The organism is Streptomyces speibonae (assembly GCF_984686075.1).
Genome location: NZ_OZ480260.1, coordinates 7,260,098 through 7,315,027 on the forward strand (window position 1 = coordinate 7,260,098; position 54,930 = coordinate 7,315,027).

The following is a 54,930-nucleotide window of genomic DNA, read 5'->3' on the forward strand; positions in this document are numbered from 1 at the left end:
CTCGCCCGGCGGTTCCCCAAGGGGGCGCATCAGCCGGTGGTCCTGGGGGTGACGGCGCGGGCGGCCGGTCTCGGGCCCGAGGACGCGGCATACTGCGCGGCGTACGAGAGCGTCGGCGGCCCGGCCTCGGCGACGGTACGGCTGCTGGGGCTCGACCCCTTCGACGCGACGGGCGTGCTGGCGCGGCTGGCGCCCGAGGTGGACGCGGTGGCGGCGCGGGCGGCCGGGGCGGCACGGAGGGTGGCCCGTGAGGGGGCCGACGCGCTGCCCGCGGCGTCCGCGCCGTTGCTGGAGACCGGCGCGGAGGCCCACGCCGGCTGGGCGGTGCGGTTGTTCGCCACGTGAGGGCACACCGCTGTTCCGCGTCCCGCCCGGAGGACTCGCACCGGACGGGCCGACTACTGGAGGCGTTCATGCATCTCGGTCACTCCCTCACCCACGGCGGGCCGGACGCCGTCGGCGCCGACGCCCGCCGGCATGACGGGACGCGGCGGGCCCTGCGGATCGGACTCGGCGGGCCCGTGGGCTCCGGGAAGACCGCCACCGTCGCCGCCCTCTGCCGGATCCTGCGCGACGAGGTGTCGCTGGCCGTCGTCACCAACGACATCTACACCCGGGAGGACGCCGAGTTCCTGCTCCGCGAGGCGGTGCTGCCGCCCGAGCGGATCACCGCGGTCGAGACCGGGGCCTGCCCGCACACCGCGATCCGGGACGACATCTCCGCCAACCTGGAAGCGGTGGAGGAACTCGAGGACGAGGCCGGCCCGCTGGACGTGATCCTCGTCGAGTCCGGTGGCGACAATCTCACCGCCACCTTCTCCCGGGGGCTCGTCGACGCCCAGGTCTTCGTGATCGACGTGGCAGGCGGGGACGACATCCCGCGCAAGGGCGGGCCCGGCGTGACCACCGCGGACCTCCTGGTCGTCAACAAGACCGATCTGGCTCCGCACGTCGGTGCCGACCTCGCCCGCATGGCGGCCGACGCCGGGGCCCGGCGGGCCGGCCTTCCCGTGGTGTTCCAGTCGCTGCGGAGCGAGGACGGGGCGCGGGACGTCGCCGCCTGGGTGCGCGAGCGGCTCGCCGCGTGGACGGCGTGACCGCCGCGGGCGTACGGGGCGTCGCCCGCGTCCGCGCCTGCGCCGACGGCCGGGGCGGGACCTGCCTGCCCGAGCTCGAGGGCGCGGGGCCGCTGGCGCTGCGGCGGACACGGGGGAGCGGCACCGAGGCGCACGTCCTGCTCGTCGGCGCCATGAGCGGTCCCCTCGGCGGAGACCGGCTCACGGTGCGGGCCGACGTCCGGCCGGGGGCCCGGCTCCGGGTCGGGTCGGCCGCGGCCACCCTGGCCCTGCCCGGCCCGCCCGGGGCCGAGGCGCGCTACGACGTACGGCTCACCGTCGCCGGGGACGGCGAACTCCGCTGGCTCCCGCAGCTGTTGATCTCCGTCAAGGGAAGCGGACTGCTGGCCGCCACGCGGGCCGAACTCGACCACGGGGCCCGGCTCGTGCTGCGCGAGGAGCAGGTGCTGGGGCGGGCCCGGGAGGAACCCGGACGGCTCACCTCCCGGCTGACCGTACGGATCGCGGGGCGCACCGTCCTCGACCAGGAACTGGCCTGCGGACCGGGGGCGCCCGGCGGCTGGGACGGTCCCGCGGTACTGGGCGGTCACCGGGCGGTCGGTCAACTGGTCGTCGTACGCCCGGAGTTCGAAAAGGCGCCGGTCACCGCGAGGGCCCTGGACGCGGGTGCCGCCGTCCTGCCCCTGCCGGGTCCGGCCGCGCTGGTGACCGCCGTGGCACCGGATCCGCTGCGGCTGCGCCAACTCCTCGACAGGGCAACGGCCCTCCTCGCACCGTCGTCCCCCGCCCGATCCGAGCGCGCCGCGCCGCAGCCGTAGCACCTGCCCCCGTGCGCGAGGGGCGGCCGGAACACTCCGGCCGCCCCTCGTCCCGTTCCCGTCCCGCGGCTCAGCTCAACGGCATGCGCGGGAACCGGCGCTTCTCCTCCGCCGCGCGCTCGGCCTCCTCGGCCTTGACGACGGCGGCGTACTGGTCGACGTACTCCTGCTCGGACAGCTTGAGGATGGCGTACATGATCTCGTCGGTGATGGCGCGCAGCACCGCCTTCTCGTTCTCCATCCCCGCGTAGCGCGAGAAGTCCAGCGGTTCGCCGAAGCGGATCACCACCGGATGGATGCGGGGGATCACCTTGCCGGGCGGCTGCGCCTCGAACGTGCCGATCATCGCGCAGGGGATCACCGGCACCCCCGCCTTGAGCGCCATCACCGCGACGCCCACCTTGCCCTTGTACAGGCGGCCGTCGTGCGAGCGCGTGCCCTCCGGGTAGATGCCGAGCAGTTCCCCCTTGCTCAGCACTCCCAGGCCCTCCCGGATGGCGGCCTGCCCGGCCTCCTTGCCGGAGCGGTCGACGGGGATCTGCCCCGCGCTGTGGAAGAAGAACGCCGTCAGCCAGCCCTTGAGGCCGGGGCCGGTGAAGTATTCGGCCTTGGCGAGGAAGGTGATACGCCGTCTGAGGACGGCCGGCATCAGAAAGTGGTCCGAGAAGGACAGATGATTCCCCGCGACGATGGCGGCGCCGGAGGACGGAACATGCTCCAGACCCTGTATTCGCGGCCGGAAGACCAGTCTCAGCAGCGGACCCAAGAGCACATATTTGAGCACATAATAAAACAAAGGCACGCTCCTCGACTCCGGCGAACGGGCAGGGCCGCCGCGTTCCAGCAGGTCATCCGGCACGTCGTGAGATGTCAGTCTAGGACCGGACGGTGCGGCCCGGCACCACGTTCGACGCGTCCGGAACGAGCCATTCCCGGACGGTCGCGCCCGGCGGGTCGCGTGCCGCGGGGAGTAGGCTCCGCAGCATGCGGATCTCCGTCTCCTCCGACATGGACGAACCCGTGGCCCGCGCCCTCCTCGCCGAACTGCGCGACCGCGGCCACGAGGTGCGCGCGCACGGGGCGCTGCGCCCCGGCGACGACCCCCAGTGGGCGGTCTGCTCCGAGGCGGCCGCCCGCGAGGTCGCCGACGGATCGGCCGACCAGGCGGTGGTGTGCTGCTGGACCGGCACGGGCGCCTCGATCGCCGCGAACAAGGTGCCCGGCGTGCGGGCCGCCCTGTGCACCGACGCCTATACGGCCGACGGCGCACGCCGCTGGAACGACGCCAACGTCCTCGCGCTCAGCCTGCGCCTGACGTCGACTCCGCTGCTCAAGGAGATCCTCGACGCCTGGTTCGAGGCGTCGCCCAGCGACGACCCCGAGGACCGGCGCAACGTGGAACGGACGCGGCGGCTCGACGGCACCCGCCCGGACGACACGTCCGGCGACTGAGCGCGCGTCTCACTCCGCCGGCGCGGTCAGGGGCTGCTCCGCCCAGATGATCTTCCCCTCGGGGACGAACCGGGTACCCCACCGCTGGGCCAGCTGGGAGACCAGCAGCAGTCCGCGCCCGCCCTCGTCCATCGCGCGGGGATGCCGCAGATGGGGCGCGGTGGCGCCGCCGTCGAACACCTCGCACACCAGCGCACGCTCACGGATCAGCCGCAGCGTGACCGGCCCCGAGGCGTGCCGGAGGGCGTTGGTGACCAGTTCGCTGACGATCAGCTCCGTGGTGAAGACCAGCTCGTCCAGCTCCCAGCGGGCCAGTTGCCGGCTGGTGGTCCTGCGGGCCTCGGCCACCACGGCCGGATCCGCCGGCAGGTCCCATACCGCGACCTGCTCCGGGGCGAGACGCCGGGTCCGGGCCATCAGCAGGGCCACGTCGTCGTACGGGCGGGCCGGCACCAGGGTGTCGACGACGGCCCGGCAGCTCGCCTCCAGCGAGGACGGGGCCTCGGACAGGGCCCGTCGCAGCGGCTCCCGGTCCGTTTCGTCGGGCCGGTGCCCCTCCCGGGCCAGCAGCCCGTCCGTGTGCAGGGCGAGCGTGCTGCCCTCGGCCAGCGTCAGCTCCACCGCCTCGAACGGCGGCCCGCCGACACCGAGCGCCGGGCCCTGGGGGAGGTCCACGAAGTCGACCGTGCCGTCCGGCGCCACCAAGGCCGGCGCGGGGTGGCCGGCGGCCGCCATCGTGCACACCCCCTCCACCGGGTCGTAGACGACGTACAGGCATCCGGAGCCGAGGGCCGTGCCGGGGGTCTCGCCGGGCTCTCCCTCGTCCTCGTCCCGCGCCGCCCGCGCGGCGAGGTCGTCCAGATGGGCCAGTACCTCCTCGGGCGGCAGATCGATCGCGGCCAGGGTCCGTACGGCGGTGCGCAGCCGCCCCATGGCCGCGGCGGCGTCGATGCCGTGCCCCGGGACCTCGCCCACGACCAGGGCGACACGGGCGCCCGACAGCGGGACGAGGTCGTACCAGTCGCCGCCCAGGCCGGTCAGCTCGTCCGCCGGGCGGTAGCAGGCGGCCACCTCGACGGCGTCCTGCTCCGGCAGCCGGCGCGGGAGCAGACTGCGCTGAAGGACGAGCGCCGCGTCCCGCTCCCGGGTGTAGCGGCGCGCGTTGTCCACGCAGACGGCGGCGCGCGAGACGAGGTCCTCGGCCAGATGGAGGTCATCGGTGTCGAACGGGTCCTCGCGGCGGCGACGGAAGAACGTGGTGACACCCAGGGTGACCCCCCGGGCCCGGATCGGGACGATCATCACGCTCTGCAGCCCCAGCTCCAGGAAGGTGGACTCCCGGGCACCCGGAGTGCCCACGGCCCAGTCCAGGGCGAGCGGGTCGAGCCGCTCCTGACGCCATGACCGGCCGGTGGTCAGACAGCGCACGGGCGGGGAGTCCGCCAGGTAGGTCACGACCGCACCGGTGTCCACGGCCGTCCGCGGCAGGTCCTCGTACCGCGAGCGGTGTCCCGCGCGGCGCAGCGGCACCCTGGCCGAGTCGCCGAGCGGTCCCGGGGCCGGTTCGGCGCCCCGCAGCACCGTCTCCAGCAGGTCCACGGTGACGAAGTCCGCGAGGCCCGGGACGGCGACGTCGGCGAGTTCCTGGGCAGTGGTCATGATGTCGAGGGTCCGGCCGATGTGCTCGCCGGCCCGGTCGAGCAGGGCGAGGCGCTGCCGGGCGCGATGCCGTTCGGTGATGTCGACGACCGTGTAGTACACGCCCATCGGGCGGCCCTGCTCGTCGTCGAGGCGGGTGAACGACACCATGTGCGCGGTCTCGCGCAGCGGTGCCGCCCGTGCGCGGCCGACGTGCTCGTAGCCGACCACCTGTTCGCCGGTCTCCAGCACGTGCCGCATCTGTGCCTCGACGGCCGCGGCGTCCAGGCCCGGCTGCACATCGGCGAACCGCAGCCCCAGCCGCCGCTCGCCCGGTCCGCCGCCGAACTGCTCCAGCGCGGGGTTGGACCACACGAAGCGCAGCTCCGTGTCGACGATCGCCATGCCGATGGAGGTCCTGGTGACCATCTGCTCCAGCACGGACCGGCTCATGCTCCAGCCCGCGGAGCCGGCCAGCTCGGACAGCAGAATCAGCAGCGACGCACGGCCCCGGGGCTCCACGGTCGGCATGGCCCGCACCTCCACGGAGACGGGGTGCCCGTCCCGGTGCACGGCCGTCATCAGCCTCACCCAGTCACCGTCGGACCGGCACCGCTCCACCAGATCCGGCACCCGTTCGGCGTCGTCGGGGTGCAGCAGCTCGGCGAACTTCCGGCCCACCACGGCCTGGGCGCCGTACCCCAGCAGCCGCTCGGCGCGAGCGGTCCAGCTCGCGACCATGCCGTGCTCGTCGAGCAACAGGGGAGCGGCGTCGGCCACGTCGAACCCCTGCCGGGCCACGTTCTGCTCCTTGTGTCCGCCCACGGCCGACCTCTCTGTCGCTGAGAGTGGTCTACCACCTCTTGTCCCAATCTTCACCCTTGACGGCGGACGGGGGCTCCCTGGACGAAGAGGGAGGAGTACCCCCACGGGACGTGCCGGACCCGCCCTCGTCACGGGGCCCTCCCCCGACACCCCCGCGGCGAACCGGCATGGCGGTCCCCCGACCGGGGGAGGAACACGACGGCACGGGACGGACGCCGCAAGGGCGTCCCGCCACCCGGCCGCACGCCGGCCAGCACGGGACACGGCCGGAACACCGCGCGCGGGCGACGAGCGCCGGCGCGGTTCACGTCCGGTGGTGAGGGCGGTGGTTTCGCCGGAGGTCCCTGGGGATGGGGTGTCCGCCGGGTGGTCCCGGGGCCCGGGCGAGGTGCGGCTGGGGTGCGGCGTGGGAGCCTGCGCCGTCTGCGTCCGGTGGTGCGGACGGTGTTCCCGTCGGTGGTCCTCGCGGAGGGGGCGCCGACCGGGCAGGCCTGCCCCCGGTGCCGCGCACGCTTGGGATGCCGCGCGCGGGGGCGGGTGCCGGCGCGGTTCGCGTCCCGTGGTGGGGGCGGTGATTTCGCCGGGAGACCTGGGGACCGGCGGGGGCCGCCGGGTGGTCCTGGACCGTGCGGGGTGCGGCTGGAATGCCGCGTGGTCGGCGTCCGCGTCGGGTCGTGCGGGGTTCCCCCGAAGGCGGTGGCCCGGGCCCGCGTCCCGGACTCCGCGCACGGTCGGGATGCCGTGCGCGGAGTCCGGGTGACGGTGCCCTGTCGCGCCGGAGCGCCTGCGGGGAGGTGTGCTGCCCGGTAGGGGCCGTGAGGTGCGGGTCAGGCCGGGGAGGTGAGAATCTTTTCCAGGGTGTGCAGGGCGCCCTGGAGTTCCTCCGAGGTGATGGTCAGGGGCGGGGCCAGCCGGATGGTCGAGCCGTGGGTGTCCTTGACCAGGATCCCCTCCCGCATCAGACGCTCGCTGACCTCACGGCCCGTGCCGATCGCCGGGTCGACGTCCACGCCCGCCCACAGACCGCGGGAGCGGAACCCGACGACGCCCTTGCCGGTCAGCGACTCCAGGCCCGCGCGCAGCACCTCGCCCAGCTCCGCCGCCCGCCGCTGGAACTCACCGGTCTCCAGCAGCTCCACCACCGCCGTGCCGACCGCCGCGGCCAGCGGGTTGCCGCCGAACGTCGACCCGTGCTCCCCGGGGTGCAGCACCTGGAGCACCTCACGCCGGGCCACCACCGCCGACACCGGGACGATGCCGCCGCCCAGCGCCTTGCCCAGCAGGACCACGTCCGGCACGACCGACTCGTGCTCCACGGCGAGCGTACGGCCGGTGCGGCCCAGACCCGACTGGATCTCGTCGGCGACGAACAGGCACCCCTTGCGGCGGGTCAGCTCGCGCACCCCGGCGAGGTAGCCGTCGTCCGGGACGATCACCCCCGCCTCGCCCTGGATCGGCTCGATCAGCACCGCCGCCGTCGTCTCGTCGACCGCCTCCTCCAGCGCCGCGAGATCGTTGTACGGCACCACGCGGAAGCCCGGAGTGAAGGGGCCGAAACCGGCGCGGGCCACCTCGTCCGTGGAGAAGCTCACGATCGTCGTCGTACGGCCGTGGAAGTTGTCCGCGGCCACCACGATCGTCGCCCGGTCCGCCGGGACGCCCTTGACGTCGTAGGCCCACTTGCGGGCCACCTTCACACCGCTCTCGACGGCCTCGGCACCGGTGTTCATCGGCAGCACCATGTCGAGCCCGGTCAGCGCCGCCAGCCGCTCGGCGAACTCCGCGAGCCGGTCGTTGTGGAACGCCCGCGAGGTGAGGGTGAGCCGGTCCAGCTGGCGGTGCGCCGCCTCGACCAGCGCGGGATGCCGGTGGCCGAAGTTGAGCGCCGAGTAGCCGGCCAGCATGTCGAGATACCGCCGGCCCTCCACGTCCTCCACCCAGGCCCCCTCCGCGCGGGAGACGACCACGGGCAGCGGGTGGTAGTTGTGCGCGAGGACGGACTCCTCCGCGCCGATGAGCTCGGCGGACGTACGCGCGGGGACGACAGAGGTCATGAGCGGATCTCCTGAGTGCAGCACTTGATGCCCCCGCCGGCCTTGCGGAACTCGGACAGATCGACGGGGACGGGAACGTAACCGCGGCCGGCCAGCCGGTCGGCGAGGGCCGTCGCCTCCGGCGAGATGAACACATGGCGCCCGTCGGAGACGGAGTTCAGACCGAACGCCATCGCGTCCTCACGGGTGGCGATCACCGCGTCCGGATACAGCCGGGCCAGCACCTCGCGGCTGCCCGGCGAGAACGCCTCCGGGTAGTAGGCGACGTTCTCGTCGTCGAGGTCGAACAGCGCCGTGTCCAAATGGTAGAAGTACGGGTCCACCAGCGTCAGCCCGATCACGGGTACACCGAAGAACTCCTGTGCCTCGCGGTGCGCCTCCGGGGTGGTGCGGAACCCGGTGCCGGCGAGGATCCAGCGCCCGGCGGGCACCAGATCGCCCTCGCCCTCGCACACCGACTCGGGGTGCTGGACGTCGAAGCCCTCGGACTTGAACCAGGCCTCGTAGGCCGCGGACTCCGCACGCCGCTCGGGCGCGGAGAAGAGGGAGCCGAACACACGGCCCTCCACGACGACCGCCGCGTTCGCGGCGAACACCATGTCGGGCAGTCCGGGCTCCGGCCTCACGGTCTCCACGGTATGTCCGTGGTCGCGGTAGGCGCCGACCAGCGTCCGCCACTGGTGCTGGGCGAGGGCGACGTCGACGGGACGGTCGGGATGCATCCAGGGATTGATCGCGTACCGGACGGCGAAGTGTCTGGGTTCGCAGACGAGGTAACGCCGTCGGCGCGCCACACGGGATTCGGGCACAGAGGGGTTCCTCCGCTTCCATGCGGTGCCTACTGGGGGTGCCTCCACGGTAGGAACGGACCCTGACGGCCGACAAGGAACAACAGCTGCGTGTTCACGCAGGATCGTTGCGTATTCGGACCGCTCAGCGCACGTCCGGTGCGTCTCTCGGCGCGGGCTGGCTCACTCCCGCCTCAGGGCTGTCCGGCAGCAGATGGGACAGCACCATCACACTGATCGTCTTGCGGATGAACGGCTCCTGGCGGATCCGTTCCAGCACCTCCTCGAAGTGCTCCACGTCCCGCGCCCGCACATGCAGCAGCGCGTCCGCGCCCCCGGTGACCGTCATCGCCGCGGCGATCTCCGGATGGTTGCGCACCACCTCCGCCAGCCGGCGGGGCGGCGCCGCCCCCTCGCAGTACACCTCGACATACGCCTCCGTGCGCCAGCCCAGCGCACTCGGCCGCACCGTCGCCGTGAACCCCGTGATCACCCCCGTCTCGCGCAGCCGGTCCACCCGGCGCTTGACCGCCGTCGACGACAGCCCGATCGCCGCGCCGATCTCCGCGAAGGACGTCCTGGCGTTCGCCATGAGAGCCGTGACGATCTTCCGGTCGAGCTCGTCGAACGGCGCGGGCCTGCTGTTCATGCGGGCACTGTATCCAGCGGCGCCCGGCCGCTCCCCGTACCGGCGTCCACGGCGAAGGCGGCGGCGACCTGCCATGTCCACCCGCGTCCGGCACATGTCCAGACGCGGAAATCACCCCTACACTCCACCTTCATGCTGCGTGCCCTCGCCGTCGACGACGAACGCCCCTCGCTGGAGGAACTGCTGTACCTGCTGCACGCGGACCCGCGCATCGGCAGCGCCGAGGGCGCCGGGGACGCCACCGAGGCGTTGCGCCGCATCAACCGCGCCCTGGAGTCGGGCCCCGACGGGCCCGAGGCGATCGACGTCGTCTTCCTCGACATCCAGATGCCCGGACTCGACGGCCTGGACCTCGCCCGGTTGCTCAGCGGGTTCGCCCGGCCGCCGCTGATCGTGTTCGTCACCGCCCACGAGGACTTCGCCGTCCAGGCCTTCGACCTCAAGGCCGTCGACTACGTGCTCAAACCGGTCCGCAAGGAACGGCTGGCCGAGGCCGTGCGCCGGGCCGCCGCCCAGCGCGGCAGCACCCCGCGCGAGGCCGCCCCGCGCATCCCCGTGCACGAGCCCGACCCCGACCACATAGCCGTCGAGCTCGGCGGCGTCACCCGCTTCGTCGCCGTCGACGACATCACCCACGTCGAGGCCCAGGGCGACTACGCCCGGCTGCACACCGACCGGGGCAGCCACCTCGTCCGGATCCCGCTGTCCACGCTGGAGGAGCGCTGGCGCTCCCGCGGCTTCGTCCGCATCCACCGCCGCCATCTGGCCGCCCTGCGCCACATCGGCGAGCTCCGGCTCGACGCGGGTACCGTGAGCGTCCTGATCGGCTCCGAGGAACTCCAGGTCAGCAGGCGGCACGCCCGTGAACTGCGGGACCTGCTGATGCGCCGGACCACGAGCTAGACGGGGGGAGCACCACATGCCCCAGGATCCGACCGAACGCCGGGTGGTCGTCACCGGCCCGCCCCGCCGCACCCGCCGGACCTCCGGCTACTACCGTCCGCGCACCGAGATCGACGAGCAGACCACCCTCGGCCACACCTACGTCCGGTCCCTGATGCGCATCCAGCTGCGCACCGGGCTCGTCGTCTTCGCCGTCCTCGCCCTGCTCATCGGCCCGCTCCCGCTGGTCTTCGCCGCCGCCCCGGACACCCACCGGCTGGAGTGGGCGGTGCTGGGCTTCGGCCTCTACCCCCCGCTGGTGCTGCTCGCCCGCTGGTACGTACGCCGCGCCGAACGCAACGAACGCGACTTCGTGCGGCTCGTCGAGGACCGCTGAGACCGGAGCCCGCGCACCGTGAACTCCGCCTACGCCGTCACCGCCGTCGCGCTCGTCGCCCTCGCGACCGTCCTCGTCGGCGCCTTCGGCCTGCGCATATCCCGCACCACCTCCGACTTCTACGTCGCCTCCCGCACCGTCGGGCCCCGCCTCAACGCCGCCGCCATCAGCGGGGAGTACCTCTCCGCCGCGTCCTTCCTCGGCATCGCGGGGCTCGTCCTCGTCCAGGGCCCGGACATGCTCTGGTACCCGGTCGGCTACACCGCCGGCTATCTGGTGCTGCTGCTGTTCGTCGCCGCCCCGCTGCGCCGCTCCGGCGCGTACACGCTGCCCGACTTCGCCGAGGCACGGCTCGCCTCCCACCTGGTGCGGCGGCTCGCCGGCGCCCTGGTCGTCGGCGTCGGCTGGCTGTATCTGCTGCCCCAGCTCCAGGGGGCCGGGCTCACCCTGACCGTGCTCACCGGCACACCCGACTGGCTCGGCGCGGTGATCGTCGCCGTCGTGGTGACCGTCATCGTCGCCGCCGGCGGCATGCGCAGTATCACCTTCGTCCAGGCCTTCCAGTACTGGCTGAAACTGACCGCCCTGCTGGTCCCCGCCCTCTTCCTCGTCCTCGCCTGGCAGAGCGACGGCGCACCCAGCCACCCCTTCGACGAACCGGCCGCCTTCCGCGAACAGCGGGTGGTCACCATCGACGACTCCCTGCACCTGCGGCTCGAGCGGCCCCTCACCGTCACGGTGGACGGCACCGTCGACGGCCGCGCACACGACGGCGCCGAGGTCTCCCTGGCCGCGGGCCCCCACCGCATCGACGGCGGCACCCGGCTCACCTTCGCCGAGGGCGCGGAGGTCCCCGCCGCCGGACGCGGCGGCGACGACGCCCTGTCGCCCTCCCGGGCCGAGTCCCGCGCGGAACGCCCGCTGTACGCCACCTACGGGCTGATCCTCGCGACCTTCTTCGGCACCATGGGCCTGCCCCACGTGGTCGTCCGCTTCTACACCAGCCCGCACGGCGTGGCCGCCCGCCGCACCACCGTCGCCGTCCTGGGCCTGATCGGCGCCTTCTACCTCCTCCCGCCCGTCTACGGCGCCCTGGGCCGGCTCTACGCCCCCGAGCTGACCCTCACCGGCGACGCCGACGCCGCCGTCCTGCTGCTGCCCGGCCGGATGATCGGGGGAGTGGGCGGCGACCTTCTCGGCGCCCTGGTCGCCGGGGGCGCCTTCGCCGCGTTCCTGTCGACGGCCTCCGGACTCACCATGGCCGTCGCCGGGGTACTCACCCAGGACGTGCTCCCCTCCCGCGGCGTACGCCACTTCCGCCTGGGCACCGTGCTCGCGATGGCCGTCCCGCTCGGGGCGAGCGTCCTGGTCGGCGGGCTGCCGGTGGCCGACGCCGTGGGCCTGGCCTTCGCCGTGTCGGCGTCCTCGTTCTGCCCGCTGCTCGTCCTCGGCATCTGGTGGCGCCGGCTGACCCCGCCGGGCGCGGCGGCCGGAATGCTGGTCGGCGGCGGCTCCGCGTTCCTCGCGGTCACCGCGACCATGGCCGGCTACCCGGGCGAGGGGCCCTGGCACGCCCTGCTCGCCTGGCCCGCGCTGTGGTCGGTGCCGCTGGGCTTCCTCACCATGATCCTGGTGTCCCTGGCCACCCCCGGCCGGGTCCCGCCCGGGACGGCGGCCGTACTGGCCCGCTTCCACCTTCCCGAGGAACTGCGTACGGAGGTGTCCGCATGAGCGGCTTCATCGCCGGCCTCCTCGTCGCCGTACTGCCCCTGCTGGCGGCCGGATTCTGGATCGGCCGGCGCACCGCGCGGCCCCCCAGCCTCGCCGGACTCGGCACCCCCGTCGAGCACGCCACCTTCGAGGCCCTGCACACCGCCTCCCTGGCCACCCCGCCGCTGCGCGCGGGCCTGACCGAGGAGACCGCCGGGAAGTCCGCCCGCAAGCTGCGCTCCCTGCTGGGCACGGACGCCCTGTGCCTCACCGACCGCGAACAGGTCCTCGCCTGGGACGGCGTCGGCGCCCACCACCGCGGCGAGATCATGGAGCGGCTCACCGGCCCCCTCGACACCGGCCGGGGCGAGGCCTTCCCGCTGACCTGCGACGCCCCCGACTGCGCCGTGCGCTGGGCCGTGGTGGCCCCGCTCACCGTCGACGACCGGGTGCACGGGGCGCTCGTCGCCTGCGCGCCCCGCGAATCCGCCGTCCTGGTCCGCGCCGCCGGGGAGGTCGCCCGCTGGGTCTCCGTCCAGCTCGAACTGGCCGACCTCGACCGCTCCCGCACCCGTCTCATCGAGGCGGAGATCAAGGCGCTGCGGGCACAGATCTCCCCGCACTTCATCTTCAACTCGCTCGCCGTGATCGCCTCGTTCGTCCGCACCGATCCGGAGCGGGCCCGGGAGCTGCTGCTGGAGTTCGCCGACTTCACCCGCTACTCGTTCCGCCGGCACGGCGACTTCACCACCCTCGCCGACGAGCTGCACGCCATCGACCACTACCTGGCGCTGGTGCGGGCCCGCTTCGGCGACCGGCTGGCCGTCACCCTGCAGATCGCTCCCGAGGTGCTGCCGGTCGCGCTGCCCTTCCTCTGCCTCCAGCCGCTGGTGGAGAACGCCGTCAAGCACGGCCTGGAGGGCAAGGCCGACGCCTGCCACATCCAGATCACCGCGCAGGACGCCGGGGCGGAGGCCCTCGTCGTCATCGAGGACGACGGCGCCGGCATGGACCCCGGTCTGCTGCGCCGCATCCTCGCCCACGAGGCCAGTCCCTCCGGCGGCATCGGACTGTCCAACGTCGACGACCGGCTCCGCCAGGTCTACGGCGACGACCACGGCCTCGTCATCGAGACGGCGGCCGGCGCGGGCATGAAGATCACTATCCGGCTGCCGAAGTACCAGCCGGGTGTGCACCTGGCGGGGCGGCTCACCCCGAGGTGAGGACCGCCCCGCCCGCTCCTCAGGTGCTGCGGGTGGCGACCATCCCGAGGGTGATCAGGCCCAGGACCACCCAGCCGAACCACAGCCAGCCATTGCTGCCGAGCGCCACCGTGTAGGCCGTCACGGCGACGAGGGCGCCCACGGTGAGTACTCCCATGGTCTTCGTCGAGGTTGAACCGTTCGTGGTACCGGGCATCGCAACACCCTCCTCATGGTTCGATTCCCTCCATGGTGCCCCGTTTTTGCTCCTTACGGCGCACACGCCCCCATGGGTGACCGATTTGCCCGGTCTTCTGTGATCAGTTCCGCTGCGCGTGCAGGGAGGCCAGGTAGGCGTTGTACGCCTCGAGCTCCTTGTCCCCGTCCCGGTCGGCCGCGCGGTCCTTGCGCCTGGCCTGCCGCTGGTCGGAGGCGTACCACTGGAACAGCAGCGCGATCAGCACCAGGACGGAGGGCACCTCGCTGAACGCCCAGGCGATGCCGCCGGCCGCGTTCTGGTCGGACAGCGCGTCGACGGCGAGCGAGGCGGGCGGATTCTCGAACGTCGAGACCATCGGCGTCGAGGCCATCATCAGCGCGATACCGAAGAACGCGTGGAACGGCATGCCCGCGAACAGTTCCAGCATGCGCATCAAGTAGCCCGGCCGGTGCGGTCCCGGGTCCACGCCCATGATCGGCCAGAAGAAGACCAGTCCCACGGCGAGGAAGTGCACCATCATCGCGACGTGCCCCGCACCGGAGGACATCAGGGAGTCGAACAGCGGGGTGAAGTACAGGCCGTACAGGCTCGCGATGAACAGTGGAATGGTGAACGCCGGGTGGGTGACGATCCGCATGTACCGGCTGTGCAGGAACATCAGCAGCAGCTCGCGCGGCCCCTTGCGGCCCCGCGCGGCCGGCGGCAGGGCGCGCAGCGCCAGGGTGACCGGGGCGCCGAGCAGGATCAGGATCGGCGACACCATGCTGATCATCATGTGCTGCACCATGTGCACGCTGAACATGACCATGCCGTAGTCGTTCAGCCCGGTGCACATCATGAGCCCGACGCTCAGCACGCCGACGACGAACGCCACGGTCCGGCCCACCGGCCACTTGTCACCGCGCCGCACCAGCCGGACCACGCCCCAGCCGTACAGCGCCAGTCCCAGCAGGCAGGCGACGAGGAAGAAGGGATCCGCCGACCAGGCGAGCCCTCGCCCCAGCGTGAACGGCGGCAGATCCATGGTCATGCCGTGCCCGCTGTGATCCATCCGCCGGCTCCTGATTCGTGGGGGTTGTACGCGTCTGTCCGCCCCACAGAGTACGGCGAACCCCGGCCGCCTCCGCGACCGGGGTCGGCTGCGGGCGCCCCGTCGGAGCGCTACCCGCGCCTCACAGCACGCACTGCGCCTCCGCGTACCGTTCCTCGGGCACCGTCTTCAGCGTCTCCACCGCCTCCGCCAGGGACACCATCACGATGTCGGTCCCCCGCAGCGCGGTCATCCGTCCGAACTCGCCCCGGTGCACCGCCTCCACGGCGTGCCAGCCGAACCGGGTGGCCAGCACGCGGTCGTACGCCGTGGGCGTCCCGCCGCGCTGCACATGGCCGAGGATCACCGGTCGCGCCTCCTTGCCGAGCCGCGACTCCAGCTCCAGCGAGAGCTGCCGGGCGATCCCGGCGAACCGCTCGTGGCCGTACATGTCCTTGCCGCCCTCGTCGAAGTCCATGGTGCCGGGCTTCGGCTTGGCGCCCTCCGCCGCGACCACGATCGCGAAGCGCTTCCCGGCGGAGAACCGCTCGCCCACCTTCGCGGTCAGCTCGTCGATGTCGAAGGGCCGTTCGGGGACGACCACGGCGTGCGCGCCGGCCGCCATCCCGGAGTGCAGCGCGATCCAGCCGGTGTGACGGCCCATGACCTCGACGATCAGCACCCGCTGATGGGACTCGGCGGTGGTCTTCAGCCGGTCCAGGGCCTCGGTCGCCACCCCGACCGCGGTGTCGAAGCCGAAGGTGACGTCGGTGACGGCGATGTCGTTGTCGATGGTCTTCGGCACACCGACTATCGGCAGGCCGTTGTCGGAGAGCAGCCGGGCAGCCTTGAGCGTGCCCTCACCGCCGATCGGGATGATCGCGTCGAGGCCGAGCTCGCGGACATGCCCCTTGGCCCGCTCCACCCCGTCCCGCAGATGCTCGGGACGGACCCGGGAGGAGCCGAGGACGGTGCCGCCGCGGGCGAGGATGCCGCTCACCGCGTCGAGGTCGAGCTTGAGGTAGTCGCACTCCAGGAGGCCCTTCCACCCGTCCCGGAAGCCGATGACCTCGTCGCCGTGGTCGACGACGGCGCGGTGCACGACGGACCGGATGACGGCGTTCAGGCCGGGGCAGTCGCCGCCGGACGTGAGGACACCAATGCGCATAGCCCGAAACAACCTTCTCGATGTGGGCCGGGACCGGACCGCGCTGTCCGGCTCGATCCCCGCCACCCTAGCCGCTCCGGGGGGCCCGGCCGTACACGGCGTCCGCCTGCTGGACGACCCCGCTCACCTGTGCGGAGCAGCCGTCAGACGCGCCCGCCCCGACCCGTCCGACGGGTCGGGGCGCACAGTGTTCCGGACGCCTCAGGCGGGCTGCTGCGCCGCCGCGATGCGCTCGTTGCGCAGCGCCTCGTACCAGCGGTCGTCGGTCGGCGGCAGCGCGTTGACATCGAGCGCCAGCTTCAGCAGCAGGTCCGCGATCTGCGGGTTGCGGGCCAGCACCGGACCGTGCATGTACGTGCCGAAGACGGTGTCGTTGAACGCGCCCTCCGTGCCGTCCCCCGTGCCGTTGCCGTTGCCGAAACGCACCTGGGCGAACGGGCGGGCCGTGGGGCCCAGGTGGGTGACGCCCTGATGGTTCTCGAACCCGGTCAGCGGGGGCAGACCGAGCTGCGGGCTGATGTCGGCCAGCACGTCGCCCACGCACCGGGCGCCCTCACCGCGCACCGAGACCACGTCGAGCAGCCCGAGACCCGGCTCGCGCTGGCCGAGGTCGTTGATGAACTCGTGGCCGAGGATCTGGTAGCCGGCGCACACCGAGAACACGATCGCGCCGTTCTCCACGGCGCGGTGCAGACCGCCGTCGCGGCGCAGCCGCTCGGCGGCCAGCCGCTGCGGGCGGTCCTCGCCGCCGCCGATCAGATAGATGTCGCCGGAGGTCGGGATCGGCTGGTCGCTGCGCACGTCGAGCCGTGCCACGTCCAGGCCGCGCTGCCGCGCCCGGCGCTCCACGACGAGCACGTTGCCCTGGTCGCCGTACGTGCTGAGCAGGTCCGGGTAGATCCAGACGACCCGCAGCTGGTTGTCGCTCACTTCAAGTCCCCTGAGGTGTCGTGGTCAGTTGCCGACGCGGCGGCGCAGGTCCTGGAACGCGGTGTAGTTGGCGATGACCTCGATCCGGCCCGGCGGGCACATCTGGACCGCCTGGTCGAGGTCCTCGCAGACCTGGAACTGCTGGTTGGCGACCTCCAGCCGCACCGCCAGGTCCAGCTTCCGGTCGCCGATGACGCAGATCGGGTGGCCGGTGAGCTGCGTGTAGTCCACGTCCCACAGCCAGGAGGTGTCGGTGCCGTCGGCGGAGCGGGCGTTCACCGAGAGGATCACCGGGGTCGGCGGCGGGTCGATCAGGGAGAACGTCTCGAGCCAGCCCGCGGGGTTCTTGGCGAGCAGCAGACGCAGGTCACGGCCCTCGAACTGGACCACGTCGTAGCGGCCGGCCACGGCCTGCACCTGGTACATGCGCTCCAGGGCGACCTGCGGCGGCACCCCGAAGACGGCGGCCACGGCGGCGGAGCTCGCGGCGTTGGCCTTGTTGGCGCGGCCCGGCAGCTGGAGGTGGATCGGCCAGGCCGAGCCGTGCGGGTCGAGTACGTGGTCGCCGGAGAGCGCCCAGCTGGGGGTCGGCCGGCGGAAGCCGCACTCGCCGCAGAACCAGTCGTCGCCCGGGCGCTGCATCACACCGCCGCACGACGGGCAGGACCAGGCGTCGTCCATCCACATCTGGCCGGCGGCGACCCAGATCACGTTGGGGGAGGAGGAGGCGGCCCAGACCACCAGCGGGTCGTCGGCGTTGGCGACGATGACGGCCTTGGAGCCGGCCAGGCCCTCGCGCCAGTTCTCCGCCAGCATCCGCGTCTCGGCGGCGCGGTCGAGCTGGTCGCGGGAGAGGTTGAGCAGGGCGATGCACTTGGGGTCGGTGTCCCGGGCCACACCGGCCAGGTACTTCTCGTCGACCTCGATGACGCCGAACTTCGCGTCCGAGCGGCCGGCCAGCGCCGAGGTGATACCGGCCGGCATGTTGGCGCCGAGCGCGTTGGAGACGACCGGTCCCGCGGCCCGCAGTGCCTCCGCGATGAGCCGGGTGGTGGTGGTCTTGCCGTTGGTGGCGGAGACCAGGACGCAGTCCAGGTTCTGCGCGAGCCGGGCGAGGAGATCGGGTTCGAGTTTGAGTGCCACCCGGCCGCCGATCACCGAACCGCTGCCGCGCCCGGCGGCGCGGGATGCCGCTGCGACCGCCTTGCCCGCGGTCACGGCCAGCTTGGCCCGCGGCGAGAGCGGGTCCGAGTTGCCTGCCATCAGTTCTCGATCCTCCTTGCGTACGCGCCGCGTCTGTGCCTGACGGCCACGTGGTGAGCCCTCAGCCTATCGAGATCCGTTCGCGCTCCAGAACCGCGGCACCATCGTGAGACGGGCGTTGCTGGAAGGACCGTACTCTTGCGGCCATGCGACACGGCTCCATCCCCGGCGTCCACGGACGCGTGCGGCCCCTCACCCTGCTCGGCGACCCGGTGCTGCACGCGCCCTGCCGGGAGGTCACCGACTTCGGGCCGGAACTCGGCCGTCTCGTGGAGGACTTGTTCGCGACGATGTACGCGGCGCGGGGCGTGGGCCTGGCCGCCAACCAGATCGGCGAGCCGCTGCGGGTCTTCGTCTACGACTGCCCGGACGACGAGGACGTCCGGCACCGGGGCCATGTGGTGAACCCGCGGCTGGCCGGGACGGACGGGGTGGTGCTGCGCGGCCCGGAGGGCTGTCTGTCGCTCCCCGGCCTGGAGGCGGGGACGGAGCGGTACGACCACGCCGTCGTCGAGGGCGTCACGGTGACCGGGGAGCCGGTCACGATCGACGGCACCGGGTTCTTCGCCCGGTGCCTGCAACATGAGTGCGACCACCTGGAGGGCGCCATCTACGCCGACCGGCTGACGGGCCGGCGGCGCCGCCGGCTCTTGCGCCGGGCGAGCCGGGCCTCCTGGAACCGGCACGCCCGGTGACCCGAGGGGCTCAGAACCCCGGGCCGCCGACCTTGTCGCCCGCGGCCGCGAGCCGCCCCCACAGCAGATCCGCCAGGCTGCGTACCAACTCCGCCCGGGAGCAGGGCCGTTCGCCGAGCCACCAGTCCCCGGCCGCGTGCATCATGCCGACGATGCCGTGCCCCCACACCCGCGCCAGCTGGTGACTGCCCGGCCCGAGGTCCAGCCGCTCCTCGATCACCTGCGCCAGCTCCTCACCCATCCGCCGCAGCAGCGGCGCCGAGTGCTTGCCGACGTCGAAGCCCTGGTCGCCGCTCGGCGAGCCCTCCGCCGGATGCATCAGGAACCGGTACACCTGCGGGCGCGCCTCGATCGCCGACAGATAGGTGTCCAGCGTGGCCTCGACCCGCTCCCGGCGGTCCGCCGGGGCGTCCAGCGCGGCCCGCAGGGAATCCAGCAGCGCGTCGGTGTGCCGCTTGGCCAGGGCCGCGTACAGTCCTCCCTTGTCACCGAAGTGCCGGTAGAGAATCGGCTTGGTGATGCCGGCCTCGGCGGCGATCGCGTTCATCGAGGCCCCGGGGCCGTCGCGCAGCACCACTCGGTCGGCGGCCTCGAGCAGCTCGCGCCGGCGTCGGTCGGCCGAACGCTGCTGATCGGTCCGCTGTGTGGTGTCCATGAGCTCTCCCCACCCGTGCTGATTCGGTGACGCCTGCGCAAACTAACACTGAAGGATCCGCGGTCACCGAAGGGGATACGGACGGTCCTGAGGAGTTGACTTTTCCTACCCGCCAGTAACAGACTCTGGTTACCGCAAGTAACATGCATGTGCGCCGCCTGGAGGAGTCATGGCCGAGTTCACCATGGAGCTCAACGACGAACAGAAGGAGGTCCGCGACTGGCTGCACGGCTTCGCCGCCGATGTCATCCGCCCCGCGGCCGCCGAATGGGACGAGCGTGAGGAGACTCCCTGGCCGGTCATCCAGGAGGCCGCCAAGGTCGGAATCTACTCCCTCGACTTCTACGCCCAGCAGTACTTCGACCCGACCGGTCTCGGCATCCCCATGGCGATGGAGGAGCTGTTCTGGGGCGACGCGGGCATCGCCCTGTCGATCGTCGGCACCGGCCTCGCCGCCGTGGGCGTCCTCGCCAACGGCACCGAGGAGCAGATCGGCACCTGGATCCCCCAGATGTACGGCGACGCCAACGACGTCAAGGTCGCCGCCTTCTGCTCCTCCGAGCCCGACGCCGGCTCCGACGTGGCCTCCATGCGCACCCGCGCGGTGTACGACGAGGCCAAGGACGAGTGGGTCATCAACGGCACCAAGACCTGGGCGACCAACGGCGGCATCGCCAACGTCCACGTGGTGGTCGCGGTCGTCGACCCGGAGCTCGGCTCCAAGGGGCACGCGTCCTTCATCATCCCGCCGGGCACCCCCGGCTGCTCGCAGGGCCAGAAGTTCAAGAAGCACGGCATCCGCGCCTCGCACACCGCCGAGGTCATCCTGGACAACGTGCGCGTGCCCGGCTCCTGCCTCCTCGGCGGCAAGGAGAAGCTCGACGAGCGCCTCGCCCGCGCCCGGGAGAAGGCCAAGCAGGGTGAGCGCGTGAAGAACGCCGCCATGGCCACCTTCGAGGCGTCCCGCCCCGCCGTCGGCGCCATGGCCGTGGGCACCGCCCGCGCGGCGTACGAGGTCGCCCTGGAGTACGCCACCACCCGTGAGCAGTTCGGCCGCCCCATCATCGACAACCAGGGCGTCGCCTTCCAGCTCGCGGACATGCGCACCCGGATCGACGCCGCCCGTCTCCTCGTGTGGCGCGCCTCCTGGATGGCGGTCAACGGAAAGCCGTTCACGGCGGCCGAGGGCTCCATGTCCAAGCTGTTCGCCAGCGAGACCGCCAAGGAGGTCACGGCCCAGGCGATCCAGATCCTCGGCGGCAACGGCTACACGCGCGAGTACCCGGTCGAGCGGATGCACCGCGATGCGGCCATCTACACGATCTTCGAAGGGACGAGCGAGATCCAGCGCCTGGTGATCGCCCGCACCCTGTCGGGCATGCCGATCCGCTGAGGCGGCCCCCACATCGACCCGGCGGTGCGCGGCGCCGCCGGGTTGTCCGCGTCCCGGTTCCGGGGAACGCTCGGGTGTGACCGAGTGAGGGAGGACGCGATGACCGACACGGCCCGGGAACTGCTGGAATCGACCACCAGGGAATTCGCCCCGGCCCCGGGGTCCAACCCGCTGGTCCCGCTGATCGCCCGGGGCGAGGCGGACCGTACCGTCCTGGCCGCCCTGGCCCTGGAACAGCGCTGGGTGATCCCCGCTGACCGCCGCGCCTTCCTCCACCTGGCGGAGCGGTCCGGCCCGCACGCGGCCGCGTACTTCACCGCCCTGGCCGAGGGCGAGGCTCTGGCGGCGGAACACCTCAGGACGTTCACGGCCGCGTGCGGCGTGGACGAGGCGCGGGCGGAGGCGTACACCCCGCTGCCGGGCTGCCAGTCGTACCCCGCGTACGTCGCCTGGCTGGCCCTGAACGCTGAACCGCCGGACGTGGTGCTGGCCCTGACGGCGAACTTCTCGGCCTGGGGCGGCTACTGCGCCACGATCGCCGAGGCGCTGCGCGCGCACTACGGCTTCACGGAAGAAGCCCGCGCCTTCTTCACCTTCTTCGCCGAACCGGCCCCTGACCTGGAGCATGAGGCCACCGAGGCGGTCCGGACAGCACTGCAGGAGGGACGCTTGAACAAGCACCGGGCACGCCTGTACGCCCGCTTGCTCCAGACTTACGAAGCTGCATTCTGGACGGCGCTGGGGGAACCCACCCAGGGGCGCGGGGAACTGCGCGACAAGCCCCCCACTGCCCGCACCCGGCACTGAACCCGCGGAGCTACGGCGCACCCCCACTGCTGTGGGCGATACACGCGACGTCGATCCGATCGGCAAGCTTGGCGAGCTCGATCGTCAGCGCAGCGACCGTGTCCTCGTCGAGTCCGTCCTCCCCCGCCTCGACAAGCCGGACCCACCGCCCGCCCACCGTACGCAGCAGCCTGCTGACGTCGGCGGCGGCGACCTGGAGGGTGCCGCGGTCGTCGACGATCAGCGGAAGAGTCACTTCGCGGTTCACAGTCGGGATCGTAACCGCGCGGCCTTCACGCGCCCTGCCAAACCGTGGTGATGTTGCAGAACTCGCGGATTCCGTGCCCGGACAGCTCACGTCCGTACCCCGACCGCTTGATCCCGCCGAAGGGGAAGGCGGGATGGGACGCCGTCATCCCGTTCACGAACACGCTGCCCGCCTCCAGGTCCCGGACGAACCGGTCGACCTCGGCCTCGTCGCGCGTCCAGACGTTGGAACTCAGCCCGAAGGACGTGTCATTGGCGATGAGGACCGCCTCGTCGACGTCCGCCGCGCGGTACAGCGTGGCGACCGGTCCGAAGGCCTCCTCCCGGTGGATGCGCATCTCCCTGCCGATGCCGGCCAGCACGGTCGGCGGATAGAACCAGCCGGGCCCCTCGGGGCGCTCGCCGCCGCACAGCACGGTGGCACCGGCCCGTACGGCGTCGTCGACGAGCTCCTCCAGGTCGTCGCGGCCCCGTTCGCTGGAGAGCGGACCGACGTCGGTGTCCTCGTCCATCGGGTCGCCGACCTTCAGGGACTTCATGCCGGCCGTGAAACGTTCGGCGAAGGCGTCGTAGACGTCCGTGTGCACGATGAACCGCTTCGCGGCGATGCAGGACTGCCCCGTGTTCTGCGTCCGCGCGGTCACCGCCACCTCGGCGGCCCGGTCCAGGTCGGCGGAGGGCATGACCACGTACGGGTCGCTGCCGCCCAGCTCCAGCACCGTCTTCTTGATCATCTCCCCGGCGGTGGAGGCGACCGCGCGGCCCGCGGGCTCGCTCCCGGTCAGGGTGGCCGCCTTCACCCGCTCGTCGCGCAGGATGTCGTCGACCGCGGCGGAGCCGATGAGCAGCGTCTGGAAGCAGCCCTCGGTGAAGCCCGCGCGGTGGAACAGGTCCTCCAGGTACAGAGCGGTCTGCGGCACGTTCGAGGCGTGCTTGAGCAGGCCCACGTTGCCCGCCATCAGCGCGGGCGCGGCGAACCGCACCACCTGCCACAGCGGGAAGTTCCACGGCATCACGGCGAGCACCGGGCCCAGCGGCCGGTAGCGCACCACGACCCGGGAGGCGCCGGAGTCCTTCACATCGGCGGCGTCGGGTTCCTCGTCGGCGAGCAGCTCCGCCGCGTGATCGGCGTACCAGTGCATCGCCTTGGCGCACTTCGCGGCCTCCGCGCGGGCCTGCGCGACCGGCTTGCCCATCTCCGTGGTGATCATCCGCCCGACGGTCTCCCGGTCCTCGTCGAGGATCTCGGCGGCCCGGTGCATCAGACGGGCACGCTCCTCGAAGGTGGTCGTCCGGTACGTACGGAACGTGGCCTCCGCGAGCTGGATCCGGTGCGCGACCTCCTCCTCGTCCATGGGGTGGTACGTCTTGACGGTCTCGCCGGTCGCCGGATTCACCGTGGCGATGTGCATCGCTGACCTCCCTGGGGACGGGCTGTGCCTTTGACCTTCCCGCGCGGCGGTGGGCGGCGCAACGCGGGAGCCTCCTCAGGGCGAGTGCTCCGCCAGGCGGTCGAGAAACGCGGTCTGCGCGGAGACGATTACCTCGCGGGCCCGGTCCAGGGGGAACCAGGCGACCCGGTCCAGCTCCGGGAACTCCTGGATCCGCCCCGACCTCGGCGGCCACTCCAGCTCGAACGTGCCGGGGACCACCGTCGCCGGGTCCAGGTCGGCCTCGACCGCCCAGGCCGTCACGGTCTTCCCGCCGGCCTGCCGCACCTCGCCGAGCGGTATGGCCTCTCCCTCCGGCGGCGGGAGCCCCAGCTCCTCCTGGAACTCGCGGCGCGCCGCCTCCCAGGCCGGCTCCCCGGGGTCGTACTCGCCCTTCGGCACGGTCCACGCCCCGGCGTCCCGCTTGCGGAAGAACGGACCGCCCATATGACCGAGCAATACCTCAAGCCCCTGAGGGGTGTGCCGGTACAACAGCAGGCCGGCGCTCCGGGAGCCCTTCACGGCCGCACCCCCGGGTGCGCGGCGAGCAGGGCCTCCACCGTGTCCGCCTCCTCGGGGCGCTTGTCCTCGCGGTAGCGGATCACGCGGGCGAAGCGAAGGGTGACCCCGGCCGGGTACCGCGTGGAGCGCTGGAGGCCGTCGTAGGCGATCTCCACGACGAGTTCGGGGCGCACCGTCACGACGTATCCGCTCTCGTCGACGGCCAGCTCCCGCAGTCGCTCGGTCTGCCACTGAAGCATCGCGTCGGTCATGCCCTTGAAGGTCTTGCCGAGCATGACGAAGCCGCCGTCGGCGCTCCGCGCGCCCAGGTGCAGGTTGGACAGCTTGCCGGTGCGCCGGCCGTGGCCCCACTCGGCGGCGAGCACCACCAGGTCGAGCGTGTGCACCGGCTTGACCTTCAGCCAGGACGCGCCCCGCCGGCCCGCGCTGTAGGCGGCGTCCAGGCCCTTGGCGACGATGCCCTCGTGGCCGCGCTCGAGGGTCTCTGTCAGGAACCGCTCCGCCGCGTCCAGGTCACCGGGGCCGGACACCACGGTGCGCCGCACCCGCATGGGTTCCGGGACCAGCCGGGCCAGTTCCGCGTGCCGCTCGGCGAGCGGCAGGTCCAGCAGGTCGCGGCCGTCGACGGACAGCGCGTCGAAGAAGACGGGGGAGACCGGTACCTCCCGGGCGGCGGTGGTCACGTCCACCCGGGAGCCGACCCGTCCGGCCGTCTCCTGGAACGAGCGCGGGCGGCCGTCGTCGCCGAAGGAAATGACCTCCCCGTCCAGGATGAACCGCTCGCCGGGCAGATCCCGGGCCGCCGCCGTCACTTCCGGCAGCCGGCCGGTGATGTCGTCGAGCGTGCGGGTGTGCACGCGCACGGTGTCGCCGTCGCGGTGCACCTGGACGCGGATGCCGTCGAGTTTCTCCTCGACCGCGCAGGCCCCCAGCTTCCCGACCGCCTCGGCGACCGAGGAGGCGCTGTGCGCCAGCATCGGCAGCACCGGCCGCCCGACGGTGAGCCGGAACCGCTCCAGCGCCCCGGGGCCGTCCGCGAGCAGCGCCTTGGCCACCGCCTGGAGCGAACCGGCCAGCATCACCGCCCGCCGCACCTCGGCCGATGCGGCCCCCGTCGCCTGCGCCAGCCCTTCCACGGCGACCGCGTCCAGCGCCCCCTGGCGGACCTCGCCGGTGAGCAGCCCGAACAGGAACCGCTGTTCGTCCTCGGTGGCCGCGCCGAGCAGCTCGCCCACCAGCCGGGCCCGCTCGGCCTGCGAGCCCGGCCCCGACACCTTGCCCAGCGTGGTGAGCAGGGCGTCGACCTCGCGCACGGTCAGGGACGGCTCGGCGGCGGGCGGGACCGGACGGCTCAGCACCTTCCAGCCGACGCCGATGCGCCCCTGCGGCAGCCGGCCCGCCAGATACGGGATGACGACCGGCACGTCGTCCGGCTCCGCCTCCCGGAACAGCTCGGCGAGCAGAGCGATCTTCCGGGACCGCGCCGAGGTGGCGGCGACCTCCTGGGACACACGGGCCAGCCGGGACAGCAGCATGCAGCCATGGTGCTACGGAGGAGGGCGCCGCACACCCCGGCCCGCGGTGCCTATCCGTCCACCGCGGCGTCCAGGCGGCTCATCAGCAGGTCCCCGACGATCGCGGCCGCCGCGCGGTAGCCGCCGCTCGCCGCGTGCACGACCTGCTCGGCGAAGCCGATCGCGTTGCCCGCGGCCCAGACGCCGGGCACCGTGGTCAGGCCGGTCGGGTCGACCACCGGGTAGGCGCCGAACGGCGTCTCGTTCATCTCGGCGCCCAGCCGCTCCAGCAGGCTCGTCTGCGGCAGCGGGCGCGGGCCGACGAAGAGCACCGAGCGCGCGTGCACCGTGCCGTCGGCCAGCCGCACCCCGGCGAGCCGTCCGTCCTCGACCACCAGCTCCGCGACCTCCCCGGGCACCACGTCGACCCCGGCGGCGGCCAGCCGGCGCAGGTCCTGGTCGGTCAGCTCCTCCTCGGCGACCCGGTGCAGGAAGAAGGTGACGTTCTTCGACCACTGGGACACCATCAGCGCCTGGTGCACGCTCAGCGCGCTCGACGCGAGCACGCCGAAGGGTTCGTCGCGCACCTCCCAGCCGTGGCAGAACGGGCAGTGCAGCACGTCCTTGCCGAAGCGCTCGGCGACCCCGGGGACGTCAGGCAGCTCGTCCTTCAGCCCGGTGGCGACGATCAGCCGCCGGGCGCGCACGGTTCCTCCCGACTCCAGGGCGACGGTGAAGCCGGCGGCGGCGTCCTCGCCCCGGGTGACGTCCGTGACCCGGTCCCGGACCAGACCGACGCCGTAGTGTGCGATCTCCTCCCGGCCCAGCGCCAGGAACTCGGCCGGCGACATGCCGTCCCGGGACAGATAGCCCTGCATGTGCGCCGAGGGCGCGTTGCGCGGCTCGCCCGCGTCGACGACCAGGGCGCTCTGCCGGGCCCGGCCCAGCACCAGCGCGGCGGACAGTCCCGCCGCCCCGCCGCCGACGACGACCACGTCGTGGATCTCCTTGCGGTCCGTCTCGTTCATCGTGACCACCTCCTGATACGACGGTCGCCGAGGCGGTGCCGCATTGACAAACAAACTTGCCGAACCTGCAATAGCGGTATGACGACCGACAACGTACTCGCGGATGTGGGCCCCCGGCTGCGGCGGATCAGGAAGGAGCGCGAGGTGACGCTCGCGGCGCTGTCCGAGGCGACCGGCATATCCGTCAGCACCCTCTCGCGGCTGGAGTCCGGGCTGCGCAAACCCAGTCTGGAACTGCTGCTGCCGATCGCGCAGGCCCACAAGGTGCCGCTGGACGAACTGGTGGGAGCCCCGCCGGTCGGTGATCCGCGCATCCGCGCGTCCCGGCCCATCCAGCGCTGGGGCCGCACCCACTGGCCGCTCACCCGCCAGCCCGGCGGGCTCCAGGCGTACAAGGTGCTCGAACCGCAGCGGAAGCTCGAACCCGAGCCGCGCACCCACGAGGGCTACGAGTGGCTGTATGTGCTCTCCGGCAGACTTCGGCTGGTGCTGGGCGAGCACGACGTGGTGCTGGTGGCGGGGGAGGCGGCCGAGTTCGACACGCGCGTGCCGCACTGGTTCGGGTCGACGGGCGAAGGGCCCGTGGAGTTCCTCAGCCTGTTCGGCGCGCAGGGGGAGCGAATGCACGTACGGGCCCGTCCGCGCCGGGGCTGACGGCGGCGGCCGGCGGATGTGAGGGGCGAGACGGTTCTCCGATCGGCAAGCGACCGCTTAGTATGCGGTGGACCCGGTCCGGCGAACACGACGTTCACACCCCCGTGGAGGCCCCGCATGCAGGCATGGCACGTGCACGAGCTCGGCGAGCCGGGCGAGGTGATGCGCCTCGCGGAGGCGGAACGGCCGGAGCCCGGCGAGGGGCAGGTCCTGCTGAAGGTGCGCGCCGCGAACATCAACTTCCCCGACGCCCTGATGTGCCGGGGCCGGTACCAGGTCCGGCCGCCCCTGCCCTTCACCCCGGGCGTGGAGATCTGCGGCGAGACCGAGGACGGGCGCCGGGTGATCGCCAACCCCGCGCTGCCGTACGGCGGCTTCGCCGAGTACGCCGTCGCGGACGCCGCCGCCCTGCTGCCCGCCCCGGACGCGCTGGACGACGCCGAGGCCGCGGCCCTGCACATCGGCTACCAGACGGGCTGGTTCGCCCTGCACCGGCGGGCCGCTCTCCAGGCCGGCGAGACCCTGCTCGTGCACGCCGCCGCGGGCGGCGTCGGCAGCGCCGCGGTGCAACTCGGCAAGGCGGCCGGCGCCACCGTCATCGGTGTGGCCGGCGGCGCCGCGAAGACGGCCGTCGCCCGCGAGATGGGCTGCGACCTGGTGATCGACCGGCGCGAACAGGACGTGATCGCCGCGGTCAAGGAGGCCACCGGGGGACGCGGCGCGGACGTGATCTTCGACCCGGTCGGCGGCGAGGCCTACGCCCAGTCCGCCAAGGCCGTCGCCTTCGAGGGCCGGATCGTCGTCGTCGGCTTCGCGAGCGGCACCGTCCCCAGCCCCGCCCTGAACCACGCCCTGATCAAGAACTACGCGATCCTCGGCCTGCACTGGGGCCTGTACAACACCAGGAACCCCGAGCTGGTCCGGCACTGCCACGAGCAGCTCACCGCACTCGCCGCCCGGGGCGCGATCAAGCCGCTGGTCAGCGAGCGCGTCCCGCTCACCGGTGCCGCCGACGCCGTGCAGCGGGTCGCCGACGGGGTCACCACCGGGCGCGTCGCCGTGCTGCCCGCGCCGGAGAACGGAGCCGCCGCATGACCGACGCCACCGGACTGCGCCGCCGCACCCAGGAACTGCTGGCCGGCCGGCCGCCCGCGGACACCGATCGCCTCGAGTTCCTCCGTGCCCGCTTCGACGCCGGCCTCGCCTGGGTGCACTTCCCCGAAGGGCTCGGCGGACTCGGCCTGCCGCGCTCCCTCCAGCCCGTCGTCGATGCCGAACTGGCGGCCGCCGGGGCCCCCGACAACGATCCGCGCCGCATCGGCATCGGCCTGGGCATGGCCGCGCCGACCATCCTCCAGTACGGCACCGAGGAGCAGAAGGCGCGCTTCCTGAGGCCCCTGTGGACCGGCGAGGAGGTGTGGTGCCAGCTCTTCAGCGAGCCCGGCGCCGGATCCGACCTGGCCGCGCTCGGCACCCGCGCCGTCCGTGACGGCGACGACTGGGTGGTCGACGGGCAGAAGGTGTGGACGTCCAGCGCGCATCTGGCCCGCTGGGCCATCCTCATCGCCCGCACCGACCCGGACGTGCCCAAGCACCGCGGCATCACCTACTTCGTCTGCGACATGACCGACCCCGGTATCGAGGTGCGGCCACTGCGCCAGATCACCGGCGAGGCCGAGTTCAACGAGGTGTTCCTCACCGGCGTACGCATCCCCGACGCCCACCGCCTGGGCGGGATCGGTGACGGCTGGCGGGTCGCGCAGACCACCCTCAACAACGAACGCGTGGCCATCGGCGGCATGCGGCTGCCCCGCGAGGGCGGCATGATCGGCCCGGTCTCCAGGACCTGGCGCGAACGCCCCGAGTTGCGCACCCACGACCTGCACCAGCGGCTGCTGAAACTCTGGGTCGACGCCGAGGTCACCCGGCTCACCGGCGAACGCCTGCGCCAGCAGCTCGTCGCCGGGCAGCCCGGCCCCGAGGGCGCCGGCATGAAGCTCGCCTTCGCCCGCCTCAACCAGGAGATCAGCGGCCTGGAGGTGGAACTGCGCGGCGAGGAGGGCCTGCTGTACGACGACTGGACCATGCGCCGCCCCGAACTGGTCGACTTCACCGGGCGCGACGCCGGCTACCGCTACCTGCGCGCCAAGGGCAACAGCATCGAGGGCGGGACCAGCGAGGTCCTGCTGAACATCGTCGCCGAACGCGTGCTGGGCCTCCCGGCCGAGCCGCGCACCGACAAGGACGTCGCCTGGAAGGACCTGGCCCGATGAGCGCACCGCCGGACCTGCTGTACTCGGAGGAGGAAGAGGCGCTGCGCGCCGCCGTCCGGGACCTGCTCACCGACCACTGCGACGCGGCGGGTGTGATCGCCCGCTGCGAGTCGGACGCCCCGCACGATGTCTCCCTGTGGAAGATGCTCGCCGACGGCATGGGCCTCACCGGCCTGCTGGTTCCCGAGGACCGGGGCGGCCAGGGCGCCACCCATCGTGAAGCCGCGGTGGTGCTGGAGGAGCTGGGGCGCGCGGTCGCCCCGGTGCCGTTTCTGACCAGCGCCGTGGTGGCCACCGAGGCGCTGCTGGCCTGCGCGCCCCGGGACGAACTGCTCCCCGGACTGGCGGCGGGCCGCCGGATCGGTTCCCTCGCCGTGGGCCTGCACGTGGGCCCGGGCGCGGCGTTCCCCGCCGTACGGCTGGACAACGGCGCCCTGCACGGGGAGCTGACCGGAATCGCGGACGCCGCGGTCGCCGACGTCCTGCTCGTGCCGGCCGACGACGGCGGGCTGTACGCGGTGGAGACCGGCTCCGACACCGTCACCGTCACCCCGCAGACGTCCCTGGACCTCACCCGGCCCCTCGCCCGGATCGCCCTCCACGGCGCCCCCGGACGCCGCCTCGGCGACGCGGAACCCGCCGTACGCCGCGCCCTGCGGGCCGGGGCCGGACTGCTCGCCTCGGAACAACTCGGCCTCGCCGACCGGTCGCTGACCGAGACCGTCCGCCATCTGAAGGACCGCAAGCAGTTCAACCGGCCCGTCGGCGGATTCCAGGCCCTCAAGCACCGGCTCGCCCAGCTGTGGCTGGATGTGGCCGGCCTCCGCGCGGCCGCGCGGGGCGCCGCCGACGCCCTGGCCACCGGTGCGGACACCGACGTGGCGGTCGCCGTCGCCCAGGCCTGCGCCGCGCCCGTCGCGGTCCGCGCCGCCGAGGAGGCACTCCAACTGCACGGCGGTATCGGCATGACGTGGGAACACCCGACGCATCTGTACCTCAAGCGCGCCAAGGCCGACTCGATCGCCCTCGGCACGGCGGGCGCCCACCGCGAGACGCTCGCCGAACTGGTCGACCTGCGCGCACCCTGATCACCTCCGCTCGCGACACAAGCCCGTCCCCTCCCCGGTGGGGGCGGGCTTCTTCGCGTGCCCTCTTCGCGTGCCCCGAAGTGAACACACGGCGGCGGATCGGCCAACTCCCCGCACGGCACTGCTTTTTGCCGGTGCCCCGACCCCATACTCACTGAGGTCACCTACGGCACTTCCAGGGAGGCAGAGCATGGCCCTCACCACCCGCCGCAGAGCCCTCAGCACCCTCGGCGCCGCCCTCGCCGGTTCGGTCGCACTGCCCGCGACCCAGGCGCTGGCCGGCGAACACCCGCACCGTCCCCGCCCGTTGTGGCGCGCCCACGCCCACAACGACTACGAGCACCCCCGTCCCCTCCTCGACGCCCTGGATCACCGCTTCGGCAGCGTCGAGGCGGACATCTACCTCGTCGACGGCCAACTCCTGGTCGCGCACGACCCCGAGGACCTCGACCCCGCCCGCACCCTCGAATCCCTCTACCTCGACCCGCTCGCGGCCCGGGTCCGCGCGAACCGCGGCTCGGTGTACCGCGGCCACCGCCGGGCGCTGCAGTTACTGGTCGACATCAAGACCGAGGGCGCCTCCACCTACCGGGAACTCGACCGCCGTCTGCGCCGCTACCGGCACCTGTTCACCACCTACGCGCACGGCAGGGTGGCCCCCGGAGCGGTCACCGCCGTCGTCTCCGGCGACCGCGCGGCCCGCGCGCCCATGGAGGCCCAACGGGTGCGCCGCGCCTTCTACGACGGCCGGCTCACCGACCTCGGCAGCCCCGCGCGGTCCTCGTTCGTCCCCCTGATCAGCGACAACTGGACGCCCAACTTCACCTGGCAGGGCGTCGGACCCTTCCCCGCCGCCGAACGCCGCAAACTGCGCGGCATCGTGCGCACCGCGCACGCGCGCGGGCAGCGCGTGCGGTTCTGGGCCACCCCGGATCTGCCGGGCCCGGCCCGCGACGCGCTGTGGGGCGAACTGGTCGCTGCGGACGTCGACCACCTCAACACCGACGACCTCGCCGGACTCGAATCCTTCCTCGACGCCCGCCGGAGGACGTGACACCACACGTTCGGAGGACAGCTCAGCAGCCCGGACGAACCCTCCGCTACGCCACACTTGCGGCCGAACGCCGCGAATCGGATGTGGCGGAGGAGGTTGACGATGGCTGTTTCCATCTCTGTGGTGCTGCTGCTCTCGGTGCTGGCGGTGATCTTCCTGCGCAACAGCGGACTGAAGGTCTCCCACGCGCTGGTCTGTCTGCTGCTCGGCTTCTATCTGGCCAGCACCAGCATCGCGCCCACGATCCACAGCGGCCTCACGGCGACCGCCGACATCGTCGGCAGTCTGCGGCCGTGAGGCCACGCCGGTGATCCGCCGGCTCAGCGGCCCACCGTCGCGTCGCGCGGCAGCACGGTGACGCGGCGGTAGGCGCAGCGCGCGGGCGCGGGCCCCGGGGTGCCTCGAGAGCGATGCTCAGTGTCGGGGCGACGAGGGTGTGCCGGGGCGGCGGGGGCGTGTCCGGCCGATGGGTGTATGTCGGGCAGACGGGGCGCGTCGCTCCGGCGGACGCGCGTCGGCCCGGCGAGGGCACGCCGGGCCGATGAGGCCCGCCCGACCCGGCGGGGCGTGTCCGACCGGTGCTTGCGCCGTATCGGTGGGGGTGTGTTGGGTTGGCGAGGGTGTGCTGGGCCGGTGGGGGTGGTTTGGGTCGGCGTGGCGTGTCCGACCGGTGTCTGCGCCGTATCGGTGGGGGTGTGTTGGGCTGGCGAGGGTGTGCTGGGCCGGTGGGGGTGTGCTGGGCCGGTGGGGGTGGTTTGGGTCGGCGGGGCGTGTCCGACCGGTGTCTGCGCCGTATCGGTGGGGGTGTGCTGGGCTGGCGAGGGTGTGCTGGGCCGGTGGGGGCGGCCCGGGTCGGCGAGGGCGTGTCGGGGTGTGGGTCAGACGCGTTCGGCCATGGCTGCCGGGTCGTCCAGCACCCCCCGGACCACCGAGTGCGCGGCGCCCAGCAGAGGGCCCTCGGGGCCCAGCGCGGACACCGAGACGGGGCAGGCCGGTCCGGCGGTGCGCCGGGCCAGCTCCGAGCGCAGCGAGGGCAGCAGCCAGGGCGCGAGCCCGGACAGGGCGCCGCCCAGCACCACACTCTCCGGGTCCAGCACATTCACGGCGCCGGTCAGGGCGATGCCGAGCGCCGTTCCCGCGTCGTGCAGGGCACGCCGTACCTCGGCGTCGCCCTGCTCGGCGCGGCCCGCCAGGAGGCCCACGCGGTCCTGGCCCGGCTCCAGCCCGGCCGCGCGCAGCACCGCGTCCTCGCCGGCGTACTGCTCCAGGCAGCCGCGCCCGCCGCAGGCGCACGCCGGCCCGTCGGGCCACACCGGCACGTGACCCAGTTCGCCGGCGAAGCCGCGCTTGCCGTGCAGCAGCCGTCCGTCCACGACCACCGCGGCACCGATACCGATCTCGGCCGACACGTGGAGGAAGTCGCGCGGTGTGCCCTCGCCGAGCCACAGTTCGGCCAGGGCGCCGAAGTTGGCTTCGTTGGCCACGGTGAGCGGCAGCTTCGGCGGCAGCAGGTCGCCGAGGTCCGTGTCGAGCCAGCCGAGGTTCGGGGCGCGTACGACGGTCCGGGCGTCGCGGGCCACCAGACCGGGCACGGCCACGGCGAGCCCGGCCGGCCACAGCCCCTCGCCCTCCGCCTCGGCGACGACCTCGTGGATCAGCTCGGTGAGGTCGCCGAGCACCGGCTCGGGGGAGCGGCCCCGGTTGCGGACGTGCCGTACCGCACGCGCCCGGACCCGGCCGCGCAGGTCGACCGCGCAGACCGCGAGGTGGTCGACGCCGACCTCGGCACCGATCCCCGCGGGACCCTGCCCGCTCACGGCCAGCGCCGAGCCGGGCCGGCCCACGCGTCCGGGCCGCTCGGGCCCCAGTTCCTCCAGCAGACCCGAGCGGATGAGCTCGTCGACCAGTGTGGACACCGCGGCGCGGGTCAGGCCGATGCGCGAGGCGACGGCGGCCCGGGACAACGGGCCCTCGGCGCCGACGGTGTGCATCACCCGCGAGAGGTTGCGCCGGCGCATGCCCTGCTGGGTGTCGGGCAGCGCGCGCCCCTGGCCGGCCGGGCGGGTGCTGTGCGGTGGTGCGCTCATTCCTCCGTCATTCCTCGGTTCTCTGCCGTCGTCGGCCGCCGCGGGTCACCCCGGCGGCCGGTCCGTGCGCACGGGGCGGCACAGCTGATGCGCGGGGCCGGTCCGTACCGGCGGGGGGAAGTCGGGCCGGGGGCGGCGCGGGGCCGTGGCCGTGCGGAACCACGGCGGTGCCGCGCCGCCCGCCGCCGTCAGTGGGCGTCCGTGCCGCGCTCCAGCAGCGGGGCCGCGTCGGAGAGTACCCCGGCCAGCCTGGAGAGCGTCTCCTCGTCCCGCTCCACCGCGTCCAGCACCGGGCCCGCCGCCGTGTTCCAGCGCCGGGCGACCGCGGCCGGGTCCTCCCCGGTGAGGAGGCCCGCCGCCTGCGCCGCGGCACCGAGCGCGACGAGTTCCTTCGCCTCGGGCACCTGCACGGGCCGCCCCGACAGTCGCCGCACGGTCTGCTGCCAGGCCGTGCCCCGGGCGCCGCCGCCGATCAGCAGCAGGGGTTCCGAGGCGTCGGCGTCGCCGTCGAGGACGAGGTCGAGGGCGGCGAGCAGGGAGTACACGGCGCCGTCGTAGGCGGCCTGGAGCAGCTGGCCGCCGGTGGTGTCGTGGCGCAGCCCGTGCAGCAGACCGGAGGAGTTGGGCAGGTTCGGGGTGCGCTCGCCGTCCAGGAACGGCAGCAGCGTGACACCGTGCCCGGGTTCGACGGCCTCACGGTCCAGGCCCAGCAGGGCGGCGACCCGGTCCACGGCGAGCGTGCAGTTGAGGGTGCAGGCCAGCGGCAGCCAGTCGCCGCGCGCGTCGGCGAAGCCCGCGACCGTGCCGGTCGGGTCGGCCGGCCTGTGCCGCGACACGGCGTACACGGTGCCGGACGTGCCGAGGCTCATCACCGGCGTGCCGGGACGCACGCCCAGGCCCAGCGCGGCGGCGGCGTTGTCTCCGGTGCCGCAGGCCACCAGGGTGCCCTTGGAGAACGGCAGGCCGTGGCCGTCGCGCACGGTCCCGGCCACCTCGCCCGGGCGCACCACGCGGGGCAGCAGCGCCGGGTCGAGCCCCACGTGCGCCAGGATCTCCTCGTCGTACGCCTCCGTGCCGGAGGCCCACCACCCGGTGCCGGAGGCGTCGCCGCGGTCGGTGGTGCCCTCGCCGGTGAGGCGCTCGGTGAGGTAGTCGTGGGGCAGCCGTACGGCGCGGGTGGCCCGCACCGCCTCCGGCTCGTGCTCCGCCAGCCAGGCCCACTTGGTGACGGTGAAGGAGGCGGCGGGCACGCTTCCGGTGCGCTCGGTCCAGAACTTCGCGCCGCCCAGTTCCTCGATCAGCCGCCGGCTCTGCGGCGCGGACCGCACGTCGTTCCACAGCAGCGCCGGACGGACCGGCTCACCGTGCTCGTCCAGGGTGACCAGGCCGTGCTGCTGCCCGCCGATCGACACCGCGGCGGCCTCGTGCGCCGCCTGACCGCACTGGCGCAGGGCCTCGGTCAGGGCGTCCCACCACTGGCGCGGATCGCTCTCCCGGCCCGCACCCGAGGTCACCGTGTGCGGGGCCTGGCCGCTGGCGACGACCCTGCCGGTCGCCACGTCGACGACCAGCGCCTTGGTGGACTGGGTGGATGTGTCCACGCCGACGACGAGCGGACCCTCGGCTGCTGACATCGGTCTCTCCCTCTTTGGTACCCGACCGGGTGTGTCTCTTCCCAGAAATGTTCCTGCATACTAATTTGTAAACCGCCATGACGAAATAGTCTCAGCGAGCGAGGAGCCGCGGCATGAACTACCAGCCCACCCCCGAGGACAAGTTCACCTTCGGACTGTGGACCGTCGGCTGGCAGGGACGGGACCCCTTCGGAGACGCCACGCGGCGCGCCCTCGACCCGGTCGAGTCCGTTCGGCGCCTCGCCGAACTGGGCGCCCACGGCGTGACCTTCCACGACGACGACCTCATCCCCTTCGGCTCGAGCGACAGCGAGCGCGAGGAGCACATCAAGCGCTTCCGGCAGGCGCTGGACGACACCGGCATGAAGGTGCCGATGGCCACCACCAACCTGTTCACCCACCCGGTGTTCAAGGACGGCGGCTTCACCGCCAACGACCGTGACGTGCGCCGTTACGCGCTGCGCAAGACCATGCGCAACATCGACCTCGCGGCCGAGCTCGGCGCGCAGACCTACGTCGCCTGGGGCGGCCGTGAGGGCGCCGAGTCCGGCGGTGCCAAGGACGTCCGGGTGGCCCTGGACCGGATGAAGGAGGCCTTCGACCTGCTCGGCGAGTACGTCACCGCGCAGGGCTACGACCTCCGCTTCGCCATCGAGCCCAAGCCGAACGAGCCGCGCGGCGACATCCTGCTGCCCACCATCGGCCACGCCCTGGCGTTCATCGAGCGCCTGGAGCGCCCGGAGCTGTACGGCGTCAACCCGGAGGTCGGGCACGAGCAGATGGCCGGGCTCAACTTCCCGCACGGCATCGCCCAGGCGCTGTGGGCGGGCAAGCTGTTCCACATCGACCTCAACGGCCAGTCCGGCATCAAGTACGACCAGGACCTCCGCTTCGGCGCCGGCGACCTGCGCGCGGCGTTCTGGCTGGTGGACCTGCTGGAGTCGGCCGGGTACGAGGGGCCGCGGCACTTCGACTTCAAGCCGCCGCGGACCGAGGACTTCGACGGCGTGTGGGCCTCGGCGGCCGGCTGCATGCGCAACTACCTGATCCTCAAGGAGCGCGCGGCGGCCTTCCGCGCGGACCCGGAGGTGCAGGAGGCGCTGCGCGCGGCCCGGCTGGACCAGCTGGCCGAGCCCACGGCGGCCGACGGTCTCCAGGCCCTGCTCGACGACCGGTCCGCGTTCGAGGACTTCGACCCTGACGCCGCTGCCGCGCGGGGCATGGCCTTCGAGCGCCTCGACCAGCTGGCGATGGACCACCTGCTGCGCGCCCGGGGCTGAACCCACACCGCGCGGGGTGATGTCCTCGTGTGCGGACGGCGCTGCCACTCCGTCCGCACGAAGCGGCGGCCGCTGCGCGTGGAGGGCGCGGTCGCCGGGAACGACGGCGCGCGTTGTCCTGCCGTGCGCCCGCTCGTGCACGACGCACGCGCGGGCACACGGCAGCGGGGAGAACGCGCCGTACCGCTCCGAGTCCGGGCGGGTGCGCCCAACGCCCCCGCCCGGGCTTCCGCACGCCCACTCGACCCACGGCGCACCCCCGCGAGGCGGGACGCTCGGCCGACGCGCACGCGTGCGCTGACCGCCCGCGGTGTGTGGCCGGATGGTCGTGCGCCTGCTGTGTGCCGTGTGCTCCCGCGCGCGGGGCACGTCGGTCGGTGCGCACGTGTGCGCCGGCCGACGCGGTCTGTGATGTGGGCCGGTGTGGGTGCGCGGGGCGTGCTGGCCGGGTGGGCGTGCCTGGTTTGTGGGCCTCCGCGTGTGGTGCGTGTCGGCTGGTGCGCCGGGCGTGTCCGGCTGGGCGGTGGCACGCCCGCTTCGTACACGGTGTGTTCCCGCGCGCGGGTCGCGTCGGCCGGTGCGTCTGCGTGGGCCGGCCGGCCGGGGTGTGTGGTGTGGGCCGGGGGCGCCGGGTGTGTTCGGCCGGGTGGCCGTGCGCCCGCTGTGCGCGTCGTCTGCCCCCGCGTGCGGTGCGTGTCCGCCCGTGCCCGCGTGCCCTGGCCGCCTGCCGACTTCTGCGCGTCGCCCTCGCGCGGGCACCGTGTCCGCGGGGACCATGGTGCTCATGGCCACGCCCCCCGTACCGCCTCAGCAGCCGCCCGGCCCGCCGGACGACACACCGCCCCCGGGCGGCGGCTTCGGGCCGCCCTCGTACGGGAGCGCACCCCCGCCGCCACCCGGGCCGCCGCCCGGGGACCACGGCGGCGGCCCGGGCCAGGGCCCCGGTGGCCGCAGGCTCGTGCTGGTGGTGCTCGCCGTGGTCGTGGCCGTCGTGGCGGTGGCCCTCATCGTGTTCCTGGCCACCGGGGACGACGACGCGCCGGACCGGGAGCCCACCGGGAGCCCGACGGAGACCGGCGGCTTCCCCACCGAGCTGCCCTCCGGCATCCCCAGCGACCTGCTGCCGTCCGGCTTCCCGACCGAACTGCCGTCCGGCTTCCCGACCGAGTTGCCCTCGGGCTTTCCCACCGAACTGCCGAGCGGGCTGCTGCCCAGCGACCTTCCCAGCGGCCTGGAGTCACTGCTCCCGTCCCTGGGACAGGCCGACCTGCCCTGAACCCGGCAGCCGGCGGGCCCTCACCCCTCCGCGGCACGCTCCGCCGACGCCAGCGCGGTCGCAGGGTCCTGGGCGGGGCCGCCCGCCGGGACCCAGCGGCCGCGCTCCTTGCGGTACGGCCACCAGCGGCCGTCGCGGCCCAGCCGCAGCTGCACCGGCGCGCCGACGGCCGTCCAGCGGTTGGCCCGGGACCGCAGCGACGGGCGTTCGTCCGCGTCCCAGGCCGCTTCCAGGGCCGCACGCGCGCGTGCGAGGCGCTCGCCCCGCACCGTCCACTCCTCGTCGAACACCTCAAGCGCCGCGGGACCGCCCTGCCGCCAGGCCCGTACCGCCAGCGCCAGCCCCTCCCGGCCGTGTCCCGACCCCTCGGCGAGCCGGTCGGCCACCGCGCGGCCGGGTTCTCCCGCCGCCAGCCGCACCGCGTCCCTTGCCACCGAGGCCATCGAGGGCTCTTCCACCTCATGGGCCCCCTGTCCGCCCCGCAGCGCCTCCGCCAGCAGGCGGTGGGCCCGCGCCGCGGTACGGGAGGCCAGGAACTCCAGCGCGGACGCGTCGACACCGCCCGCCGGCACGGTCTCCGTGTCCAGCGAGGGCGGCACTCCCGGCTGCGCGGGAAGGGCGGGAGCGCCGGGCAGCGGGGGCAGGATGCCCCCGGCCGCGTACGCCTCGGCCGCGTCCACGCCCTCCGCGCCCCGCGCGGGCGGCCGCCCCGCGGATTCCTCGCCGCACCTCTGGAGCGCCTCCAGCACAGCGGCCTCGCTCCTGCCCCGCATCAGCAGCAGGACGAACGGGTCCTGGTCCAGCAGCCGGGCCAGCTGGTAGCACAGCGCCGCCGTGTGACCGCAGTGGTCCCAGGCGCCGCAGTCGCACTCCGGCTCCAGATCGCCCAGCCCCGGCAGCAGGTCCACCCCGGCCAGCTCCGCGTCCTCGACGAGATGGGTGGGCATCTCGCGGTCGAGCAGCGCCGCGACATGACCGGCCCGCTCGAGGGTCATCGCGAGGAACCGGTCCCACTGGTCCCCGGTCAGCTCCTGCAGCAGGACGTCCGCGCGGTGCGCCGTGCGGTCCCGGTCCTGGACGACCGCCGTGATGCGGCCGGGCCGCACCGTCACCGCGCCGACCGCTCCCGCGCGGGCGAGCCCGCGGCCCGCCTTGAGCTGCCCGGCGTCCAGCGCCGTGCCCTCCAGCGCCGTCAGCCAGGCCCGGCCCCACCAGGTCTGCGCGAAGGCCCGGCCCCGCGCGGCCGGCAGCGCGGCGAACGTACGCTCCGCGCCGGCCCCGTCACCGTCGTACGCGTTCATCCCAGTCCCCCTCGCAGCTCGACCAGCTCCGCCAGCTCGGCGTCCGTCAGTTCGGTGAGCGCCGCCTCGCCGGAGCCGAGCACCGCGTCGGCCAGCTCCTTCTTGCGCACCAGGAGGGCGGCGATGCGGTCCTCGATCGTCCCTTCGGCGATGATCCGGTGCACCTGCACGGGCCGGGTCTGCCCGATGCGGTACGCGCGGTCCGTTGCCTGGGCCTCGACGGCGGGGTTCCACCAGCGGTCGTAGTGCACGACGTGCTCCGCGCGGGTGAGGTTCAGCCCCGTGCCCGCCGCCTTCAGCGACAGCAGGAACACCGGGACCTCGCCGTCCTGGAACCTCCGCACCATCGCCTCGCGTTCGGCGACCGGTGTGCCGCCGTGCAGGAACTGCGCCGCGACGCCCCGCGCGGCCAGATGCCGTTCAAGGAGCCGGGCCATCCGCACGTACTGCGTGAACACCAGGACACCGGACTGTCCGGGGAGGACCGTGTCGAGGAGTTCGTCCAGCAGCTCCAGCTTCCCGGACCGTCCGGCGACCACCGGCCGCTCCTCCTTGAGGAACTGTGCCGGGTGGTTGCAGATCTGCTTCAGGCCGGTCAGCAGCTTCACGATCAGGCCGCGCCGCGCCATGCTGCCGGCGCCGGAGATCTCGGCGAGCGACTCCCGCACCACCGCCTCGTACAGCGCCGTCTGCTCCGGGGTGAGCGAGACGGCGTGGTCGGTCTCCGTCTTCGGCGGGAGTTCGGGTGCGATGCCCGGGTCCGACTTGCGGCGGCGCAGCAGGAACGGCCGCACCAGCCGGGCCAGCCGGTCGGCGGCGGCCGGGTCCTGGCCGCCCTCGACGGCGTCCGCGTACCGCGTGCGGAACGTGCCGAGCCGGCCCAGCAGCCCGGGGGTCGTCCAGTCGAGGATCGCCCACAGCTCGGACAGGTTGTTCTCCACCGGCGTGCCGGTGAGCGCCACGCGCGCGCGTGCCCCGATGGAGCGCAGCGCGCGGGCCGTCGACGCGTAGGGATTCTTCACGTGCTGGGCCTCGTCGGCGACGACCATGCCCCACGCGACCTCCGCCAGCCGCGCGGCGTCCCGTCGCATGGTGCCGTACGTGGTGAGCACGAACTCGCCGTCGGCGAGACCGTCCAGCGCGCGCCGCGCGCCGTGGAAACGGCGCACCGGAGTGCCGGGCGCGAACCGTTCGATCTCCCGCTGCCAGTTGGCCATCAGCGAGGTCGGGCACACGACGAGGGTGGGGCCCGCCGACGCGGCGTCCTTCCGGCGGTGCAGATGCAGCGCGATCAGGGTGACCGTCTTGCCCAGACCCATGTCGTCGGCGAGACAGCAGCCCAGGCCCAGCGAGGTCATCCGGGCCAGCCAGTTCAGTCCGCGCCGCTGGTAGTCCCGCAGCGTGGCATCGAGACCGGCGGGCTGTTCGACGGGTTCCTGGGCCTCGGGGTCCGCGAGCCGGTCCCGCAGCTCCGCCAGCCACCCGGTGGGCCGTACCTCGACGCGGCCGCCGTCGACCTCCACGGAGCCCGTCAGCGCCGCGCCGAGCGCGTCGACGGGGCCGATCCTGCGGTCCTGCCGCGCACGGGCGCGGGCCAGTTCCCGGGGATCGATCAGGACCCATTGGTCGCGCAGCCGCACCAGGGGCCGGTTCTGCCCGGCCAGCCGGTCCAGTTCCTCGCGCGTGAGGCGGTGGTCGCCCACGGCGAACGACCAGTCGAAGGCGAGCAGCGCGTCGGCGGACAGGAACGACGGGCCCTCCACGGCGCCGGCCCGTCCGGGCTCCGGCCGGTCGTCGGCGGGACCCACCTCCGCGCGGGTGGTGAGTCCGCGGACCATGCCCTTGGGCCAGTGCACGTCGACGCCCGCGGCCGCGAGCGCCCGGCCGCCCTCGCCGAGGAGCTCGGTGATCTCCTCCTCGACCAGGTCGACCGCGTCCGGCACGGACGCCGACAGCAGGGGCGTCAGCGGCGCCCAGGCCCGCGCCGCGCGGCGCAGCGCCAGCAGCGCGTCCATCCGCGCGCGGGGGCCGAAGACGGTGCCCGGGCCGCCCGCCCACACGGCGGTGGCGTCCGCGACGAGGGCGGGATCGCCCACCCCGTGCATCTGCAGCACGGCCCGGAACGACACGTCCGCGCCGTCGGGCACCTCCTGAGCCCCGTCCGCCATCCCGCGCACCTCGATCCGCAGCGACAGCCGGACGCCCGCGTCGTGCCCCGCCGCGACGTCGGCGGCCCAGGTCCGCAGCTCGGGCAGCCGCTGCGGCTCCGGTGCCGCGAAGGCCGCCGTGCCGGTCACGAGGCGGGCGGCCGGGGAGCGGGGGAGGGTGTCGGCGACCGCGTCGAGGAACGCGCGCAGCAGGTGTTCGGGCTCGGCCAGACGAGGCGCTCCTGCGGCATTCACCGGCACGGCGTGCGCCTCCGGCGGCATCGCCGCGGCGAGTCGGCGGATCGCCTCGGTGTCCTGCGCGTCCAGCGGGCCGACACGCCAGGCGTCGTGGTCGGCGGGGGACAGGCCGGGCAGCAGCAGCCCGCGTGCCACCAGGTGCAGGGCGTGCAGGGCCGCGGCGCCCCAGAACACGGTGGCCCGGTGGCCTTCGCCCGCGGCACGCGCCCGCGTGAGGACCGGCAGCGCCGGCCCGACCGGCAGCAGCACGGCGGGGACGGTCACCGCCTCGACACCGTGATCGCCGGGAACGGCGACGGTCAGCCGCCCGTCCGCCGCCCCGGCCATGGGCGGGAGCGCGGAACCGTCGGGCCGCCAGAAGGCGATGCGACCGGCGCGGGCGGGTTCGCCGGGGACGAAGACGGCGGGGCAGAGGCCCGGCCCGGAGGGCGCGGAGATGGCGGCCGGGGGAGTCGTCAGCGCAGCTATGACAGCATTCCTCAAACTTGACTAGTGAGACCGGAGCCGCCGAGAGTACAGCAGGAATACCGTCGACCGGGTGTAGATGTGCTGTGATCAGGGTCACCATGAAAGGGCCCGCGGGGAGTCCTCTGCGGGAGAGGACTCCGCACGGGCACTCGGGACCTTAGGGGCGCACCTCAGGGAGGTCTCAGGGTCGTGGTCCGGAACTGCCGACGGTGCGGGCCCGTTTTCACGACAGAGAGCGGCAGTGGCCGCGAAGGAGGCGACGCTCATGTCAAGGAATGCCAAGATCGCCGCGGGGGGTGTGGCGGCCGGTCTCATCCTGCTCATATGGCTGCCCTGGTGGGCCGCCCTGCTGATCATTCTGGGAGTCCCGGCCGCCGCGTACCTCGCCCTGGACCCCGCACAGCGGCGCCGGCTGCGCCGCGTCTCGCGCAAGGAGCTGGGCCGCTGAGGCGGCGCCTGCGCGTCACACCTCGTCACCGCCGAGTGCACAGGAGTTGACCACGTCACCGTCCGCGGGCCTGGCGATCGTCCGGTCCGCGGGCGGCGCGGCTCCGCGCTCCACCCACGCGACCAGGGCGTCGAACGCCGAGTGGTAGCAGGGCAGGATGGGACGGAGCCGGTCGGGATGGGAGTCGTACAGGCCGTCGACGTGCGTGCCGCCCTGCACCGTGTAGTAGCGGTGCATCGACCCGCGCCCGCTCGCCTCGACCATGCCGTCGTACACGTCGGAGTCGACGGCCTTGGGCAGCAGCGCGTCCAGATCGCCGTGCAGGGTGATCATCGGTTTGCCGATCCGCCCGGTGAGTGCCACCTGCCGCACGGCACGGTGCACGGACGCGGGACGGGAGGCGTAGTCGTAGGCGGCGTCGGAGGGGCACGGCGCCAGGATCTGCTCCGGCGTCGACCCCGCGGAGGAACCGGGGCAGGCCGGGTCGTAGACCGGGTCGAACTCCGCGCGGTAGATCTTCTGGGTGACGCCCCAATAGGCCCGTTCGTGGTACGGCCACAGGAACTCCGACCCCCGCGCGAAGCCCGCCGCGTACATGTCCTCGTCGGTGGCCCTGCCGTACATCCTGGCCACCGCCACGGGCAGGGAGAGCAGCGGATGGCGTCCGGTCTCCGCCCACAGGGTGCCCTCCCAGTCCACCCCGCCGTCGTACAGCTCCGGGTGGTTCTCCAACTGCCAGCGCGTGAGGTAACCCCCGTTGGAGACCCCGGTGATGTACGTGCGGCGCGGGGCGTGCCCGTAGCGCTGGGCCACGGCGCGCCGGGCGGCCCGGGTGAGCTGCGTGGTCCGCTCGTTCCACTCGGCGACGGCGTCACCGGGCCGCTTGCCGTCACGGTAGAAGTCGACCCCGCTGTTGCCCTTGTCGGTCGACGCGTAGGCGTACCCGCGCGCCAGCACCTCGTCGGAGATCGCCTTGTCGGTCGCGTACTGCTTGCGGTTGCCGGGCGCGCCGGTGACCACCAGCCCGCCGTTCCAGCGGTCGGGCAGCCGGATCACGAACTGCGCGTCGTGCGCCCAGCCGTGGGTGTTGTTGAAGCGGGAGGTGTCCGGGAAGTAGCCGTCCACCTGCACCCCGGGCACACCGGACGGCGACCGGGTACCCGCGGCGGTCAGTCCCGTCTGGTCGGCCATGTCGGTGTAGGCGGTGCCGGCCAGACCCGCGGTGGTCAGATCGGTCAGACATGCGCTGCGCTGATGGGCCGCGCCGGGCACCCGCACCCGCTCCTGGCGGGCGCAGTGACCGTCATCGGCCGCTCCGGCCGGAGTCGGGGCGGAGAGTGCGGCGGCGGCAAGGACGGTGGCGAGCAGCGGAACGCCACGGGACGGGCGCATGACGGCCTCCGGAAGGACGGGCAGCGGAAGAGGGGCAAGGGTTGATCACGAACCGCCCCATGGTGAGGGCCCGACCTCGCCGTCATCGATGGGTTGGCGCCATACGGAACGGCACCCGCACGTGGGGTCGCAGCACACGCTAATGCCCCTCACCCGCACTCCTGCCGAAGGCGGCGCCCGATCAGAGGGGTCGTACCGCCATCTGGTCGAGTGCTTCGAGCAGGCCCGGCAGCTCCGGCCCCCGGCCCACCGGCAGCACTTCGCCGGGTTCGTCGTCCAGCAGGACGAACGCGATGTCGTCTGTCCGGGCGACCAGCGACCAGCCGGGCCCGTCGGCGCGCAGCGTACGGGCGCCGCCCGGCGCGAAGGACGAACGGACCCGGCCGAGCGGCGGCGGCGAGTCGACATAGGCGCGCGCCTCCGCCAGAACACGGCGGATCCCGGCGTGACCGCCTCGCGGCGCGCCCCCGCCGTCTTCCCCGTCCTTCCGGCCGGCCGCCGCGCCGTCCGGGCCCTCCGCGTTGCCCTCCGCCGGCGCCCCGGGGCGCTCCGCCTCCTCCGCCGGGCCGCCCGGTGCCGGGAACGCCGCGTCGTCGACCTGCTCCCGCCAGGTCGCCCACTGGAGCGCGATCTCGTCGGCTCCCAGCCGGCGCTGGGCCGGCCCCCACACCTCGGCGTCCGGAGGCCGCAGCGCGGGCCCGTCCGCGACATCGGGGGCGGGGTCGTGCGGTGCGGGCACGTTGGGCGCCGCGACGGCGACCGCCAGCGGCCAGCCGGGCAGCGCGGCGACGACCGTGCGCTCGTCCGGCGACAGATCGTGCTCCATGCCGCAGTCCCAGGACGCGATCGCGACGGCGACCAGCGAGACGTCGTCGATGACGACGGTCCACCGGGCGCCCTCGCCGTCCTGGCCGAGCACCAGCCCGTATCCGTCGGCGACGGGAGGAAGGCCGAGCGCCGCGCACGCCTCCGGATAGTCGTCGCCCAGCACGCTCGGGAACTTCGCCGGCGTCAGCAGCGCCGCCGTCAGCACATAGAGCGCGTCGTCGTCGGCGGCGACGGCTTGCTCGTCCGTCCCGGCCATCCCAGCCTCCCCATCGGATCGTCCATCGGCGCGCACCATATGCCGACCCCGACCCCCTTGTCACGGCCCCGTACCCGCGCCCGGACCTGCAGGTTTCCGGCCGGACGGGGCGAAACGGCCACGCGCGGGCCGGCCGGTCAGGCGGCGGGCAGCCCCAGCAGCGCCCGCGTGACCGTCCCCGGGGACTCGCCCCGTTCCCGGGCGAGCGCGACGACCGCGCGGCACGCCAGCTCGTTCACCCCGAACGACAGCGCTTCCGGCGACACCCAGCCCGCCACCTCGTCCATCCGTTCCTGATCGTCCTCCGCGCGGGCCGCGACGTACGCCGCCGCGGCTTCGAACAGGTTGTGCGGACGCTGCTTGCGCCCGGGGCGTTCCTCCGCGCGCCGACCGCCGGTCATCCTGCTTCCGATGCCACGAACCGTCCGCCACATGGCGCCCGCCCTTCCCCTGTGCCCGAATCGACCTCACCGACCGTGCGTGTCCCGCTGCTCAACGTAGAGTTGCGGCGTCGGTGACAGTAAGGGGGCGCACGGTGCGACGTTACGAACGGCTGGAACACATCCGGCGGATGGATCCGTACCGGCAGGCCACGGAGATCTACCGGCTGAGCTCGGCCTACGAGTTCCCCTGGGACTACACCCGGGCCCTGGAACTGGCGCTGTACCGCACCTACGCCGTGCCCCGGATCGGCCGGCTGCTCGCCGAGACGGCGGAGCTCACCGACCGGACCCAGAAACGCTACGACGACACCGTGCTGCTCCTCGACGCCATCGTCGAGCACGGCTTCGGCAGCGCGCAGGCCCGGACGGCGGTGCGCCGCATCAACCGGATGCACCGCTCCTACGACATCCCCGACGACGACATGCGCTACGTCCTGTGCACGTTCGTCGTGATCCCCCGGCGGTGGATCGACGCCTACGGATGGCGCCGGCTGTCGCAGCACGAGATCGTCGCCGGCACGGTTCACTACCAAGCCCTCGGCAGGCACATGGGCATCAAGGACGTCCCCCGGTCCTACGAGGAGTTCGAGAGCTGTCTCGATGCCTACGAGGAGGCCCACTTCGGCTGGGACGAAGGCGCGCGCCGGGTCTCGGACGCCACCCTGGGCCTCATGGCCTCCTGGTACCCCCGCCCGCTCGCCCCGGTGCTGCGCACCGCCACGCTCGCCCTGCTCGACGAACCCCTGCTGCGCGCCTTCCGCTACACCCCGCCGAGCGCCGCCACGCGCGCGTGGGTGCGCCGCGCCCTGCGGCTGCGGGGCCGTGCCGTCCGGCTGCTGCCGCCGCGCAGAGCCCCGCACTTCGCCCGGCAGAACCGGGAGATCAGAAGCTACCCGGACGGCTACCGCCTCGCCGACCTGGGCACCCACCCCGTACCGGGGCTGAGGGGGTGCCCGGTGCGGCGCCCGGACTGAACCGCCGGCGTCCGCCATGGTGTTCAGTCCGCCCGCGCGGCCAGCGCCAGGAAGCGGTCGTCCTCATCGATGTACGACGTCATGCGCCAGCCCGAACCGGCCAGCAGCGCCCGCAGGTTCGGCTCCGCGCGGAGGTCGTCCGGGGTGAGCGTGCGGCCCTGACGCGCGGCGAGCGCCGCACGGCCGATCGGATGGAACAAGGCCAGCACACCGCCGGGCCGCACCACCCGCGCGATCTCCCGCAGCGTCCCGGCCGGGTCCGGCAGATGCGCGACCAGCCCCGCCGCGAACACCGCGTCCAGCGAGGACGCCCGCAGCGGCAGCGCGGCGGCATCGGCCAGCAGCAGCGCCCCGTCTCGGTCCCGTCCGGCCCGCGCCGCCTCCCGCAGCATCGCCGCGGTCAGATCCACGCCCACCACCACACCCGACGGGCCCACCGCCGCGCGCAGCCAAGGGAGCGCCCGCCCCGTGCCGCAACCCGCGTCGAGCACCCGGCCGCCCTCCCGCAGACCGATCTCGGCGACCGCCGCGGCATAGGCGGGGCCGTCGTCGGGGAAGCGCCGGTCCCAGTCCGCCGCCCGCGCGGTGAAGAACTCCTGGACGTGTGTGTGGTCATCGCTCATGCTCCGCATGATCCCTCACCGGGACGAGCGACACGCAGTGCGCACGTTCGGGCGGGACGCGGTCGTTCCGGTGCACCGCAGCGTCAGATTACAACCGCTTTCGAAACGCGCCCCCTTCGCGCGCTTGCGCCCCCTAGCGTCCCGGGGCCATGGGACACCTGGACCACGCCACCCTGGGATGGCTCACGCCCGTGCTGTCGTACGTGATGGCCTGCACCGGCGCCGCCCTCGGACTGCGCTGCACCGTCCGCGCGCTCGCCACCACCGGCCGCGCACGCCGCAACTGGCTGCTCACCGCCGCCTCCGCGATCGGCACCGGCATCTGGACCATGCACTTCGTGGCGATGCTCGGTTTCGGCGTCAGCGGCACCGGCATCCGCTACGACGTACCGCTCACGCTGGTCAGCCTGCTCGTCGCCATGGCCGTCGTCTGCGCCGGCGTGTTCGCCGTCGGCCGCAGCCGCGACCGCGTCCCGGCCCTGCTGCTCGGCGGGCTCACCACCGGCCTCGGCGTCGCGAGCATGCACTACCTGGGCATGGCGGCGGTGCGGCTGCACGGCGAGGTGAGTTACGACCCGGTGCTCGTCGGCCTGTCCGTCCTCATCGCCGTCGTCGCCGCCACCGCGGCCCTGTGGGCGGCGCTCCACATCCGCTCGCCCCTCGCGGTCACCGTGGCCTCCCTCATCATGGGCGCGGCCGTCAGCAGCATGCACTACACGGGGATGCTCGCGGTGAGCGTGCGCGTCACACCGTCCGGCGCGCCACTGGACGGGGCCACGGCGATGCAGTTCATCTTCCCGCTCGCCGTAGGACTCGGGTCCTACCTCTTCATCACCTCGGCCTTCGTGGCGCTGTCGCCCTCCGGCGGGGAGCGCGAGGCCCCCGCCCCGGCCCGGCGGCCGGCCGAGCACACCGCCCACTGACCCGCCCCGCGGCGCCGGCGCCCGGCCGGCCCGCCCCACGCCACCCTCCCGAGCGAGGAGTCCATGCGCACATCCCGGAGGACCCCGACAGCCCCCGCCGGGGCATCGTCCCCGCCTCCCGCCCGCGGCCGGCGCGCCCACGCGGGACCACCGGCCGACGAAGGCCCGGACCTCCGGGACGGCCCGGTCCCGCCCGCCGGGCCCGCGCGACGGGGGCTCAAGGGACCCCGCACCGTACGCGCCAAGGTCATCTGCCTGCTGATGGTCCCGGTCGTCTCCCTGCTCGCCCTGTGGGCGTACGCCACCGTGACCACCGCCCAGGACATCTCCCGGCTGCGCCAGGCCCAGCGCGTGGACACCGCGGTCCGCGCCCCGGTCTTTGCCGCCGTCACCGCCCTGCAGGCGGAACGCGCCGCCGTCGTGAGCCGCGCGACGGACCCGTCGGCGGCGGGGACCGACGAGCTGACGCGGCTCGCCCGCGTCACCGACCGGGCCGTCGCGCGACTGCGGCTCGGCGAGCACGGCACCGTCGCCGACGGCGAGGAACTGCCCCGCGCGGTGGCCGACCGGCTGGACGCCTTCATCGCCGCGACCGACCGCCTGCGCCCGCTGCGGACAGCGGTCCGGGCGGGCCGCGCCGACTGGGAGGACACCTACGGCAGGTACACCGCCGCCATCACCGAAGGGTTCGGCGTCGGCGGCGCCCTCACCGGCATCCAGGACGCCGAACTCGGCGCCGACGCGCGCGTGCTGCTCGAGTTCGCCCGCGCGCAGGAGGCACTGGCCCGGGAGGACACGCTCCTGACCAGTGCCCGGCTCGACGGCGGCCTCAACGGGGAGCGACTGCGCCTGTTCACCGGAGCCGTGGAACTGCGCCGCACCCTCACCGGTTCCGCCGTCCCCGACCTGCGCGGCCCCGCACGCGCCGCCTGGAACGACCTCGCCACCGGCCCGGACCACGCGAGCCTGCACACCGCCGAGGACAAGGTGCTCGCCGCCGCCCCCGGCAGCCGTGCCGTCCAGGCCGCCCCGCGCGACACGTGGAACGCGGCGCACACCCACGTGCGGGACGCGATGCGCGCCATCGGCGCCGAAGCCGCGAACCGTGTCGCCGACCGGGCCGACCCGGTCACCCGCGGACTGCTCGGCCCGGCCGGCGCCGCGGTGCTCCTCGGGCTCGCCGCCGTCACCGCCTCGCTCGTCATCTCGGTGCGCATCGGACGGGGCCTCGTCGTCGAACTGACCGGCCTGCGCGACGAGGCCCTGGAGATCGCCCACCGCAAACTCCCCGAGGCCATGCGGAAGCTGCGCTCGGGCGGAGAGATCGACATCGCCGCGGAGGCGCCGTCCGGGCCGCGGGCGCAGGACGAGACCGGCCAGGTCGCCGAGGCCCTCGGCACGGTGCACCGCGCCGCACTGCGGGCCGCCGTGGAGCGCGCGGAACTGGCCGGCGGGATCTCCGGCGTCTTCGTCAACCTGGCCCGCCGCAGCCAGATCCTCGTCCACCGGCAACTCACCCTGCTGGACAGCATGGAGCGCCGCTCCGACGACCCCGGCGAACTGAGCGATCTCTTCCGCCTCGACCACCTCACCACGCGGATGCGGCGCCACGCGGAGAGCCTGATCATCCTGTCCGGAGCGGCACCCGGCCGCGCCTGGCGCATGCCGGTCCCGCTGACCGACGTCGTGCGCGCCGCCGTCTCCGAGGTCGAGGACTACGCCCGCGTGGAGGTGCGGCAGCTCTCCGAAACGTCCGTCGTGGGCACGGCGGTCGCCGACCTCACCCACCTTCTCGCCGAGATCATCGAGAACGCGGCCCAGTTCTCGCCGCCCCACACGCGCGTCCGCGTCACCGGCGAACCCGTCGGCAACGGCTACGCCGTCGAGGTCGAGGACCGGGGGCTGGGCATGGGCCAGGAGACTCTCGCCGAGGCCAACCGGCGCATCACCGAGTCCGAGGCGCTCGACCTGTTCGACAGCGACCGGCTCGGCCTGTTCGTGGTGAGCAGACTCGCCGCGCGGCACGCCATCAAGGTGCACCTGCGGACCTCCCCGTACGGCGGCACCACCGCGGTGATGCTGCTGCCCACCGCGCTGCTCGACGACACGGGTCCGGCGGAACACGCCGCCGCCCGCGTGCCCGGCGCCGTCCCCGCACCGGACGACCGGCGCGCCCTGGTCGCTCCGGTCGCCGCCCCGGCCGACGGCACTCCAGCCGGACCGGGCACCGGCACGGCCGGGGCGGAGCGGACCGACGGCGCGGACGGCGGCGACCTCGCGGGGGCGGGCGGCGGCAGGGTCCGGGCGGCGTGGGCCGGTGGCGCGGACGGGGGTGGCTCCGCCGGGGCGGGCACCGGTACCGGCGGGGCGGGCGGCGGCAGGGTCCGGGCGGCGTGGGCCGGTGGCGCGGACGGGGGTGGCTCCGCCGGGGCGGGCACCGGTACCGGCGGGGCGGACGGCGGCGCGGACCGTGCGGCATGGCCCACTGACGTGGCGGACGGTGGCACGGACCGGGCCGCATGGCCCACTGACGCGGTGGACGGCGGCGCGGACCGGGCCGCATGGCGCACCGGCCCGGCGGACGGCCGTACCCGCACCCCGCGGAACACCTCCGCGAACCGGCTCCCGGGAGCCGCCCCCTTGCGACTGCACCGCCCGGAGGAGGAGCCCGCCGGCTCCGACGACCTCCCACGCCGGGTGCGCCAGGCCAGCCTCGCGCCCCAACTGCGCGAGGGCCGCCAGGACGAAGCGCCCGCGTCCGCGTCGCGGCACGACGGCGCCGACGACCGCACCCCCGAACTCGTACGGGACCGCATGGCGGCCTATCGCGACGGCTGGACGCGCGGGGGCGGCAGGCCCCCCGGCCCCGGCGCCGTTCCCGGCCCGGCCGGCCCCAGCACCGAAGGAGACCCCGCATGATCCAGCAACCGCGCACCAGGGCCCGCCGGCGATCCGGCGAACTCGACTGGCTGCTCGACGACATGGTCCTCCGCGTCGCCGGCCTGCGGCACGCCGTGGTGCTGTCCAACGACGGACTCGCCGTGGGCGCCTCCGAGGGCCTCGGACGCGAGGACGCCGAACACCTCGCGGCGGTCGCCTCCGGCTTCCACAGCCTCGCCAAGGGCGCCGGCCGGCACTTCGGAGCCGGGGGAGTCCGCCAGACGATGGTTGAGATGGACGACGGCTTCCTGTTCGTCGCCGCCGCGGGAGACGGCTCCTGCCTCGCCCTGCTGACGGCCGTGACCGCGGACATCGGCCTGGTGGCCTACGAGATGGCGCGGCTGGTCAAGCGCGTCGGCGAGCACCTGCGCACCGCGCCGCGCGCCGCCGCGCGGCCGCCGGCCGCCGGATGAGACGAGGAAACGGTCCGAGCAGATGACCGAGGACACGACGGGCGTCCCGCGCGAGCGGGGCAGCCAGTGGTACGACCACGAGGCCGGGCCCCTGGTCCGGCCGTACGCGATGACCGGAGGACGCACCAGGTCCGGTCCCAGCGGGGTCCGGTTCGACCTGATCGCCCTGGTCACCCTGGACCCCTCCGCACCCGAGACGCACGACCCGGACCTCGGCCCCGAGCACCGCGCGCTGATCGACCTGTGCCGTCCGGAGACACAGTCGGTCGCCGAACTCGCCGCCGGAACCGATCTGCCCGTCGGCGTGGTCCGGGTCCTCCTCGGCGATCTGCTGGAACGCGGCTGCGTCACCGTCAGCCGCCCCGTACCCCCTGCGCGCCTGCCCGACGAGCGCATCCTCCGCGAGGTGATCGCGGGCCTGCGGGCGCTGTAGGAGCGACATCGCACCCGTGCCGCGCGGCGGCGCTCACCCGGGTCCGCGGCACACCCCGCCCCTGCCGACCGGCGGCCGGCACTCCAGAGAGAAGTGATCGATGGTCCCTGAACACGTCGACGAACACGTGGACGCACCCGGCGGCGAAACGTCCGCGCTGGCGCTGAAGATACTCGTCGCCGGCGGATTCGGCGTGGGGAAGACCACCCTCGTGGGAGCGGTCAGCGAGATCCGTCCGCTGCGCACCGAGGAACTGCTGAGCGAGGCCGGCCAGTCGGTGGACGACACCGACGGGGTGGACCAGAAGACGACGACGACCGTCGCCATGGACTTCGGCCGGATCACCATCCGCTCCGGGCTGTCCCTGTACCTGTTCGGCACACCGGGCCAGGACCGCTTCTGGTTCCTGTGGGACGAACTGGCGCAGGGCGCCCTGGGCGCGGTGGTCCTCGCGGACACCCGGCGCCTGGAGGACTGCTTCCCGGCGGTGGACTACTTCGAGCACCGGCGGATCCCGTTCGTGGTCGCCGTCAACTGCTTCCCGGGAGCCCGGCGCCACGACGCGCGCAACGTCTGCCGCGCGCTCGACCTGGACGCCGGCACGCCTGTCGTGCTGTGCGACGCGCGCGAGCGCGACTCGGGGAAGGAAGTGCTGATCCGGCTCGTCGAGTACGCCGGGCGGATGCACACCGCCCGGCTGCTCGACTCGGTGGGATGACGTGCCCCCGGCCGCGGCGCGGCCGGGGAGGTCAGTCCGCGAGGTCCGCCTCCGCCACGACCTTGTCGACCGTGACGCGGACGACGAGTTCACCCGGTACGGCATTGCGCGCCCCGAACTCCTCGGCGCGGTCCTCGCCCATGTACCGCGCGCCGATCCGGGTGGCCCAGTACCGCAGCTCGTCCGGGTCCTCGGAGAGCCGTGCACGGCCCCGCAGCATCACGAAGGAGAACGGCGGGCGGTCGTCGTCCACGCAGAGCGCGACCCGTGCGTCACGGGCCAGGTTGCGTCCTTTCACGGTCGCCGCACCCGTGTTGAAGATCACCTCGTTCCCTTCAAGGAGGAACCAGATCGGCGCCACATGCGGGCTGCCGTCGGCCCGGACGGTGGCGAGCTTGGCCGTGCGGGTGCCGGACGAGACGAACTCCCGCCACTCTTCCTCGGTCATCTTGTGTCCCATGGCCTCCATCCTGCTTGCCCGGGGCCCGGTCGTGGGGAAGGCTGGCGCGGGGACCCTCCTGCCGGGAGGGGACGGAACACGGGGCAGACCACGGGGAAAGAGCAGGGGGAGATCCACGACATGGGGCAGAACCAGGGACTCGACTGGCTGCTGGACGACCTGACCCAACGCGTCGAACATGTGCGGCACGCGCTCGTCCTGTCCAACGACGGACTGGTGACGGGCGCGAGCACGGGGCTGCGCCGCGAGGACGCGGAGCATCTCGCCGCCGTCTCCTCCGGCCTGCACAGTCTCGCCAAGGGATCCGGACGGCACTTCGGCGCGGGCGGAGTGCGGCAGACCATGATCGAGTTCGACGACGCGGTGCTCTTCGTCACCGCGGCGGGCACCGGCAGCTGCCTCTGCGTGCTCAGCGGCGCCGAGGCCGACATCGGCCACATCGCGTACGAGATGACCCTGCTGGTCAACCGGGTCGGTGAGCATCTGGACGTGGACGCCCGCCGGCCGGAACCCGGGGCAGAGCGCTGACCTGGTCTTCTGTCTCTCCTTTCGGAGTTATCCACAGGCTCGCCACGGAGCGTGACGGAGCGGCTACGGTTTTTCCGAGCGGGCGCACCCGGCGCCCACCGTCCACACTCCACGGGGGAGACGAGCATGCCCGGACAGCACATCCGCACGCCCGAGAACGCGACCGCCGGCGCCATCGCCGAGCAGCCCGCGGACGACCGCGGCAGCTGGGTCACGCCGGGGTGCGCGGCGCGCGAACTCGGTCTCAAGCGCACCGAGTTCGACCTCGCCGTGCACCTCGGCCGGATCAGCGCCGCCCGTGACGACGGCGGCGGCCGACGGGTCGCCCGGGCGGAGATCGAGCGGCTCCGTGCCGGGCCGGGGTTCCCCGAGGGCCTGCGCCGCAGCGTCCAGGCCGTGGGCACCACCGAGGGCGCGGCCCTCATGGAGGTGCCGAAGGCCCGGTTCACCCGCCTGGCACGGCTGGGGCTCCTGGTGCCGGTGCGCTTCTACCCGAACCGCTACCGCGCCGTGGTCTGGCTCTATCCGGCCGAGGAACTCACGCTGTTCGCGGCCGACGACAAGAACGCGCCGCTGCTGACGGGACGCACACCGGAGAACCTCAGGAGCCTGCTCGACGACGGCCTCGACCTGCGTCCCCGCAACTGGCGCGCCCGCCACCTGGGACACCTGCTCCGCCAGGCGGACCACCCCTGGGCGCGGGCCGCAGCCGTGGCCTCCCTGCTCGACCCGCTCCATGTGTCACAGGTCGTCAAGGACCCCTACGAGCGGTCCCTGCTGAACACGCTCCGCCGGCAGCCGCCGTCCCACGGAGCCCCCGGCTCCCCGGCGGCCCACATCGCCGAGGAGCTCATGACGGCACAGGAACCCGATGAGATCGCCTGGCTGCAGGCCGATCTGACCCGGCTGACACGACAGGCGAGGGACCACCGGCCGGCACCCCGGCCCGCCCATCGCCGCCCCGGCCCGGCCCCACGCACGCCCCCGGCCGGGGAACCGGCGCGCGGGACGTCCCGTCGCCTGCTCGGCCGATGGCGCCGCAGGAGCACCTGACCTACAGCGCCCGGAACAGACCTTCCTGCACGACGGACACCAGCATCCGGCCCTCCAGGTCGTAGATCCGCCCCCGGGCCAGGCCCCGTCCGCCCGTGGCGATCGGCGACTCCTGGTCGTACAGGAACCACTCGTCCGCCCGGAACGGGCGGTGGAACCACATGGCGTGGTCCAGCGACGCCATGTCGAAGCCGCGCGGACCCCACAGCGGCTCCACCGGGATCCGTACCGCGTCCAGCAGGGTCATGTCGCTGGCGTAGGTGAGCGCGCAGGTGTGTACCAGCGGATCGTCACCGAGCGGACCGACCGCCCGCATCCACACCGCGCTGCGCGGCTCGGCGCCCTCGACGTCCTCGGGATTCCAGCGCAGCCGGTCCACATAGCGGATGTCGAAGGGCTGGCGGCGCGCCATCCGCTCCAACTGCTCCGGGAGCGCGCCCAGATGCTCACGGATCTCGTCGGTGACCGTCGGCAGCGACTCCGGGTCCGGAACCTTGCGGGCCGGCGGCAGCTGATGCTCGAAATCCCCCTGTTCAGGCTTGTGGAAGGAGGCGGTGAGATTGAAGATCGTGCGGCCCTGCTGCAC

54 protein-coding genes (2 of these 54 only partly in view) are annotated in these 54,930 nt (G+C 73.7%); 28 read left to right on the forward strand and 26 right to left on the reverse strand.

Translation table 11 applies throughout. From position 1 onward, the window contains the following. From AC5L3C_RS32805 to AC5L3C_RS32815, 3 genes are all read left to right on the forward strand, one after another. Positions 1-345 carry the 3' portion of an urease accessory protein UreF gene (locus AC5L3C_RS32805; RefSeq protein WP_493652765.1) on the forward strand. The gene continues 330 nt to the left of window position 1, outside the view, so only the last 345 of its 675 coding nucleotides appear in the window; its start codon lies off the left edge, out of view; the stop codon is at positions 343-345. A 68-nt stretch (positions 346-413) separates the two neighbouring features. Beyond that, a complete protein-coding gene (gene ureG, locus AC5L3C_RS32810; protein WP_493652766.1) occupies positions 414-1,097 on the forward strand; it encodes an urease accessory protein UreG in 684 nt (227 codons plus the stop codon). Further along, on the forward strand, positions 1,085-1,894 hold the full coding sequence (locus AC5L3C_RS32815) for an urease accessory protein UreD (protein WP_493652767.1): 810 nt from the start codon (positions 1,085-1,087) through the stop codon (positions 1,892-1,894). The genes ureG and AC5L3C_RS32815 overlap by 13 nt, the downstream gene beginning before the upstream one ends. Positions 1,895-1,964: 70 nt before the next feature. Here AC5L3C_RS32815 and AC5L3C_RS32820 read toward each other — a convergent pair whose 3' ends face one another. Beyond that, positions 1,965-2,690, reverse strand: coding sequence for a lysophospholipid acyltransferase family protein (locus AC5L3C_RS32820; protein ID WP_493654118.1), 726 nt, complete (start codon positions 2,688-2,690; stop codon positions 1,965-1,967). 188 nt (positions 2,691-2,878) lie between these two features. Between AC5L3C_RS32820 and AC5L3C_RS32825 the strand changes: the two genes are divergently transcribed. Continuing rightward, entirely contained in the window at positions 2,879-3,346 is a 468-nt protein-coding gene (locus tag AC5L3C_RS32825) for an RpiB/LacA/LacB family sugar-phosphate isomerase (RefSeq protein WP_493652768.1), read from the forward strand. Positions 3,347-3,355: 9 nt separating this feature from the next. Here AC5L3C_RS32825 and AC5L3C_RS32830 read toward each other — a convergent pair whose 3' ends face one another. The 4 genes from AC5L3C_RS32830 to AC5L3C_RS32845 all read right to left on the reverse strand — a co-directional run bounded on the left by AC5L3C_RS32830 (position 3,356) and on the right by AC5L3C_RS32845 (position 9,300). Then, the gene (locus AC5L3C_RS32830; protein WP_493652769.1) at positions 3,356-5,809 is read right to left on the reverse strand and encodes a SpoIIE family protein phosphatase; all 2,454 of its coding nucleotides are present in this window, start codon (positions 5,807-5,809) and stop codon (positions 3,356-3,358) included. 827 nt (positions 5,810-6,636) lie between these two features. Further along, positions 6,637-7,863, reverse strand: coding sequence for an ornithine--oxo-acid transaminase (gene rocD, locus AC5L3C_RS32835; RefSeq protein ID WP_125508645.1), 1,227 nt, complete (start codon positions 7,861-7,863; stop codon positions 6,637-6,639). Continuing rightward, positions 7,860-8,672: a dimethylargininase gene (ddaH, locus tag AC5L3C_RS32840; protein WP_493652770.1), complete on the reverse strand. Its 813-nt coding sequence runs from the start codon at positions 8,670-8,672 to the stop codon at positions 7,860-7,862. The genes rocD and ddaH overlap by 4 nt, the downstream gene beginning before the upstream one ends. A 124-nt stretch (positions 8,673-8,796) precedes the next feature. Then, on the reverse strand, positions 8,797-9,300 hold the full coding sequence (locus AC5L3C_RS32845; protein ID WP_125508650.1) for an Lrp/AsnC family transcriptional regulator: 504 nt from the start codon (positions 9,298-9,300) through the stop codon (positions 8,797-8,799). Positions 9,301-9,432: 132 nt separating this feature from the next. Between AC5L3C_RS32845 and AC5L3C_RS32850 the strand changes: the two genes are divergently transcribed. Genes AC5L3C_RS32850 through AC5L3C_RS32865 form a run of 4 tightly spaced genes read left to right on the forward strand, consistent with a single transcriptional unit; the run spans position 9,433 to position 13,512 of the window. Then, positions 9,433-10,203 carry a LytR/AlgR family response regulator transcription factor gene (locus tag AC5L3C_RS32850; RefSeq protein WP_125508652.1) on the forward strand — a complete coding sequence of 257 codons (771 nt, stop codon included), beginning with the start codon at positions 9,433-9,435 and terminating at the stop codon, positions 10,201-10,203. Between the two features lie 16 nt (positions 10,204-10,219). Beyond that, positions 10,220-10,579, forward strand: a complete 360-nt coding sequence (locus tag AC5L3C_RS32855) for a hypothetical protein (protein WP_125508654.1) — start codon at positions 10,220-10,222, stop codon at positions 10,577-10,579. Positions 10,580-10,597: 18 nt separating this feature from the next. Further along, positions 10,598-12,310: a sodium/solute symporter gene (locus AC5L3C_RS32860; protein WP_493652771.1), complete on the forward strand. Its 1,713-nt coding sequence runs from the start codon at positions 10,598-10,600 to the stop codon at positions 12,308-12,310. After that, positions 12,307-13,512, forward strand: coding sequence for a sensor histidine kinase (locus AC5L3C_RS32865; protein ID WP_493652772.1), 1,206 nt, complete (start codon positions 12,307-12,309; stop codon positions 13,510-13,512). The genes AC5L3C_RS32860 and AC5L3C_RS32865 overlap by 4 nt, the downstream gene beginning before the upstream one ends. Before the next feature lie 19 nt (positions 13,513-13,531). On the opposite strand, the gene AC5L3C_RS32870 is transcribed toward AC5L3C_RS32865, so the two are convergent. The 5 genes from AC5L3C_RS32870 to AC5L3C_RS32890 all read right to left on the reverse strand — a co-directional run bounded on the left by AC5L3C_RS32870 (position 13,532) and on the right by AC5L3C_RS32890 (position 18,102). After that, positions 13,532-13,708: a membrane protein gene (locus tag AC5L3C_RS32870; RefSeq protein ID WP_037934856.1), complete on the reverse strand. Its 177-nt coding sequence runs from the start codon at positions 13,706-13,708 to the stop codon at positions 13,532-13,534. 103 nt (positions 13,709-13,811) lie between these two features. Continuing rightward, positions 13,812-14,762, reverse strand: coding sequence for a cytochrome c oxidase assembly protein (locus tag AC5L3C_RS32875; protein WP_125508660.1), 951 nt, complete (start codon positions 14,760-14,762; stop codon positions 13,812-13,814). A gap of 121 nt (positions 14,763-14,883) precedes the next feature. Then, the gene (locus AC5L3C_RS32880; protein WP_493652773.1) at positions 14,884-15,909 is read right to left on the reverse strand and encodes a 6-phosphofructokinase; all 1,026 of its coding nucleotides are present in this window, start codon (positions 15,907-15,909) and stop codon (positions 14,884-14,886) included. Between the two features lie 201 nt (positions 15,910-16,110). Then, positions 16,111-16,839: a type 1 glutamine amidotransferase gene (locus tag AC5L3C_RS32885; RefSeq protein ID WP_125508665.1), complete on the reverse strand. Its 729-nt coding sequence runs from the start codon at positions 16,837-16,839 to the stop codon at positions 16,111-16,113. A gap of 24 nt (positions 16,840-16,863) precedes the next feature. After that, positions 16,864-18,102: a Mur ligase family protein gene (locus tag AC5L3C_RS32890; protein WP_493652774.1), complete on the reverse strand. Its 1,239-nt coding sequence runs from the start codon at positions 18,100-18,102 to the stop codon at positions 16,864-16,866. Positions 18,103-18,248: 146 nt separating this feature from the next. Here AC5L3C_RS32890 and def point away from each other — a divergent pair, with 146 nt between their 5' ends. Then, positions 18,249-18,797 (forward strand): peptide deformylase, encoded by a 549-nt coding sequence (def, locus tag AC5L3C_RS32895; RefSeq protein ID WP_493652775.1) that lies wholly within the window; start codon positions 18,249-18,251, stop codon positions 18,795-18,797. A 10-nt stretch (positions 18,798-18,807) separates the two neighbouring features. Here def and AC5L3C_RS32900 read toward each other — a convergent pair whose 3' ends face one another. Then, positions 18,808-19,452 carry a TetR/AcrR family transcriptional regulator gene (locus tag AC5L3C_RS32900; protein WP_125508671.1) on the reverse strand — a complete coding sequence of 215 codons (645 nt, stop codon included), beginning with the start codon at positions 19,450-19,452 and terminating at the stop codon, positions 18,808-18,810. A 169-nt stretch (positions 19,453-19,621) separates the two neighbouring features. Here AC5L3C_RS32900 and AC5L3C_RS32905 point away from each other — a divergent pair, with 169 nt between their 5' ends. Next, complete coding sequence (locus AC5L3C_RS32905) at positions 19,622-20,845, forward strand: acyl-CoA dehydrogenase family protein (RefSeq protein ID WP_493652776.1); 1,224 nt, start codon at positions 19,622-19,624, stop codon at positions 20,843-20,845. A 99-nt stretch (positions 20,846-20,944) separates the two neighbouring features. After that, entirely contained in the window at positions 20,945-21,652 is a 708-nt protein-coding gene (locus AC5L3C_RS32910; protein ID WP_125508674.1) for a thiaminase II/PqqC family protein, read from the forward strand. 10 nt (positions 21,653-21,662) lie between these two features. Here the strand turns inward: AC5L3C_RS32910 and AC5L3C_RS32915 are convergent, their stop codons facing one another. From AC5L3C_RS32915 to AC5L3C_RS32935, 5 genes are all read right to left on the reverse strand, one after another. Further along, a complete protein-coding gene (locus tag AC5L3C_RS32915) occupies positions 21,663-21,899 on the reverse strand; it encodes a DUF6213 family protein (RefSeq protein ID WP_125508676.1) in 237 nt (78 codons plus the stop codon). A 25-nt stretch (positions 21,900-21,924) separates the two neighbouring features. Continuing rightward, positions 21,925-23,310: an NADP-dependent succinic semialdehyde dehydrogenase gene (locus AC5L3C_RS32920; RefSeq protein WP_493652777.1), complete on the reverse strand. Its 1,386-nt coding sequence runs from the start codon at positions 23,308-23,310 to the stop codon at positions 21,925-21,927. 75 nt (positions 23,311-23,385) lie between these two features. Then, positions 23,386-23,850 (reverse strand): NUDIX hydrolase, encoded by a 465-nt coding sequence (locus AC5L3C_RS32925; RefSeq protein ID WP_493652778.1) that lies wholly within the window; start codon positions 23,848-23,850, stop codon positions 23,386-23,388. Continuing rightward, the gene (locus tag AC5L3C_RS32930) at positions 23,847-25,385 is read right to left on the reverse strand and encodes an ATP-dependent DNA ligase (RefSeq protein ID WP_493652779.1); all 1,539 of its coding nucleotides are present in this window, start codon (positions 25,383-25,385) and stop codon (positions 23,847-23,849) included. Before AC5L3C_RS32930 ends, AC5L3C_RS32925 begins: the two co-directional genes overlap by 4 nt. Positions 25,386-25,435: 50 nt before the next feature. Further along, positions 25,436-26,392 (reverse strand): NAD(P)/FAD-dependent oxidoreductase, encoded by a 957-nt coding sequence (locus AC5L3C_RS32935; RefSeq protein ID WP_125508684.1) that lies wholly within the window; start codon positions 26,390-26,392, stop codon positions 25,436-25,438. Between the two features lie 78 nt (positions 26,393-26,470). Here AC5L3C_RS32935 and AC5L3C_RS32940 point away from each other — a divergent pair, with 78 nt between their 5' ends. From AC5L3C_RS32940 to AC5L3C_RS32965, 6 genes are all read left to right on the forward strand, one after another. Beyond that, positions 26,471-27,046, forward strand: coding sequence for a helix-turn-helix domain-containing protein (locus AC5L3C_RS32940; RefSeq protein WP_125508686.1), 576 nt, complete (start codon positions 26,471-26,473; stop codon positions 27,044-27,046). Positions 27,047-27,163: 117 nt separating this feature from the next. Next, the gene (locus AC5L3C_RS32945) at positions 27,164-28,141 is read left to right on the forward strand and encodes an NADPH:quinone oxidoreductase family protein (protein ID WP_493652780.1); all 978 of its coding nucleotides are present in this window, start codon (positions 27,164-27,166) and stop codon (positions 28,139-28,141) included. Continuing rightward, positions 28,138-29,319, forward strand: a complete 1,182-nt coding sequence (locus AC5L3C_RS32950; protein ID WP_493652781.1) for an acyl-CoA dehydrogenase family protein — start codon at positions 28,138-28,140, stop codon at positions 29,317-29,319. Before AC5L3C_RS32945 ends, AC5L3C_RS32950 begins: the two co-directional genes overlap by 4 nt. Next, on the forward strand, positions 29,316-30,407 hold the full coding sequence (locus AC5L3C_RS32955; protein ID WP_493652782.1) for an acyl-CoA dehydrogenase family protein: 1,092 nt from the start codon (positions 29,316-29,318) through the stop codon (positions 30,405-30,407). The genes AC5L3C_RS32950 and AC5L3C_RS32955 overlap by 4 nt, the downstream gene beginning before the upstream one ends. Positions 30,408-30,597: 190 nt before the next feature. Then, positions 30,598-31,461, forward strand: coding sequence for a phosphatidylinositol-specific phospholipase C/glycerophosphodiester phosphodiesterase family protein (locus tag AC5L3C_RS32960; protein WP_493652783.1), 864 nt, complete (start codon positions 30,598-30,600; stop codon positions 31,459-31,461). A 102-nt stretch (positions 31,462-31,563) separates the two neighbouring features. Next, positions 31,564-31,758 (forward strand): hypothetical protein, encoded by a 195-nt coding sequence (locus tag AC5L3C_RS32965; RefSeq protein ID WP_125508696.1) that lies wholly within the window; start codon positions 31,564-31,566, stop codon positions 31,756-31,758. 581 nt (positions 31,759-32,339) lie between these two features. On the opposite strand, the gene AC5L3C_RS32970 is transcribed toward AC5L3C_RS32965, so the two are convergent. Further along, entirely contained in the window at positions 32,340-33,548 is a 1,209-nt protein-coding gene (locus AC5L3C_RS32970) for an ROK family protein (protein WP_493652784.1), read from the reverse strand. Positions 33,549-33,736: 188 nt separating this feature from the next. Further along, entirely contained in the window at positions 33,737-35,182 is a 1,446-nt protein-coding gene (xylB, locus tag AC5L3C_RS32975) for a xylulokinase (RefSeq protein ID WP_125508700.1), read from the reverse strand. Between the two features lie 113 nt (positions 35,183-35,295). Between xylB and xylA the strand changes: the two genes are divergently transcribed. Continuing rightward, positions 35,296-36,462 carry a xylose isomerase gene (gene xylA, locus AC5L3C_RS32980; protein ID WP_493652785.1) on the forward strand — a complete coding sequence of 389 codons (1,167 nt, stop codon included), beginning with the start codon at positions 35,296-35,298 and terminating at the stop codon, positions 36,460-36,462. Positions 36,463-37,246: 784 nt separating this feature from the next. Then, positions 37,247-37,738 carry a hypothetical protein gene (locus AC5L3C_RS32985; protein ID WP_493652786.1) on the forward strand — a complete coding sequence of 164 codons (492 nt, stop codon included), beginning with the start codon at positions 37,247-37,249 and terminating at the stop codon, positions 37,736-37,738. A 20-nt stretch (positions 37,739-37,758) separates the two neighbouring features. Here the strand turns inward: AC5L3C_RS32985 and AC5L3C_RS32990 are convergent, their stop codons facing one another. Together AC5L3C_RS32990 and AC5L3C_RS32995 are read right to left on the reverse strand one after the other, a co-directional pair. Next, entirely contained in the window at positions 37,759-39,039 is a 1,281-nt protein-coding gene (locus AC5L3C_RS32990; protein WP_493652787.1) for an SWF or SNF family helicase, read from the reverse strand. Next, complete coding sequence (locus AC5L3C_RS32995) at positions 39,036-41,903, reverse strand: SCO1167/SCO6262 family helicase (RefSeq protein WP_493654119.1); 2,868 nt, start codon at positions 41,901-41,903, stop codon at positions 39,036-39,038. Before AC5L3C_RS32995 ends, AC5L3C_RS32990 begins: the two co-directional genes overlap by 4 nt. Before the next feature lie 274 nt (positions 41,904-42,177). Here AC5L3C_RS32995 and AC5L3C_RS33000 point away from each other — a divergent pair, with 274 nt between their 5' ends. Then, positions 42,178-42,360 (forward strand): tail-anchor membrane protein, encoded by a 183-nt coding sequence (locus tag AC5L3C_RS33000; RefSeq protein ID WP_125508706.1) that lies wholly within the window; start codon positions 42,178-42,180, stop codon positions 42,358-42,360. A gap of 15 nt (positions 42,361-42,375) precedes the next feature. Here the strand turns inward: AC5L3C_RS33000 and AC5L3C_RS33005 are convergent, their stop codons facing one another. The 3 genes from AC5L3C_RS33005 to AC5L3C_RS33015 all read right to left on the reverse strand — a co-directional run bounded on the left by AC5L3C_RS33005 (position 42,376) and on the right by AC5L3C_RS33015 (position 45,237). Further along, on the reverse strand, positions 42,376-43,752 hold the full coding sequence (locus tag AC5L3C_RS33005; protein ID WP_493652788.1) for a tannase/feruloyl esterase family alpha/beta hydrolase: 1,377 nt from the start codon (positions 43,750-43,752) through the stop codon (positions 42,376-42,378). A 181-nt stretch (positions 43,753-43,933) separates the two neighbouring features. Next, positions 43,934-44,836, reverse strand: a complete 903-nt coding sequence (locus tag AC5L3C_RS33010; protein WP_493652789.1) for a hypothetical protein — start codon at positions 44,834-44,836, stop codon at positions 43,934-43,936. A 137-nt stretch (positions 44,837-44,973) separates the two neighbouring features. Beyond that, on the reverse strand, positions 44,974-45,237 hold the full coding sequence (locus AC5L3C_RS33015) for a hypothetical protein (RefSeq protein ID WP_493652790.1): 264 nt from the start codon (positions 45,235-45,237) through the stop codon (positions 44,974-44,976). 134 nt (positions 45,238-45,371) lie between these two features. On the opposite strand from AC5L3C_RS33015, the gene AC5L3C_RS33020 reads away from it, so the two are divergent. Further along, on the forward strand, positions 45,372-46,253 hold the full coding sequence (locus AC5L3C_RS33020; protein ID WP_493652791.1) for an oxygenase MpaB family protein: 882 nt from the start codon (positions 45,372-45,374) through the stop codon (positions 46,251-46,253). 23 nt (positions 46,254-46,276) lie between these two features. Here the strand turns inward: AC5L3C_RS33020 and AC5L3C_RS33025 are convergent, their stop codons facing one another. Further along, the gene (locus tag AC5L3C_RS33025; protein WP_493652792.1) at positions 46,277-46,876 is read right to left on the reverse strand and encodes a class I SAM-dependent methyltransferase; all 600 of its coding nucleotides are present in this window, start codon (positions 46,874-46,876) and stop codon (positions 46,277-46,279) included. Positions 46,877-47,025: 149 nt separating this feature from the next. On the opposite strand from AC5L3C_RS33025, the gene AC5L3C_RS33030 reads away from it, so the two are divergent. The 5 genes from AC5L3C_RS33030 (at position 47,026) to AC5L3C_RS33050 (ending at position 52,303) form a co-directional block, all read left to right on the forward strand. Next, complete coding sequence (locus AC5L3C_RS33030; RefSeq protein ID WP_493652793.1) at positions 47,026-47,799, forward strand: MHYT domain-containing protein; 774 nt, start codon at positions 47,026-47,028, stop codon at positions 47,797-47,799. A gap of 63 nt (positions 47,800-47,862) precedes the next feature. After that, complete coding sequence (locus tag AC5L3C_RS33035) at positions 47,863-50,718, forward strand: sensor histidine kinase (protein WP_493652794.1); 2,856 nt, start codon at positions 47,863-47,865, stop codon at positions 50,716-50,718. Beyond that, on the forward strand, positions 50,715-51,152 hold the full coding sequence (locus AC5L3C_RS33040) for a roadblock/LC7 domain-containing protein (RefSeq protein ID WP_125508721.1): 438 nt from the start codon (positions 50,715-50,717) through the stop codon (positions 51,150-51,152). The genes AC5L3C_RS33035 and AC5L3C_RS33040 overlap by 4 nt, the downstream gene beginning before the upstream one ends. 22 nt (positions 51,153-51,174) lie before the next feature. Beyond that, complete coding sequence (locus AC5L3C_RS33045) at positions 51,175-51,585, forward strand: DUF742 domain-containing protein (RefSeq protein WP_493652795.1); 411 nt, start codon at positions 51,175-51,177, stop codon at positions 51,583-51,585. A gap of 100 nt (positions 51,586-51,685) precedes the next feature. Further along, complete coding sequence (locus tag AC5L3C_RS33050) at positions 51,686-52,303, forward strand: GTP-binding protein (RefSeq protein WP_493652796.1); 618 nt, start codon at positions 51,686-51,688, stop codon at positions 52,301-52,303. Positions 52,304-52,334: 31 nt separating this feature from the next. On the opposite strand, the gene AC5L3C_RS33055 is transcribed toward AC5L3C_RS33050, so the two are convergent. Beyond that, entirely contained in the window at positions 52,335-52,763 is a 429-nt protein-coding gene (locus tag AC5L3C_RS33055; RefSeq protein WP_493652797.1) for a PPOX class F420-dependent oxidoreductase, read from the reverse strand. Between the two features lie 120 nt (positions 52,764-52,883). Between AC5L3C_RS33055 and AC5L3C_RS33060 the strand changes: the two genes are divergently transcribed. Then, positions 52,884-53,291, forward strand: coding sequence for a roadblock/LC7 domain-containing protein (locus AC5L3C_RS33060; protein WP_493652798.1), 408 nt, complete (start codon positions 52,884-52,886; stop codon positions 53,289-53,291). Between the two features lie 126 nt (positions 53,292-53,417). Then, positions 53,418-54,344, forward strand: a complete 927-nt coding sequence (locus AC5L3C_RS33065; RefSeq protein WP_493652799.1) for a DUF6397 family protein — start codon at positions 53,418-53,420, stop codon at positions 54,342-54,344. Between the two features lies 1 nt (position 54,345). On the opposite strand, the gene AC5L3C_RS33070 is transcribed toward AC5L3C_RS33065, so the two are convergent. Further along, positions 54,346-54,930, reverse strand: the 3' portion of a protein-coding gene (locus AC5L3C_RS33070) for an acyl-CoA thioesterase (protein ID WP_125508731.1). 282 nt of this gene lie beyond the right edge of the window; 585 of the gene's 867 nt are visible here — the last part of the coding sequence; its start codon lies off the right edge, out of view; its stop codon occupies positions 54,346-54,348.

Excerpts from the sequence above, each read along its gene's own strand:
- AC5L3C_RS32855 (WP_125508654.1), top strand. The coding sequence starts at position 10,220 with ATGCCCCAGGATCCGACCGAACGCCGGGTGGTCGTCACCGGCCCGCCC.
- AC5L3C_RS32970 (WP_493652784.1), bottom strand. The coding sequence starts at position 33,548 with ATGAGCGCACCACCGCACAGCACCCGCCCGGCCGGCCAGGGGCGCGCG.
- AC5L3C_RS32880 (WP_493652773.1), bottom strand. The coding sequence starts at position 15,909 with ATGCGCATTGGTGTCCTCACGTCCGGCGGCGACTGCCCCGGCCTGAAC.
- AC5L3C_RS32960 (WP_493652783.1), top strand. The coding sequence starts at position 30,598 with ATGGCCCTCACCACCCGCCGCAGAGCCCTCAGCACCCTCGGCGCCGCC.
- ureG (WP_493652766.1), top strand. The coding sequence starts at position 414 with ATGCATCTCGGTCACTCCCTCACCCACGGCGGGCCGGACGCCGTCGGC.
- AC5L3C_RS32920 (WP_493652777.1), bottom strand. The coding sequence starts at position 23,310 with ATGCACATCGCCACGGTGAATCCGGCGACCGGCGAGACCGTCAAGACG.
- AC5L3C_RS33005 (WP_493652788.1), bottom strand. The coding sequence starts at position 43,752 with ATGCGCCCGTCCCGTGGCGTTCCGCTGCTCGCCACCGTCCTTGCCGCC.
- AC5L3C_RS32870 (WP_037934856.1), bottom strand. The coding sequence starts at position 13,708 with ATGCCCGGTACCACGAACGGTTCAACCTCGACGAAGACCATGGGAGTA.
- AC5L3C_RS33055 (WP_493652797.1), bottom strand. The coding sequence starts at position 52,763 with ATGGGACACAAGATGACCGAGGAAGAGTGGCGGGAGTTCGTCTCGTCC.
- AC5L3C_RS32890 (WP_493652774.1), bottom strand. The coding sequence starts at position 18,102 with ATGGCAGGCAACTCGGACCCGCTCTCGCCGCGGGCCAAGCTGGCCGTG.
- AC5L3C_RS32850 (WP_125508652.1), top strand. The coding sequence starts at position 9,433 with ATGCTGCGTGCCCTCGCCGTCGACGACGAACGCCCCTCGCTGGAGGAA.
- AC5L3C_RS32955 (WP_493652782.1), top strand. The coding sequence starts at position 29,316 with ATGAGCGCACCGCCGGACCTGCTGTACTCGGAGGAGGAAGAGGCGCTG.
- AC5L3C_RS32940 (WP_125508686.1), top strand. The coding sequence starts at position 26,471 with ATGACGACCGACAACGTACTCGCGGATGTGGGCCCCCGGCTGCGGCGG.
- AC5L3C_RS33030 (WP_493652793.1), top strand. The coding sequence starts at position 47,026 with ATGGGACACCTGGACCACGCCACCCTGGGATGGCTCACGCCCGTGCTG.
- AC5L3C_RS33045 (WP_493652795.1), top strand. The coding sequence starts at position 51,175 with ATGACCGAGGACACGACGGGCGTCCCGCGCGAGCGGGGCAGCCAGTGG.
- AC5L3C_RS32930 (WP_493652779.1), bottom strand. The coding sequence starts at position 25,385 with ATGCTGCTGTCCCGGCTGGCCCGTGTGTCCCAGGAGGTCGCCGCCACC.
- def (WP_493652775.1), top strand. The coding sequence starts at position 18,249 with ATGCGACACGGCTCCATCCCCGGCGTCCACGGACGCGTGCGGCCCCTC.
- AC5L3C_RS32910 (WP_125508674.1), top strand. The coding sequence starts at position 20,945 with ATGACCGACACGGCCCGGGAACTGCTGGAATCGACCACCAGGGAATTC.
- AC5L3C_RS32845 (WP_125508650.1), bottom strand. The coding sequence starts at position 9,300 with ATGAACAGCAGGCCCGCGCCGTTCGACGAGCTCGACCGGAAGATCGTC.
- AC5L3C_RS32935 (WP_125508684.1), bottom strand. The coding sequence starts at position 26,392 with ATGAACGAGACGGACCGCAAGGAGATCCACGACGTGGTCGTCGTCGGC.
- AC5L3C_RS32905 (WP_493652776.1), top strand. The coding sequence starts at position 19,622 with ATGGCCGAGTTCACCATGGAGCTCAACGACGAACAGAAGGAGGTCCGC.
- AC5L3C_RS33050 (WP_493652796.1), top strand. The coding sequence starts at position 51,686 with ATGGTCCCTGAACACGTCGACGAACACGTGGACGCACCCGGCGGCGAA.
- AC5L3C_RS32875 (WP_125508660.1), bottom strand. The coding sequence starts at position 14,762 with ATGGATCACAGCGGGCACGGCATGACCATGGATCTGCCGCCGTTCACG.
- AC5L3C_RS32865 (WP_493652772.1), top strand. The coding sequence starts at position 12,307 with ATGAGCGGCTTCATCGCCGGCCTCCTCGTCGCCGTACTGCCCCTGCTG.
- AC5L3C_RS33035 (WP_493652794.1), top strand. The coding sequence starts at position 47,863 with ATGCGCACATCCCGGAGGACCCCGACAGCCCCCGCCGGGGCATCGTCC.
- AC5L3C_RS33010 (WP_493652789.1), bottom strand. The coding sequence starts at position 44,836 with ATGGCCGGGACGGACGAGCAAGCCGTCGCCGCCGACGACGACGCGCTC.
- AC5L3C_RS32985 (WP_493652786.1), top strand. The coding sequence starts at position 37,247 with ATGGCCACGCCCCCCGTACCGCCTCAGCAGCCGCCCGGCCCGCCGGAC.
- AC5L3C_RS32990 (WP_493652787.1), bottom strand. The coding sequence starts at position 39,039 with ATGAACGCGTACGACGGTGACGGGGCCGGCGCGGAGCGTACGTTCGCC.
- AC5L3C_RS33025 (WP_493652792.1), bottom strand. The coding sequence starts at position 46,876 with ATGAGCGATGACCACACACACGTCCAGGAGTTCTTCACCGCGCGGGCG.
- AC5L3C_RS32950 (WP_493652781.1), top strand. The coding sequence starts at position 28,138 with ATGACCGACGCCACCGGACTGCGCCGCCGCACCCAGGAACTGCTGGCC.
- AC5L3C_RS33065 (WP_493652799.1), top strand. The coding sequence starts at position 53,418 with ATGCCCGGACAGCACATCCGCACGCCCGAGAACGCGACCGCCGGCGCC.
- rocD (WP_125508645.1), bottom strand. The coding sequence starts at position 7,863 with ATGACCTCTGTCGTCCCCGCGCGTACGTCCGCCGAGCTCATCGGCGCG.
- AC5L3C_RS32825 (WP_493652768.1), top strand. The coding sequence starts at position 2,879 with ATGCGGATCTCCGTCTCCTCCGACATGGACGAACCCGTGGCCCGCGCC.
- AC5L3C_RS33040 (WP_125508721.1), top strand. The coding sequence starts at position 50,715 with ATGATCCAGCAACCGCGCACCAGGGCCCGCCGGCGATCCGGCGAACTC.
- AC5L3C_RS32945 (WP_493652780.1), top strand. The coding sequence starts at position 27,164 with ATGCAGGCATGGCACGTGCACGAGCTCGGCGAGCCGGGCGAGGTGATG.
- AC5L3C_RS33015 (WP_493652790.1), bottom strand. The coding sequence starts at position 45,237 with ATGACCGGCGGTCGGCGCGCGGAGGAACGCCCCGGGCGCAAGCAGCGT.
- xylB (WP_125508700.1), bottom strand. The coding sequence starts at position 35,182 with ATGTCAGCAGCCGAGGGTCCGCTCGTCGTCGGCGTGGACACATCCACC.
- AC5L3C_RS33060 (WP_493652798.1), top strand. The coding sequence starts at position 52,884 with ATGGGGCAGAACCAGGGACTCGACTGGCTGCTGGACGACCTGACCCAA.
- AC5L3C_RS32900 (WP_125508671.1), bottom strand. The coding sequence starts at position 19,452 with ATGGACACCACACAGCGGACCGATCAGCAGCGTTCGGCCGACCGACGC.
- AC5L3C_RS33000 (WP_125508706.1), top strand. The coding sequence starts at position 42,178 with ATGTCAAGGAATGCCAAGATCGCCGCGGGGGGTGTGGCGGCCGGTCTC.
- xylA (WP_493652785.1), top strand. The coding sequence starts at position 35,296 with ATGAACTACCAGCCCACCCCCGAGGACAAGTTCACCTTCGGACTGTGG.
- AC5L3C_RS32965 (WP_125508696.1), top strand. The coding sequence starts at position 31,564 with ATGGCTGTTTCCATCTCTGTGGTGCTGCTGCTCTCGGTGCTGGCGGTG.